The following is a 57,671-nucleotide window of genomic DNA, read 5'->3' as shown; positions in this document are numbered from 1 at the left end:
CTTTTAAGCATCTCCTTGATGAGGATCAAATTTTCCTGCTCTGGATCAATAAGCCATCAATTATTGTCGGGCGCCATCAAAACACCATCCAAGAAATCAACCGCGACTATGTACGGGAACATGGTATCGAAGTTGTGCGCCGCATTAGCGGTGGTGGAGCTGTCTACCACGATCTTAACAATCTCAACTACACGATTATTTCTAAAGAAGATGAGAATAAAGCCTTTGATTTCAAATCTTTCTCAACGCCAGTAATCAATACCTTGGCTCAACTTGGTGTAAAGGCTGAATTCACTGGCCGCAACGACTTGGAAATTGATGGCAAGAAATTCTGTGGCAATGCCCAAGCTTACATCAATGGCCGTATCATGCACCATGGCTGTCTGCTCTTTGATGTGGATTTGTCAGTCTTGGCCAATGCTCTTAAAGTTTCTAAGGATAAGTTTGAATCCAAGGGAGTTCAATCTGTCCGTGCTCGTGTAACCAATATTGTGGACGAGCTGCCAGAGAAAATCACTGTTGAAGAGTTTAAAGATCTTCTCCTGGCTTATATGAAAAAAGAGTACCCTGAGATGACAGAATACGTCTTCTCAGAAGAAGAATTGGCGGAAATCAATCGTATCAAGGATACTAAATTTGGTACTTGGGACTGGAACTACGGCAAATCACCTGAATTTAACATCCGTCGTGGAACAAAATTCCCTAGTGGTAAGGTCGAAGTTTTTGCCAATGTTATCGAGTCTAAAATCCAAGACATCAAGATTTATGGTGACTTCTTTGGTATCGAAGACGTCGCAGCAGTAGAAGATGTCCTTCGCGGTGTTCGCTATGAACGTGAGGATGTCCTCAAAGCACTGGAAACAATAGATATTACCCGCTACTTTGCTGGTATCAGTCGTGAAGAAATCGCTGAAGCAGTAGTAGGATAAAATCATAAGAGAGTGGGACAGAAATCGGTAATTCGTTAGAATTCGATTTCGTCGTCCCACCTCCGCACAGTTGAGTAGGGCTGTAAAAGCTGATGAAATCAGCCTAGTAGAGCCCACTCAACCACTGCGTCTTGCTCGACAATCCAAAGACAATTGAGAGGCTAGGACTTTTGTCCCAGCCTCGTAAAGGGTTATTTAGACTTGATATAGTTGATACCGTCTGCTTTCGGAGCAACAGCTTTACCAAAGAAGGCTGCAAGAACCACAATCGTCAAGACATATGGCGCAATCTGCAGGTAAACTGTTGGTACTTTTGAAAGAAGAGGCAATTGGTTTCCGATAACGGCCAAACTTTGAGAAGCTCCAAAGAAGAGACTTGCCAACATAGCACCGATAGGACTCCATTTACCAAAAATCATAGCTGCCAAGGCGATAAATCCTGGACCTATGATAGTTGTCACAGCAAAGTTAACGGAGATTGACTGAGCATAGATAGCTCCACCAATACCACCAAGCAGACCAGAAATCATAACACCGCAATAGCGCATGAGGTAAACATTGATTCCCAGTGTATCTGCTGCCTGCGGATGTTCTCCAACTGAGCGAAGGCGCAATCCAAATTTTGTCTTAAACATGATAAACCAAGCAAGGAAAGAGAAGGCGATGGCCAAATATCCCATCAGACTTGTATGTTTGAAGAATATATCTCCTATAACTGGGATATCAGACAAAATAGGAAAATTAAATTTACCAAATGAACGCTGAATGTTGTCTGTTTGCCCCTTGTTGTAGATAGCTTTTACAAGAAAGACTGCCAAGGCTGGTGCTAGCAAGTTTAGAACCGTACCACTGACAACGTGGTCTGCACGGAAATTAATGGTTGCTACAGCATGGATAAGGGAGAAGAGCACTCCGACTAAACCTGCAGCAATCAAGGAAAGCCACGGAGTCAAGCTGCCAAAACTACTTTCGAAAGTCAGGTTAAAGAGAACGCCTGTAAATGCTCCCATTACCATGATCCCTTCCAAGCCGACATTGACAACTCCGGCATGCTCCGAATAAGCTCCACCGATACTTGTAAAAATCAGGGGAGCCGCATAAATCAGCATAGATGATACTAATAAACCTAATATCGTTACAATACTCATCCTAGTTTCCCCCTTTCACTTTACTGGCTTCTTGCTTACGGTTTTTAAATAATTCAAAGACTGTCTTACCAGTCAGACGCTCAATCAGGTAATGGGCGCTGACAAAGAAGATAATCGAAGCTGTCACGATATTGACTAATTCTGTCGGAATCTGAGCCACGTTCATACCTGGAGCACCAACACTTAGAACTGCAAAGAGGAAAGCCGCAAAAAGGATACCAACTGGAGAGTTTGCTGCTAAAAGACTAACTGCCATACCATTGAAACCAACGCTCAATGAACTTCCTTGTACAAAGACATTCTGATAAGTACCTAGTCCTTCTACTACTCCTCCAAGTCCTGCAAGGGCTCCAGAAATAATCATAGACAAAATAATGGTCCGTTTAGAGGACATCCCTGCGTATTCAGCTGCATTTGGGTTAAGACCAACAGCACGGATCTCAAAGCCAAGCGTTGTTTTCTTCAGCATATACCAGATCAGCACAACTGCAATCAAAGCAAAGAAAATACCAATATTCATACGAGAGTTAGCTGTCAAACTTCTCAGCCATTCTGTTTGATAAATAGCATTGGCACCAACACGCTTACTAGAGTCAACACTCTGCATCACAGATTTTGGAAAGCTGCGGATAAAAGCATTTCCAACGAAGAGGACGATATAGTTCATCATAATCGTAACGATGACTTCACTTGTTCCTAAATAGGCACGCAGAACCCCTGGAATAGCACCAATAATCCCACCAGCTACTGCTGCAATCACTACAGTTGCTAGCAACATCAGTGGGCGGGGTAGGTCAGGGAAGGAAAGGGCAAACCAACCAGCCAAAATCCAACCAGCCAAGGCTTGGCCCGGAAGTCCGACATTGAAAAATCCAGCCCGACTAGCAACGGCAAAACCCAGACCAATGAGAACTAGAGGTCCCATCGCCCGAGAAATTTCACCCAAACTTCTCAAAGAACCGAATGCCGTTTTAAAGAGGGATTCATATCCCCAGATGGCATCATAGCCAAAGATAGCCATGACAATCGCTCCCAATAAAATTCCTAAAAGAACTGAGATTAAGGGAACTGCGATCTGCTGTGTTTTCTTAGACATTTGAATCTCCCTTCTAAATCTTACCACCAGCCATAAGAATACCAAGTTCTTGCTTATTAGTCTTCTCTGGAGTCACAATTCCTTGAATCTTGCCATCATGGATAACGGCAATTCTGTCAGAAAGATTGAGTATTTCATCTAGCTCAAAGCTGACAACAAGAACTGCCTTACCTTGAGTACGCTCCTCAATCAAGCGTTTATGGATATACTCAATTGCTCCGACATCAAGACCGCGGGTTGGCTGACTGACAATCAGCAAGTCTGGATCACGATCCACTTCCCGAGCAATGATAGCCTTCTGCTGGTTTCCTCCTGAGAGGGCTGAAGCAGGTACATACTCGCTAGCTGCCCGCACATCAAACTCTTTCATCAGATTGCACGCGTAAGAGTAAATATTATTGTAATTCAAGATGCCGTTTTTGCTGAGTGGCTCCTTGTAATAAGTCTGCAAAGCAATATTTTCAGAAATGGACATCTGCAGCACCAACCCATCACGATGGCGATCTTCAGGAACGTGGCTGACCTTCATCTCTGTAATCTGACGTGGTTTCTTACCAAGCACGGACTGATTCTTGATCAAAATATCGCCCGAGCTTGCTTTTCTAAGTCCTGTGATAGCTTGAATCAACTCAGTCTGACCATTTCCGTCAATTCCTGCAATCCCAACAATCTCACCAGCACGAACATCCAGTGAAAGTCCTTTAACAGCTGGAACGCCGCGATTTTCTTCAACGACAAGATTCTTGATTGAAAGAACTGTTTCTTGCGGATTAGAAGGTTTCTTCTCAGTCTTGAAGGAAACAGCCCGTCCCACCATCATTTCCGCCAAGTCTTGGTTGGTTGCACCAGCAATTTCAACGGTTTCAATCGATTTTCCTCGACGAATAACGGTCACTCGGTCAGAAACTGCACGAATCTCATCCAACTTATGGGTAATAAGAATGATGGACTTACCTTCCTTGACTAAGTTTTTCATGATTTTCATCAATTCATCAATCTCAGATGGTGTCAAAACAGCTGTTGGTTCGTCAAAGATTAGGATATCTGCACCACGGTAAAGGGTCTTCAGAATTTCAACCCGTTGTTGTGCTCCTACGGAAATGTCTTCAATCTTGGCAGATGGATCAACCGACAAACCATATTTCTTAGACAAACGCTTAATTTCTTGCGTAGCGCGTTTCAAGTCTAAGATACCATTTTTTGTAATCTCACTTCCAAGAATAATATTTTCAGCAACAGTGAAGGCTTCCACAAGCATAAAGTGCTGATGCACCATCCCGATACCAAGTGAGGCCGCCTTTGATGGAGAGTCCAGCTTAACTGGCTTTCCGTTTACTACAATCTCACCACTAGTCGGCTCAAGTAGGCCGGCCAACATATTCATCAAGGTTGACTTCCCGGCACCATTTTCTCCTAAAAGAGCGTGAATTTCACCTTTTCGGAGTTCCAAATTGATTTTATCATTGGCCACAAATTCACCAAAAATCTTGGTAATTTCTCGCATTTCAATGACATTTTCATGTGTCATGGCTCTTTCCTTTCCAGAATTTCATTTTATGTCGATATAACCTCCTCGGACTCCTATCCTAGTAGGCTTAACCGATGCAAAGGCGTCAGAATTTAAAAATGAGCGACCCTAGTAGGTCGGATCGCTCAACATTCAATTATTTATCAGGAACTGTAATGCTACCGTCAAGGATTTTAGCTTTCGCTTCTTCAACAGCTTTTTTAACATCTTCAGAAAGGTTGGTTGTTGTCAAATCAACACCACCGTCTTTCAAACCAAAGGTTGTAGTTTTACCACCTGGGAATTTACCTTTAGCAGTTTGGTTAGCAATGTCTTGGACAGTCTTACCAACTTGTTTCAAGCTTGATGCCAAAACAAAGTTAGATTCTTTACCATCTTTAGATTTGTATTTACCTTCTTCAGTTTGGTCACGGTCAACACCAAGTACCCAAACTTTTTCATTTTCATTTCTTGTTTCGTTGATTGACTTAGCTTCGTTAAATACTCCAGCACCAGTACCACCAGCTACTTGGTAAACAACATCCGCACCGCCAGCATAGTGAGCAGCAGCAATTGTTTTACCTTTAGCTGCATCGCCGAATGAACCAGCATAGTCCACTTTAACCTTGATAGATGGGTCAACTGATTTCACACCAGCCTCGAAACCTTTTTCAAAACGTGTGATAACTGCGCTTTCTATACCACCTATGAAACCAACTTGTTTTGTCTTAGTCGTTTTTGCAGCTGCAACACCAGCAAGGTAAGCTGCTTCATTATCTGCAAAGACTGCTGAAGCAACATTCTTTTGACCTTCAATCACATCGTCAATAATAACGTAGTTAATACTTGAATTATCTTTAGCAGCAGATGCAACGGCATCACGAAGGGCAAAACCGATACCAAATACTAAGTTGTAACCATCCGTAGCAGCTTGGTTTAGGTTGTTCGCGTATTGTGACTCGTCTGTTGATTGGAAGTAAGTATAGCCGTTATCTTTTGAAAGGCCATTTTCTTTCCCCCAAGCTTGCAAACCTTCCCATGCAGATTGGTTAAATGATTTATCATCAACACCACCTGTATCGGTTACGATAGCAGCTTTTAAATCAGTTTTAGCGTTAGAGCTATCTGATTTAGACGCACGATTCCCACATGCAGCAAGTCCGATTGCTGCGACAGACACTAGACCAAGACCTAGCCATTGTTTCTTGTTCATTTCTGAACCTCCTATATAAGATGTGCAACTTAGTTGCAAGTTTAATTTTGGTCAGTTGACCAGCAACAGACTCAAGTTAAGTCTGTAAAAGAGTATGGAAGTAACTCCTTGACCGTCATCACGACCGTCGATTTATCTTTAGCGACCAAAGTCACTGGTAAATCCTGATTAAAAAACTCTGCCATTACTTGGCGGCAGGCACCACACGGAGAGATCGGTTTTTCCGTTTCTCCGTAAACAATTAATTCCTCAAAGTCTAAAAAGCCTTCAGAAACAGCTTTAAAAATGGCTGTTCGCTCTGCACAATTGGTCAAGCCAAAACTAGCATTTTCAACATTGACACCTGTGAAAACTTGTCCATTTTTAGTTACTAAAACGGCTCCGACAGGGAAATGAGAGTATGGAACATAGGCATTCTTCGTAGTTTCTACAACTAAGTCAATCAAATTAGTAGTCGCCATTAGCCACGTCTCCCTCCATAATCGCTACACCAGAGGAAGCTCCAATGCGAGTCGCACCAGCTTTGATAAAGGCAAGTGCATCTTCGTAAGAACGGGCACCGCCAGAAGCCTTGACTCCCATATCTGGCCCAACTGTCTTACGCATCAAAGCTACATCCGCAACGGTTGCACCACCAGTTGAGAAACCAGTGGATGTCTTGACAAAATCCGCACCAGCTTTCTGAGCAATTTGACAAGCTTTCACTTTCTCATCATCTGTCAAGAGGCAGGTCTCAATAATGACCTTGACCAAGGTTCCTTTGGCAGCTTCCACAACAGCTCGAATGTCTCTTTCAACTAAGTCAAAGTTTCGAGACTTTAGAGCACCGATATTGATGACCATGTCGATTTCATTCGCTCCGTTTTGGATGGCATCACTCGTTTCAAAAGCCTTGAGCTCCGGAGTATTTGCTCCCAGAGGAAAACCAATGACCGTACAGACTTTAACATCTGTAGCTTTTAGTGCTTGCGCAGCAAAACTTACCCAAGTCGGATTGACACAGACGCTCGCAAAGTCGTATTTCTTTGCTTCCTCAATTAAGGTTTCAATCTGCTCCTGACTTGCATCAGGTTTCAAAAGCGTATGGTCAATGTATTTGTTTAATTTCATGTTGGATTCTCCTAGAATTAAGCGATTACTTCGACAATCTCGCTTACTGCAACGCTTTCACTACCTATTCTAACATTTTTTTGGAATTCTGTAACTAGTTCTTGAGAAATTTTTTCATTTGCGTAAATTTTTGCGACAATTTCCCCAATTTCGACTGTTTCACCAACCTTCTTTTCAAACACGATTCCAGTTTCATAATCTAGTTCGTCAGATTTGACTGCTCGTCCTGCTCCTAATCTCATCGCAAACAAGCCAAATTCCATAGCTGGAAGCTCTGTGATATAACCAGATTGCTCTGCTCTCACTTCAGCCACATAAGCCGCTTGGGATGGTCGATACAAGTCCTCTAGATCTCCACCTTGAGCCGCGATCATCTCTTCAAATTTTTTCAAAGCTGATCCATTTGTCAGATGCTCTCTAATTTCAGAGACTGACTTCTCAACATTTGCCAAATCAAGCATAATCCGAGCGAGCTCGCAGATGAACTCCGTAATATCTCCGCGTCCTTGTCCTTGAAGGATTTCCAGTGCTTCCAAGATTTCCAAACGATTGCCAATGCTAGTTCCTAAAGGTTGGCTCATATCGGTAATAACTGCAACTGTTCTGCGTCCGACAGCCTTACCTAAATCTACCATGGTACGGGCTAGGACACGGGCATCCTCTAGATTTTTCATAAAAGCACCTTCACCGACGGTCACATCCAGCAAGATGCTGTCTGCACCAGCGGCGATTTTCTTGCTCATAACTGAACTGGCGATCAAAGGAATGGTATCAACTGTAGCGGTCACATCACGTAGAGCATAGAGAAGCTTGTCTGCCTTAACTAGCTGGTCTGACTGACCAATGACGGATACACCAATCTCCTGAACCTGCTGGATGAAATCTTCCTGATTGCGCTCTACCTGATAACCCTTGACAGACTCGAGCTTGTCTATGGTACCGCCCGTGTGGCCTAAGCCTCGACCGCTCATCTTAGCAACGGGTACTCCAAAGCTAGCAACTAGAGGAGCCAAGATTAAGGTAACCTTATCTCCCACTCCACCAGTCGAATGCTTGTCGACCTTAATCCCTGAAATGGCTGACAGGTCAAACTGCTGGCCTGTACCTACCATGGCCATGGTCAAATAAGAAATTTCCCGAGTAGTCATCCCTTTAAAGTAAACAGCCATAGCAAAGGCTGACATCTGGTAATCTGGTACTGTTCCAGCTACATAGCCCTCAATCAGCCATTCAATCTCTTGACTGGACAACTCTAGTCCATCTCGTTTCTTTTGAATAATATCAACTGCCCGCATTTTTACTTCACACTCCTTAGGATATAATAACCTTTGTCCTTCTTGAGAGTCTCGCAGTTGCCAAATACTTCTTCCATCTTGGCTTTAGCACTAGGAGCTCCTTGTTTCTTTTGGATGACAATCGTCAAATCCCCATCCGCTAGCAAGTGATCATAGCTACCTGAAATAACCTCGTGCACCACCTGCTTACCAGCCCGAATCGGTGGATTGCTGATAATATGATGGAATTGTCCGGTCACCTGTTCGTAAACATTGGACTGGAAAATATCCGCAGATACTTGGTTCGCATCTGCATTTTTTCTAGCCAAGTCTAACGCTCGCTGATTGATATCCACGAGAGTGACTTCTAGCTCTTGCGCTTTAGCCAGGGTCAAGCCCAGCGTCCCATAACCGCAGCCGACATCCAGCAGCGTTTCTTTTTTGTTAAATTCCAAGGCAGACAACAAAACTCGACTGCCATAGTCGATCATTTTTTTGCTAAAGACACCAGCATCTGTTAAAAAGGTCATCTGTTGTCCTAATAGTTCCACTTTTAATTCATGAATGTCATGTTTGGCATCCGGATTTTCTGCAAAATACATTTTAGTCATAAAACCATTTTATCATAAATTTTCTAGATTTGTAAATCGTTTTCATTTCTCCAAAAGTATGTTATACTAAAATCCATCATATAGGAGTAACTTATGACTAACGAATTTCTTCACTTTGAAAAAATCAACCGCCAAACTTGGCAAAATCTGCATCGAAAGAAAAATCCACCGCTCACTGAGTCCGAGCTCAATTCTATCAAGAGTTTCAATGACAAAATCAGTCTACAGGATGTGACAGATGTTTATCTGCCTCTGACAAATCTCATTCAGATTTATAAACGTTCCAAAGAAGATCTCGCCTTTTCAAAAGGTATTTTTCTACAAAAGGAAAGCAAAAGGCAGCCCTTTATTATCGGAGTATCTGGCAGTGTTGCCGTTGGAAAATCAACGATTAGCCGCCTATTACAAATCCTCCTGTCACGGACTTTTACAAATGCCACCGTTGAATTAGTGACGACAGATGGCTTTCTCTATCCTAATCAAACTCTGATTGAAACGGGGATTTTAAATCGCAAAGGCTTCCCTGAAAGCTATAATATGGAACTCTTGCTGGACTTTTTAGACCGCATTAAAAATGGTCAAAACTATGAAATTCCCGTCTACTCGCACGAAATTTATGATATTGTTCCAAATGAAAAGCAGGAAATTAAGGCAGCTGACTTTGTCATCGTGGAAGGTATCAATGTTTTCCAAAATCCGCAAAATGAACGCCTTTACATGACTGACTTTTTCGACTTCTCTATCTATGTAGATGCCGAAGTCGAAAATATCGAGTCTTGGTACCTCGATCGTTTTAAAAAATTACTGGCACTAGCCAAGCATGACACGGACAACTACTACCATCGCTTTACAACCCAGCCCGAAGAAGAAGTCATGGCGCTGGCCCATAATATCTGGGAAACAATCAATCTGGTGAACCTATTAGACTATATTGAGCCAACTCGTAATAGGGCCGAAGTGATTTTGCATAAGGCTAAAAATCATGAAATTGACGAAATCTATCTAAAAAAATAATTTAGGCTTGTCAAATCACAACTTTTCATATATAATTAGATAGTTAGTATTTTCAATGGAGGTGAATAACTTGGCAAACATTAAGTCAGCTATCAAACGCGCTGAATTGAACGTTAAACAAAACGAAAAAAACTCAGCTCAAAAATCAACTATGCGTACTGCAATCAAAGCATTTGAAGCAAACCCGTCTGAAGAACTTTTCCGTGCTGCTAGCTCAGCTATCGATAAAGCAGAAACTAAAGGTTTGATCCACAAAAACAAAGCAAGCCGCGATAAAGCACGTCTTTCAGCTAAACTTGCTAAATAATGCATCGCGCATACAAAGGAGCTCCACGGAGCTTTTTTTGTTGCTCACTGTAATTAGGAGAATGTATATGAAGATTGCTATCATCGGCTACTCCGGATCTGGCAAGTCAACCTTAGCCCAGCAGTTAGGCCACTTCCACCATATTTCCGTGCTTCATCTGGACACGATTCGGTTTGAAGAAAACTGGCAGACTCGTAGTCAAGACCAAGTCAAGGCTGATTTAGCGGATTTCCTCAAGCGAGAACAATCCTGGGTCATCGATGGCAACTACTCCTTCGCCTGCTTTGAGGAAAGGATGGCTCAGGCTGATCAGATTATCTTTATGAACTTTTCTCGCTGGAACTGCCTCTATCGCGCCTTTAAACGCTATCTAAAATATCGAAATCAAGTACGAGAGAGTATGGCATCTGGCTGTACTGAAAGACTGGATTGGGAATTCATTCGCTGGATCCTTTGGGATGGCAGGACAAGAGAGACTAAAAATCTCTATCAAAAGGTTCGTCAGACCTATCCTGAGAAATTTATCGAATTGCAGAATCAAAAGCAATTATCAGACTATGTAAAAGCTTCACTTAGCTAAAAACTAAGTGAAGCCTTTTCTTATTCTTCTTTTACAAAAACTAATTCTTTATCATTCGAAAGGTCTGCTCGATAGGTAAAACCTGCAAAAGTGAGCTGTTTGATTTGCTCAAGAGTATCGACCTGGGCTTCCATCAAAGCAGTCAAAAACTGCCCACGCGCTTTTTTAGAAATAGTAGAATGACTTTTAAGTTTGCCAGATTTTTCTTCTAAAAACTTGAACCGAAGCATCTTCTCTCTGATCGATTTTTCAAAAACATCCTCAAATTCACTGGACAAGAGAGAAAGCAGCATATCTTCATCCGCTACCGTTTTTGTATAATCTTCCCGCCAAAATGTTTTCAGCGTTTGACCATTGGGCTTTAGTCCCACCAAAAAGTCCAGCCGGTGAGGAGCAATCGAACTAAGGGCAGGAATGACCCCATATAGACTAGACGTTAACAGCAAATGCTCTTGAATGTAGGAGCTTTCCTCTTGTGTCCAATCTTTTCGCTTGATATTGCGATACATGAGCCCGTCAAATAAGTGCAAGGCTGGATAAGTCTCCGCTTCATTCTTGCTCAGATTTTCAATTCGCTGGTATTCTATTTCAGCCATCTGCGGACTGATTTTGTATAATTTTTCCAGCTCTTTGGCTGAGTGTTTTAATAGCTCTTCTATTATGATTTTGCTTTTCGGCGTCAACTGGGAACGCCCTAGCGAGCTCTGATTTTCATTCATTTCTTTGGCAGTCGGAATTAAAATCTTCATATTTTCCCTTTCTTATATCGGATTCAGAGGCCATTTTCCTGTTTTCCTTACTCATGATTATAGCAAATTTTGGACTAATTGGATTTATTCTTGACTTTAATTTTCAAAAATGATATTATCTAGTTATCGAAACTAGATATTAGAAAGTTTGAAATTTGGAAACGAAAAATCTGTTCCCGAGATGGGATGAATTACCTGTTCTTGACCTGTATCTGGACCAAGTCCTGCTCTACGTCAACAAGGTCTGTACGCCAGCTTTTACTGCATCCGACAAAGGCTTGACGGCATCCATGATCAATAATTATGTCAAGCATGCCTACCTTGAAAAACCTCTAAAGAAAAAATACAATCGGCAGCAAGTTGCCCGCTTGATTGCCATTACAAGCTTGAAAACTGTTTTTTCTATTCAAGATATTGCTGCTACTTTAGATATGCTCAATGCTGAGACCCAGTCTGAAGAGCTCTACAATGATTTTGTGGATTATATGAACGGACGGAAGCTTGAAGTGACTCCGATCATTGCCAGTGCTTGTCAGACCTTAAAACTCTACCAGCAGACCCTTGCTTTTATCCAAGTACCCGAAAAGGAGGCCGATAACGATGAACTACGCGCTTAAACTCAGTAAACAACTCTCTTTTGGAGAGGAAATTGCCAATGCTGTTACCCATGCCGTCGGAGCTGTTTTGATGCTGATTCTCCTTCCGATTTCTGCTGTTTACAGCTATGAAGAGCATGGCATGGTTTCTGCTGTTGGCACTTCTATCTTTGTCATAAGCCTTTTCCTCATGTTTCTCTCTTCTACCATTTACCACTCTATGTCCTATGGCTCTACCCACAAATACATCCTACGGATTATTGACCACTCCATGATTTATATCGCTATCGCGGGCAGCTATACGCCAGTCGTCCTTTCACTCATGAATGACTGGCGGGGCTATCTGATTATCGCGATTCAGTGGGGCACGACCATCTTTGGCATTCTCTACAAAATCTTTGCCAAAAAGGTCAATGAGAAATTTAGTCTGGCCCTCTATCTAATTATGGGTTGGCTGGTTATCTTTATCATCCCGCAAATTATCGGACAAACTGGACCAGTGTTTTGGGGACTCATGCTAGCAGGCGGTCTTTGCTACACAGTCGGCGCTGGTTTTTATGCCAAAAAGAAGCCCTACTTCCACATGATTTGGCACCTCTTCATCCTAGCCGCTTCTGCTCTCCAATACCTAGCAATTGTCTATTTCATGTAAAACTGCTTTTCAAAGCAGTTTTTTTCTATAGCATAATGCAGCTCTTCAACCAAGCCTACAGCAGATCTACACTAAGACCTCTCAAACGCAGCAACTTTGAAAATAATATAAATTTAAGCTTTCTCCGCTAAGATAAAGATAGAAAAGATGATCTCTGGCATTTAAATCTGCCAGTTATGGAAGGGAAATGAATGACTATTTTATCAAAAATCCGCCCATCACAGCCTCTGAAAGAACTGAAATGGTTCGATATTCTTGTGATTACTCTGCTCATGTTTGGTCAGTTCATCTACACATCAACCGAACTTTATCTAGCTAGCTTTGCAACAACAGCGACGACAGCAGCAACTGAAACAGTCAGCAATACAGCTAGCGAAGGCGCAGCATTCTCAAGCAATTTCAATCTTCAGCTCCTGATGCTGGTCTTGACCATTCTTTACCTATTGTTTCGGCGCTTTGACTTTAAGCAGCTTCCCATCCGTCTGAGCTGGTCGGTTCTCCTCTGGACTCCTCTTATTTTTGTAGTGGTAGGGCTCTTTGGTGACATTGTGACGACACTGAGTGGCGAGTATAATTACTTTGATCCAACTCTCTGGTCCTATATAGATTTGCTAGAAATCTTCCGGAAATTTGCTGATCTGACACCAATGGCCATCCTCTACGGACTGCTCAATGGCTTCTATGAAGAATTCTTCTTTCTGGGTCTTATAACCTCGGTCAAGGATAAGTATAAGTGGTGGGCGCTGGCCTACTCTACTATCATTCGGATTTCTTTCCATACTTACCAAGGAATGCTCTGGGCCTTGGTTATCGGAGTGGTCTATGGACTCTTCTACTATTTCCTTTACAAGTACAAGGTTAAGAACCTCCTGCCTTTCTTTCTCATGCACGCCTTGGCGGATATGTTTGGCTCCAGCTTGATGTATGTACTGATTAACTGGCGTTCTTAAAAGGATAAAGATCAGCTGACATACAGTTTATGTCAGAAAAATATAAAATAATAGCAACTAAAAAGCTTAGAAGTAGGTAATCAAATCACCGTGCTGCTAAGCTTTTTATTATGGTCAATTAGCAATTGAAACTAGCAATCTCACTATCAAGTTTTTTCATATAGTAGCGATAGGTCAGATAAGAAACAAGTCCACAAATCAAAATCAGCAGAACAGAAAGGAGATAGAGAACCGTGAGAGATAGGTAGTATGAAATCGCATAGAGAACGCCAATCACGATCATCACTCCAATGGTAAAGGCTAGTGCCAATAGGGTCTTACCCATACTGTTATCTCGACTCATCAGCTCGTTGACATTGGACCAGTTGGTCACCAAATGTTTATAATCCCGATGATAACCCCAAGCGCTCCAAGCTAGACTGGCCATAAACCAAACCAGCAGCATAACCAGAAAAGTCACCAGATGAACATGGAAGATAAGACTGGTCACCAAAAGAAGAATCACTGGTAAAATGGACTGAATGGCAAAGAGATACCAAAATTTGAGACGAACATATTTTCTGAGCTCAAAAGGCAAAACCTTCAGATAATCAAAATTTTCCCTCTCCAAGGATAAACCAATAGAGGTCAGATTATTCCCACCCGAATTGAGGGTGGCGATAAACATAGATAGGAAGCTAAGCGGAAGTAAAAATCGTGGAATCAAGAACGGGCTAACATCTAGATCTGCTTTGACTGCCCCCATGGCCATACTAAAAATGATGATGTAAGGAATCAGTGCTGACATGAAGAGAGCCTGCAAGATGACCGAACCTTCACTCAGCAGCCGAATGTGATAGCGCCAGACGAACTTCTTGAAATTCTTGGCCTCGTCCATATTGATATCGTGCACCCGCTCACGTTTGCCACTTGCTGCACCTGTCATCAAGGCTGCCTCATAAAATTCTGGTATAACCTTGAACTTAACCACCAAAAAGAGTAGAACCCCCACGGCAAGCCAAGCTAGAATTCCTAAAATTGCAGACAAGCTGAGAGGATTGATGATAAAGTCGTAAAAGGCTACAACTGGCGGGAAATAAGGTGTAACCATTGTATTGCTGGCAATACTGCGACTGTTCATCTGATTGATAAAGATATAGAGACCTACCGAGCCTAGGGAAACCAGCCCTAGAATCACATTGGATAGAATAGTCTTATACTTTCTAAAGAAAGCTGTCTTGGTGATAAAATGCACCAAAATCAAAATGACAAAAGTTATAACCGAGCTTAAAATTCCAATCGAAATCAAGGCCATAGGCAAGCCGACTAAGGGATTTCCGCCTTGAAGAGCTAGCACGATGAAATAGCTATACATGGGCAGAATTGCAATCAAGAGGGTCAGGACAACAGAGATGCTCTTTCCGACAATGATTTCTGATTCACTAAAGGCATAGGGCCGATAGGATTGCAAGTCCTTGCTTTCATAAAAGACATTATAGAAAACCAGGAAGCCCTGCGACATAGAAAATACAGCAAATATGGAGACCATATTGGCAAAAAGACCCGGATTGCCCACCATGTGATTGAAGGCACTCATGATACCAAAGAAGAATAGGTAGACCAACCCCAAAATCAAGTACATTCGAATAGCCTGCAGAGAGACATTGACCTTGACCTCTGGATTTTTTTCCTGCTTCTTGCGGTATTGCTGCAACTGAGATGCTTGAATCGCATAGAGAATATTGATATCAACTAATTTTTTAATCGCTTTAAGGCGCATCTGAACTCACCTCTTCTCTGCGGCCAGCCAGACCTAGATAGATGGTCTCGAGGGACTGGTCTGGATGCTGGGCTTTCAGGTCTTCAACCGTTCCGTAGAATATCAGCTCTCCTTTTTTGAGAATGGCAATCTTATCGCATAGCTGCTCAGCTACTTCTAACACGTGGGTTGAAAACAAAACTGTATTTCCCTTGTTAGCATGCTCACGCATCATCTGTTTAAGATCAAAAGCTGCCTGAGGATCCAAGCCCGTCAAAGGCTCATCCAAAACCCAGATATCTGGATCGGACAAAAGGGCACCAATGACAAAGACCTTCTGCCGCATACCGTGTGAAAACGACTCAATTACTTCATAGCGATGGCTAGAAAAGTCAAAGATAGCCAGCAACTCACCCAAACGAGCCTCTACTTCTGCCGTGGTCATATCGTAGGAAGTCGCCACCAGCTCCCAAAATTCATTAGCTGTCAGGCGCAAGAAAAGGTCAGGAGAATCAGCGACATAGCCAATTTTTTTCTTGATTTCTAGGCGATTACTGGATAGCTCTTTGCCGTCCACAAAAATTTGTCCCTGGGTCGGATTGATGACGCTGACCAAGGATTTAATGGTCGTTGACTTACCCGCTCCATTGTGACCGATCAGACCAACAATCTCACCGCTTTCCAAGGTCAGATTCAGGTGGTTAAGCGCCAGCTTGCCATCATAGTCTTTTGTAACATCTCTAAATTCAATCATAAGAATCTCCTTTGCTATGTTTTGAGGTTATTATACTATCCTAAAAGTCATTTGTCTAGAAACTAGCGAAAAAGTTCGGATTTTGCTTTAAAACAAGGAAGAACCATCCTTTAAACCTTGAAAGATTGAGCATTCTCCAGCAGATAGAGCAAGAAATTAGGAATGGTTTCCAGCATATCCTGCTCATAGACACGCTCGGTCAGCTTATGCAAGTCCTTGCCCCATGGACCTAGATTGATGCCGGGGATATGATTGGCTGCAATTTCTGGGAAATCTAGATGATAGAGATTCTCAGGTACAGGCATACTAGCAATCAGGTCTTGGTATTCAGCGGCAGGCTTCTCCAAGGCACAGTAACTAAGGTCACAAATTCCCATGAAAAAATCGTCCACTTGGAGCTGACAACCAGCTTCCTTGTCCAGATAATCCCGATAGAGTTGAACGACCTTATCAATCCTAATCGGACTGTCCGACAGACGACGACAATTCATGGATGGATAGTAAGGCGGCGCGATTGCTAGGACAACCAAAGCTTCCTTACGGTCGTAGAAATCTAACACTTTCTGGATATTTTGAATGCTGATTTCCTGATAGGAAGCGCCCTCTTGCATGGCTTGCTGGGCTTCTTCGTAAATCTGCTGCAAAGTGCTTTCAAAACCGATTTTTTCTTGGCATTCTTGCAGTAATTCCTGATAGGTCAACACGCGCGGTTTCGGTACAAACTTGCTTTCTTCATAAACCTTCTGCAACTGACAGTAGTTTTGATAAAAGTCCTCCACTGCTTCCTGACTGAGATTCTTTATGGTCGTTAGCAATTCACTTGGACTCTTTTCTAGATAAAGGACGCTGAAATAGCCAGCAGCACGCAGCACTGTTGATACATCGTAATTTTCCTTCAAATCGCGCAGATAAGACCAAGATGGCAGGGGCGAGCGTTCTCCGTAGGCCATGTCGGATAGAGCTGGATTAAGGTCAATTTTTTCACCAACCTTGGCCAGCAAGGACAGGGCATTGATCCCCTTGAGTGGCTCTTTCATGTGCGAAAGGATACCCTGAGTCACGACAACTGGCATCAACTTACCGACCGTTCCTATATGAAGCACCTTTTCCTCCGCTGACTGACTCTCAAAAGGCTCAGAATCCACAGCCAGAAGGTAATGAAGCTGGAAGCGCTCCTTCAATTCAGCAAGCAAGGCTGTTGCTGCCCGCATGCCTTGAGAATAGGACTCCTCATCTCCGACCGACAGATAGAGCAAATTGACCAGACCAGACTGTATCTGACTGTATCTTTCCACCACTCCTAGCTGCAAGGCCAGAGCCGCCTTCATGTCGCAAGAGCCCCGACCGAACTGCCATTTGTCCGAGGCAATATCTGCTAAAAGATCTGAATCTGAAGAAATGGAGGGCAATTTTTCTTTTAGAGCCTGATTATCAAAAGCCCAGTCTTTGAGACTACCAAAGTCCTCAATATCCACTGTATCATGATGATGAAAAAGAATCACGGTGTCAGCCGTATTTCGCTTGACCAGAGCCCAGTTAACACTGCGGTTATAAAAATCATTTGGAATCTGATAGCAGCCAAACAGTTCTGGATGCTCCTGAAAATAAGGAATCTCCCCTATCCGCTCCTGAAGAAAGGCTTCAATCTTCCGCTCAGAACTAGTATGGGTAAAACTTTCAATCGCTATACTTTGGTCAAAAATATCTTGAATATACTGTTTCATTCTTTCTACCTCTATATTGCTGGCATTGCTGACTTGCAAATCAAGTCCAGCTGAAAGACGATAAGGCAAAAGCAGCCAATCTTTACCTAGTCAGGAATGTTTGGCTGCTTTTTTCTTGTAATGACTAACGACGAGAATATTTCTTAACGAGGCTAGACATGCCGAATGTGCTGACAAGAAGCACCAAGCCTAGATAGAACATTCCTTTTTCTGAATGGCTACCAGTTTTTGGCAAGGAAGCTGGAGCTTGTTGAACAGCTGCCTGCTCCACTTGAAACGCTTCTGCTCGACTAGCCAATTGTTGCACCTGAGGCACCACTTTCTGACTGCCTAATTGCTGCACATGGTCAGTCACGCCTTTCTCATCTTCTTTACGTCCAACCCTCGAATCAACTGACGGAGCTTCTTCTTGTGGCTCCTGTCTATCAAAGATATATTCTGGAACTTCTCTGATTTCTGGTGCAACTAGTTTTTCACCAAGAATTTCAGGTAAGTTGGCATATTCCGTATCAAGGGCACTTGCTACATAATCAGCTTTTTGAGAACGACTCGCTTCCACAGTCGGTACTAGCGCACTAATAGAATCCGTCTTGAAAGTCACCGCATACTGACGCTTAATCGTCAGATCACTAGGGTCATAAGTATTGAAGACCAGAGCCAGCTTGTGGCCTTTTTTCACCGTGTAAAGATTCGGCTGCAAATACATGGTATAATCATGGAATTGGCCGACTTTGGGCTTAATGCTCTTTTCTGAGCTAGACGGTGTATAGCCTGATTCTGGATTGGCTAAGTTTAGCCAGCCCTTAGCAATGACCTTGTATTTGGTTTTGGTTGTCGCAAAGTTTTTAACATCCAGATTGCTAAGATTGCTGCCCATCCAGAAATCACCAGCCTTGCTATCATCACCAGCAGCACCATTTCCAACAACATCAAACTCTTGGTCTGATACATCTACCAAGAGTGCATTGACCTGCAAGTTTTTGCCACTTCCATTGGCCAGGGCTGCCTTGAAGTGAACTGGAATATGGCCCTTGATAGTCGTGTCTTCTTTGACTTCTGTCATAAAGGTCATGTTAGCCTTAGAAGAAGCTTGACTGACTGCCTCATCTCGCTTGCTAGTATCAATCCCAGCAGCCGCATAGTCACTGGAGATGGTCTCTTCGAGACGTTTGGACTTAGCTGTCAAAATCAAACGATTGGTGCTTTTCCAATTGTCATAGCTCGTCCATTTATTTGGATCGTAGTTATTTTGTGCCAAGACAGCAGGAAGCTTGCTAACATCGTTCTTGACATCGTAAAGATAATGAGAGAACCAAATATTGAGCAAGTCATAGAAATCTTGATTGTTGGCCTTGATACCATACCCTCGAGAGATAGCTGCTGGATGAACATGGTCTCCTTGGTGGAGGTAGAGTTTTACATTTTGTCCTGCTTTTTTCAAGACATCATACATAAGCTCAAATTGTTTGGTTTTGACATTGTCATCATTTAAGCCATGTACCAGCAGGGCGCTAGTCTTTATCTTTCCTGAATTCAGGGTATAATCGCGTTCACGCCAAATTTGGCTATAATTGCGACCGTTAGCTTTTTGGTCCTTGTTTAGCTGATTGATGTAGTCAGCATACTTGTTCCAGATTGAAGCCCAATCGTCTTGGTCAAGCATCCGAGTAGAAACGTAGAGTGACAGCCAAGACAGATCACTGTATGGCGGATTGCTGTAAGCTGTTCCTTGACTATTGAAATAATCATACCAGCTAGCAATTCCTGCGGCTGGAACGATGGTTCTCAGGCCTTCTACACCCGTTGTTGCCACACCGAAAGTTGTCGTACCGGCCCAAGATAGGCCAGTCATGCCGACTTTGCCATTGGCCCAGTCAGCCTTGATTTCAATATTGCTAGTTCTGTCTGTGTAGGCTGTCCGTTTACCGTTGACCCATTCGACAATATTTTTAAAGGCTTCTACTTCCAAATCAGATCCAGTTGTATTGAAGCCTTCTGAACCCTTAGTTCCCAGACCAGCACTGGAAACAAAGGCATAGCCGCGCACTAGGAAGTAATCATACCAGTTCAAATTCTCGTAATCATAAATCCCTTCATAAGGGCTATAATAGTACCAATCTGACGCTTTGGCCTTCTTTGCCGCATCAATACTGCTCATGCTAGACACCGGTTGGCGCTTAGCGGGCTTATTGTGCAAACTCTTCATGTCATAAGAACCGTTTGTCGGCAGATTGAGGCTTTCTAAGGTTACATAGTTTTCATCCAAAGTCCCCGCGACGTAAGGACGGGCTTCTAAAATCGTCGAAGCCTTAAAATCACCTTGAGCTACTGCTTTCGGAAGTTGTACGATAGCCTTGACGAGGTCACGCTTTCCGTCTCCATCCGTATCATGATCCGTCTCAACATAGACAGGAAAACGGACGATGTCGCTTTTCTCATACGAATAGTCCTTATCTTCCTTAGCCCCACTGCTGTATGGGAAAATTGGCTGTGCCCGACCATTCAAAAAGAGCGGTGCTTTCTTTTCAGCACGATAGGCATCATGCAGGCGCTTGGCAACTGCATACATAGTCTTCAGATTGCTTCCCTGTACACTGGCTGTCAAATCAGCCTCTTTGTCAATCATTCCCATGCTCTTGGCTAGATTCACCCTATCTTGAGCACTGGTGCCTAGCTGAGATTCATTGACGGCTGCCCATTTCAGTAGCTCATCGACTGCTTCTTGTAGGGTCAATTCCTTATCAGCCAAGGCTGGATTTGAAAGGCTCCCCGTATAAGCAGACAGGTCTTGGCCTTTGGCAGTAGCAGGCACAGCAGAAGGCACTAAGCTAGCATCTTGAGCCAAAGCTAAAGGTGGCGACTCCAATGATGAAGCAGACTTTTCAGAGTCCACAACTGATTTTTCAGCAGTGACCGATTCCTCTTCTTGCTTTTCTGGTCTTGCAGTAACCAACGATTCCTTGCTTTCAACCTCTAAAACTGCTGGCTGCTGGACTGAAGATACCGGTTCAGACGGCTTTGCGATAGCTTCTGTTTGAAGAATTTCCTTGCTTTCGACATTCGCCTGACTCGCCTCATCGGCTTGGACAATCTGACCTAGGGCCAAAGGTGCAAATAGCGAGACTGATAAGAGTAACCTCACTAGTCCTCTCTTTTTCATAAAGAACCCCTTTCTTTTTATAAAGTTTATTACTTGTCCATTATACTATGTAAGCGTTTTAAATTCAATGCTAGTTTTATCTTATCATCAAAAAATATAAAATTAACTTGTATAAACGTTTGTGTCATCATTCTTCTTTTGGTAAAATAGACCCATCCCAAGAATGTGAGGTATCTCGTATGGAAAATCAAACATTAATGCAATATTTTGAATGGTACTTACCAAATGATGGACAACATTGGAATCGATTGGCGGAGGATGCGCCACATCTGGCATCAAAAGGTATCCGCAAGGTTTGGATGCCGCCAGCTTTCAAAGCAACCGGCTCAAATGATGTCGGCTATGGAGTTTATGATCTCTTCGACTTAGGTGAGTTTGACCAAAAAGGAACTGTCCGCACCAAATATGGTTTTAAGGAGGACTACCTAAAAGCTATCCAAACTCTCAAAGCCAATGGCATTGAACCCATGGCTGATGTAGTCCTCAATCACAAGGCAGCTGCGGACTACAAAGAGCGTTTTACTGTCGTTGAAGTAGATCCCAACGACCGAACTAAGGTCTTGTCAGAACCTTTCGAAATCAAAGGATGGACTAAGTTTGTCTTCCCAGGCCGCAATAAAACCTACAATGACTTTGAATGGCATTGGTACCACTTTACCGGTACGGACTATGATGCCAAAAACAACAAGTCAGGCATTTTCCTTATCCAAGGAGACAATAAAGGCTGGGCAGATGATGAGCTTGTGGACAGTGAAAATGGCAACTATGACTATCTCATGTATGCCGATATTGACTTCAAGCATCCAGAGGTTATTCAAAACCTCTACGACTGGGTTTACTGGTTTATCGAAACAACAGGCGTTCAAGGATTTCGTTTAGATGCTGTCAAGCACATTGACTCCTTCTTTATGAGAAATTTTATCCGCGATATAACTGCAAAATACGGTGAGGATTTCTATGTTTTTGGGGAATTTTGGAACAGCGATGAGACAGCTAATAACGACTATCTAAAAAATATTGAATACCGCTTTGATCTTGTCGACGTCAAGCTCCACCATAATTTCTTTGACGCTAGCATAGCTGGGGCAGACTTTGACCTACGGACGATTTTTGATCAGACTCTTGTCAAAAATCATCCTGAATCAGCCGTGACCTTCGTGGACAATCACGACACCCAGCGCGGACAAGCTCTGGAGTCCACCGTCGAAGAATGGTTCAAGCCAGCGGCCTATGCTCTCATCCTGCTTCGAGAAGAAGGACTGCCTTGCGTCTTTTACGGCGACTACTATGGTATTAGTGGGGAATTTGCCCAAGAGAGCTTCCAAGACGTACTGGATAAACTGTTGGATATTCGTCTCAACCTAGCTTACGGTGAGCAGACTGACTACTTTGACGATGCCAACTGTATTGGCTGGACTCGCCAAGGCAAGGACGGTGGGCAGCCAATTGCTGTTGTTGTCAGCAATGACCAAGCCAGCAACAAACGCATGCTGGTCGGTTCAGAATGGGCTGGTAGAGAATTCAGCGATTATCTGGGCAAGAGCTCTCAAATCGTGACCATTGACCAAGAAGGCTGGGGAGAATTTCCAGTGGAGGAAAAGTCAGTCAGTGTCTGGTCTGTCAAATAATCTGTATATTCAAAAACGAGAGGGAATCTTTCCTTCTCGTTTTTTTAGTATTTCAAGCTTGTATAAAACTTGCTATTTTAAAAACTGCTTTATTTTTCCTGCCAACTCATCACTGGCGTAATCATGTACATAGTGAGGGCAGTCTAGTAGAATTAGCTCTGTCTGTGGATGCTCCGCTGCAAAATCCTTCTGGAAGCTCTGCCATTCTCCCTGACTATAGCCAGTCCCTTGGCCATTTGAAGCAAAGAGCAAGATCGGTAGTTCAGGAAGCTTTTCCTTCAAAACTAGCTCAGCATTTTGCTTAACCTGGGTGACCTCTTCACAAACATCATTTGACAATGGACGACGATAGAAAAGAGCCTTGTATATCTGCTTTTCTTCTGCTGTCAAATCACCAGCCGCAAGAGCGGGAACTTGCTTGTCAACATCATAAAATACCCGACTTAATCCTAAATGAGCAGCCATTTGTAAGCCTTTATAAGCCAAAGGATAGAGCCTCAGATCAGTGTAAGAACTCGGTAAAGCCATATCCAGTCCGATAATGCCTTGGACTTCTTCTGGATATGCTGCAACCCAATGAAGCGCTTCTAGCCCAGCCATAGAGTGAGCTACCAAAGTATATGGGCCAGTGATTTCAGCCTTTTGTAAAGCCTGCCTCGTCTGGGCAAGTACCGTGTTAATGTCTCTACTATCACCTTGGCTGTCATCGCTAAAGCCATAGCCCAAGCGTTCGACCACAACTATGCGATAATCTTTTTCCAATCTTGAATAGAGGGTCTTAAAGTCAAGAATGGGGGACGTTGTACCACCACCTGCCAAAAAGAGCAGCGTCTGCTCTCCTTGACCAGTTACATAGACATTCATTTTTTTGCCATCTACTTGAACCAGACGACCTGAGGGATTATCAAGCAATTTTTGCTCTTTAGTCAGGCAGATTTGATGATAAGTAAAGATTAAGACCAGAGCGCTGATGATTGTAAAAAGCAAACACAGAAAGAATTTCTTCAAATACCTGAACATCATAACTTTCCAAATATCTTTAAGCATCTACGAAGACTTAACCAATTGAACAAGAACAGCCATTCTGCTTCCCACAGGATACTCAGATTCTGCCTTTTATTCAAAGCTAAATGTCCTACTCTTACTCCACCAAGCCACTTCTCAGATAAGCATTCACCATGCGCTCTGTCGCGACTACTGAATCAATATGCGTACGCTCGTAAGAGTGGCTGGATTCGATACCTGCACCTAGCAGAGCATGCTTGACTTCTGCTCCTGCGCTCATGGCTGCAGAGGCGTCTGAGCCGTAAAATGGATAAATATCCAGCTTGTAAGGAATGTCCTGCTCCTTGGCCAAATTAACCAAATGCTGGCGGAATCCATAGTGATAAGGGCCTGAAGCGTCCTTGACACAGATGGAAACTGTGTACTCATCTGTCTGCTGGTCGTCACCCATCGCACCCATATCAACTGCCAAATACTCTACCGCTTGCGCCGGCAGGCTGGAATTAGCCCCGTGCCCAACCTCTTCAAAGACACTGAAAGCAAAATGAGTCGTCACTGGCAGCTGAATCTTTTCCTCTTTGTAGACGCGCAAAAGATTGATCAAAATAGCTGCGCTGACCTTGTCATCTAGAAAGCGGGACTTGATGAAGCCTGACTCGGTAACCGTGGTACGCGGATCAAAGGAAATAAAATCACCGACTTCGATTCCTAAATCGCGAGTTTCTTTCTCACTTGTCACCTTTTCATCCAAACGGACTTCCATATTGTCCTGAGTTCGCTCAACCGTTCCAGCATCCTTATAGACATGGCAGGAAGTCTGGTGAACTAAGATAGTCCCATTGACAGTCTTGCCACTGCTGGCCACATGGACCAGACAGTTTTCTCCTTCAATCATGTTCCAAGGGAAACCACCAATCCGATCCAGCTTGAGGCGACCGTCTGGCTTGACCGCACGCACAATAGCTCCCAGAGTATCCACATGGGCCGTCACGACGCGATGTTGAGCATCATTTTCTCCCTTAACCACGACATGGACGCCGCCTTTATTGGTCCGGACAGGCTCATAGCCCAAGCCTTCTAGTGTCTTCACCAGATAGTCCACAACCTCAGCCGTAAAGCCTGTTGGAGAAGGGATAGCCGTTAATTCTTGTAAATATTGAACAGTTTGATTCATCATAACTCCTTTAGATCATTTATACTGTCAATTATAGCATAAATCCGCTGTCAAATATCGTCCTGACTGGCTCTTTTCTCCTGATTTTAGATTGATTTAGCAAATTCTTCGATGAATTAGAAAATCTATACAAAAATCCTCTTCTCTAAGCTTATATGAGTCTCGGAGAAGAGGATGCTTTATTTTCGTCTAAAATAGGGAGAAGACTGCTACTGCAAGGACGGCACCAATGATTGGTCCAACAACTGGAATCCAAGCATAACCCCAATCGCCATTTCCTTTGTTGGGAATTGGAAGAAGACTGTGCATGATGCGAGGTCCTAAGTCACGAGCGGGGTTGAGGGCATAACCAGTCGTTCCACCAAGTGAGAGACCAATTCCGACAATCAATGTTCCGACTGCAAAAGTGCCAATGCCTGCTTGCAGCTTATAAAGTCCAAGAGCGAAGATAGTCAGCACTAGAACAAAAGTTCCAAGGATTTCGCTAATCAGATTTGAGAAGATATCTTTGATAGCTGGGCCAGTGCTGAATGTCCCAAGAATATTAGCTGGATTTTCTTCAGCCAGATAGTGCGGTTTGAACTGTAGGAAGACAAGGAACTGTCCGACCATAGCACCTGCAAACTGTGCAAGGATATACGGAAGAACAGATGCCCAAGGTAGATCACCTTTGAGAGCTACTCCGATGGTTAGGGCAGGATTCAGATGGGCTGGACCAAGGTTGCCAGATACAAAAGCAGCGATGGCAACGGCAATCCCCCATCCCATGGTAATCACAATCCAACCAGAGTTGTGGCTCTTAGTTTTGGGAAGAACCACGCCTGCAACGACGCCATTTCCCAAAAGGAGCAAGAGCAGGGTTCCTAAAAATTCACCAAATATTTCTTTCATCATCTATATTACTCCATCTAAAAGAAGGGAAAGCTAGACAGGAGAAATAGTCCGCCACCTCTTCTTCTATTTTCTATTTTTTCAATTCTGCTAAATCGTTATTTGCAAGGGCAGCTTCTAGGTCATTGCGATAAGCCGCTTTTTCTTCTTCTGTCCACTCGTAGAATCGACCCATTTCATCCAAAACTGGCTCTACAATAGCGTCTAAACTATTCCGCATAAAGAGCATGTGGTTTGTCCGGCGAAGGAGGAAATCTACTGGGCTGAGTGCTAATTCGTTGCGCATCGCATAATGCAGTGACAAGGTATCCGCTAGGCTGAGACCTGGCGCTTGCTCGATGCTGTGAGCGAGGGCAAAGACTTTAGGAACATTGGAGCCGTAAAGGTTTGCAAGATATAAGGCTTCTTTGCTGTCTAAGCCGCGTGATACACCAAGTTGCGCAAAAGCTTCGATTTCGGAATCCACATTTGCTGGGTTGAGCTCTCCACCTGAAACAGGGTAGGTCTTCGAGTTGATGAGCTTGAAGCTGCGGTCGAATTCTGCTTTTAAGATTTCAACCACGCGCTCCATGGCGCCTTCAGCCATCTTACGGTAATCTGTAATCTTACCACCAGCAAGGGTCAAAAGGCCATTGTCATCACGATCCAAGCTGGAACCGCGGGACACAGCAGATGGATCCAAGTGTTTTTCAGATGTGCTGCTTTCAAGTTTAGTAACAGCCGCTTCAACATCTTCACGGGATTTTTCTTTGGCAAGATAGCTTTCAACAGTCGCAATCAGGGCATTGAAGCTTTCGTCGCTAATGGTACCGTTATTTCCGCCGTTGTAGTCAGAAGCGCTATTGCCTGCGATTAATGGACGAAGACCCGCCCAGCTGCTTTCGATGTCGTCAATTGTGATCTTTGCTTCTGGGAAACGATTGTTGACAATGCCCAAGAGATAATCCACATCTTCTTGTGTTACTTTTGGATGCTCTAGGTCGCCAGTGTAGTCAGTGTCAGTCGTACCAAAGTAGGTTTTATTTTCACGTGGAAGTACAAAGACCATCCGGCCGTCTCCCAAACCTGTGTCAAAGTAGACTGGCTGAGAAACCTTGATCTTGCTAGAATCAACTACCAAGTGAACTCCCTTGGTTGGACGCATTTGTGAGTATTGCTCACCATCATTTGACAGATTGCGCACCTTGTCACTCCAAGGCCCAGTTGTGTTGATGACCAAGCGAGCCTTGATTTCAAAGACTTCATCCGTCAAGAGGTCACGCGCAACAACGCCTGTAATCTTTCCAGATTCATCAAAGAGGAAGCCTTCTGCCTTGACATGGTTGGCAATCAGGGCGCCGTCTTGGTTGGCGCGTTTGATATTTTCAATCACGAGACGCGCGTCGTTGTTGCGGAAGTCAAGATAGACACCGCCGCCGACCAGGCCTTCCTTCTTAAGTTCGGGTTCCCGTTCGAGCACTTCTTCCTTGCTCAAGACCTTGTTAGCAGCTGGTGTGTTGTTGACACCAGCCAAGAGGTCGTAGAGGTCCATAGCCACTTTGAGACGGAAGAGGCTAAATGTCGCTCCATCCTCATCGTAAACTGGCAAGAGCATTGGATCTGGTTTTGGAATGTGAGGGGCAATTTGCTGAACCACAGCACGCTCTGAAACTGTATCTGAGACCACCTCTACGTCGAATTGCTTAAGGTAACGAAGGCCACCATGGACCAATTTGGTAGAGCGGCTAGAAGTCCCTTCTGCAAAGTCCTGCATTTCAATCAGACCGGTCTCCAAACCACTTGCAGCTGCTTGCAAGGCTACACCAGCACCCGTAATCCCACCACCAATAATCAGGAGGTCCAAGGTGCGTTCCTGCATTTTTTTAATTGATAATTCTCGTGTTTTCTTTGAAAATTCCATAATTGTACACTTTCTAACTTAGTCATTTCCTGCTTCTACTGACTTGATTATCAAAATATGAATCAGTATTAGTCGTCGATTTCTGCAAATACTTGAGTTGCCTTAACGGCTTTTTTCCATCCTTTGTAGAGTTGTTCCTTACGGGATTCATTCATAGACGGCTCAAAGAGTTCTCCTGTTTCATTGAGAGTCCGGAGTTCGTCTAAGTCTTTCCAGTAGCCTACTGACAGTCCTGCCAAGAAGGCTGCACCGAGAGCAGTTGTTTCTAAGTTTTTAGCACGGGCAATATCGATTCCCAAAATGTCAGCCTGGAACTGCATGAGGAAGTTGTTCATAGCAGCACCGCCATCGACTTTGAGGACTTGAATAGCAGTCTTGGCATCCACCTGCATGGTGTCAATGATGTCTCGTACTTGGTAAGCGATGGATTGCAGAGTAGCCTTGATAAAGTCTTCCTTGCTGGTTCCGCGGGTCAAGCCAAAGACAGATCCACGTGCATTTTGATCCCAGTATGGAGCGCCCAGACCTGTAAAGGCAGGTACGACATAGACTTCGTCATTGTTGTGAGAATCGCGGGCATATTTTTCAGATTCTGGTGAGCTCTCCACCATCCGAAGACCGTCGCGTAGCCATTGAATAGCACTTCCTGCGATGAATATAGAACCTTCCAAAGCATAGTAAACTTTTCCATTAATACCGTAGCCGATGGTTGTCAAGAGGTTGTTTTCAGACAGCTGCATCTCTTCACCAGTGTTCATGATGATGAAGGAACCAGTTCCGTAGGTATTTTTGACCATGCCAGGCTCGAAGGCTAACTGTCCAAAGAGAGCTGCCTGCTGGTCACCAGCCATACCAGAGATTGGAACTTCTCCACCGTAGAAATGGAATGGAGCAGTCTTACCATAAATTTCTGAGTTAGAACGAACTTCAGGAAGCATAGCCTTTGGAATGTTAAGGATTTCCAAAATCTCATCATCCCATTTAAGTTCCTTGATGTTATAGAGCATGGTACGAGCTGCATTTGAGTAGTCGGTCACATGAGCCGCGCCGTCAGTCAATTTCCAAACCAGCCAGGTATCAATAGTACCAAAGAGCAATTCGCCCTTTTCAGCTCTTTCTTGTGCTCCCTCAACATGGTCCAAAATCCAGCGAACCTTGGTAGCAGAGAAGTAAGCGTCAATGATTAAACCAGTCTTTTCGTGGAATTTTTCCACGTATCCTTGGCTTTTCAGCTGTTCAGCCAGAGGAGCAGTCTGACGAGATTGCCAAACGATAGCATTATAGATAGGAAGACCTGTATTTTTATCCCAGACGACAGTTGTTTCACGCTGGTTGGTAATTCCGATAGCTTCGATTTGACTTGGTTTCACACCACTTTCGATAAAGGCTCCAGCAATTACTGATTGAACAGAATTCCAAATTTCATTGGCATTGTGCTCAACCCAACCTGCTTGAGGGAAAATCTGAGTGAATTCTTTTTGGCTAGAGCTGACCTTTTCTCCCTTTTTATTAAAGATGATGGCGCGGGAACTAGTAGTTCCTTGGTCAATGGCCATGATGTATTTTTCTTGTGACATGTACTGTCCTCCTGGTTAAAGTCTTGAGGAGATTTCCTCTTTACAGTAACTAGTATATAAAATAAAGCGCTTTCTTGTTCATCAATTTTTTTAAAATTTTAAAAAATTTTGAGGAGATTGTGTAAAAATCACAAAAAACCTAGATTTCTCTAGGTTTCTTAATGAAATATCATGTGACGGATTTGAGTCAAATCTTCCAAATCCAAGTCATTTTTTAAATAATAAACAGGAACCTGCGGAGTCTGATGAATGGGATTATTGGTGATGATAAGATCATAGTTTTTAGCTGGGTCGTAGGCTTCAATGCTAATAAAGCGATTGTACTCTAAATACCGCCTTAAAATAGCAGTCATTCTAGAAACAACGATAAAGCTATCCGTCAAGTCCATACCTATCTTGATGACTTGGCCATCGTTTTCGGCAATGTACTCCATCAGCTGGAGCCATTCCCACAAAACCTTTTTATCCAGAGAAGTTCCCTGCTGAAAAATAGGCAGCTTTCTAAAAATAGTGTCCGCTACTTGTCGGTAATCGTATTCGCTCCATAAGTAAGGATGGCGCAATTCCAAGTCATGCTTGTATTTGTCTTGCAATAGGTAGCCTCGGAAAAGAAAGACGCGGGCGCAAAGCTGGCTGAGTTCGTAGGTCACTTGGTCTTCAATGTAGTCACCTAGCAAGTCCTGAGATTTCATCTCTTGAATCAGTTGCGTAATCAGGCTGGCAATTTCACCGCCAAAGCCCAGAATATACTCCATGGTGTGCAGGGGCAGAATCCGATGGGAAATGAGAAATGAAAAGAGAATCAACATTTCGCCATCTTCCTGACTCAGGGTGATGTGCTGTCCGGCAAAGAAATCATTTGTCCGGCGATGCAAGCGCTGGTAAAAGATATTTTCAAAATAGCCCCGCATCTTCTGCTCAATGTTTTGAAATTGACAGGCATTGACGCGCAGGCGCTGCTGGGTAATATGCGCCCAAAGTGCCAAGTCTAATCGCTGACCTTGAGAGAGCTGGGCTCCGCAGAGTTCTTCTAAGACGGCAACTTCCTGCCTTCTTTCCGATTTTTGAAGTTCTCTTTCCCAATCTTGACTGGACCAAACCTTGCGAAAGAGGCAGAAATAAAAATAGCGGATCTGGTGCTCCGGTCCTCTCAAGCGGCCATTTTGGATAGAGAGCTCAAACTCTGATAAAATCTGATTTAGACCAGCTATATGGCGGCCGAGGGTTGCTTCACTGATCATCAGTTCCTGAGCCAACTGATGGGCTAAAAACTGCTGATGATAGAGCAAGTAGTTTAAAATCTGGTATTTGACAGCATTGCCCAAAAAGAGCCTGCGAATATCGCGACCTTTGGTATCCGGTCCGATAGACAGACTGAGTGTTTCGTCTTGAAGCTGGATGGATAAGGCTGCATGATTGTCCACAGTCTTGTCGTTAATCAGGCTAATATACTTGGTCAAGGTTGCTTTCGAAAAGCCAGTTTCTGACATGACGGCCTTCAAACTGGATGTAGAATGCTGCTGTAAATAAGACAGGACAATAAACTGCCCCGCTTCACTCTTTTCCATTAAGTCTGCTAGATACATCCGAGAACCCTTTCAGTTTGCTAATCTTAGCTTAACACAAAAAGAAAAAAAGACGAAGCAATCTGCTTCATCTGCTACATCCATCTATGACTAAACAAAAAGGAAACCTGACCAGCGGGATGATTTCCCCAGCCGTCTCAGACTTCCTTTGTATCATCAGGCTTGGTTCACCCTTTTAAGTACGATATTTACATATTCTTTGCAAAATTCAAACGGATAATTCCTCTAATTGATGAGCAATAAATTCCCATAAAATAATGTCTAAATCTTTTATTCGTAAGTACTGTTCTTTAATCATGATGCCTCTTAGTCCTTTCTAATAAGATGATGACACCTAGTAAAATCAGAATTCCAATTACAAAAACAGCTATTTCTAATTCTTTTAATCCTTCAATATAAGGTATGATATAGATACTTGATTCCACAAGTAGAAAACCGATAAGAATAAGGGCAATCGAAAAATATGTCTGTTTTTTATCCATTTTTATGGCCTTCCCTTAACTAGAGTTTACATAAAACTTAACTGGCTAAAAATTCTATTTCCCCTCTACCCACTTATCATTGTCCATGATAAAGGGCTTGGCCAGTCCTTCTCCTGTGTAGTCTTTATATTTTGTCTGCAAGTATTTGTAGACATCTTCCTTGGTCGCAAACTTGATAGCCTGGTAAGGCTCTTCAAAGGTCAGCTTTTCGATAAATAAATAGCCATCTTTATCTGGAACCAAGACGCCAACATGCCCTACAAAGAGAGAATCGCCGTCAAGATTGTCGTGGACGATGACGGAGAGCATCCGAGCCTTTTCGTTAAACTTGAACTGTTTGAAGTATTCTTCCATCTTCTTAGCATGGACCTTGACATCTTGGGTCGCTTCAGTCTTGACTCTTGAGAATAGGATATTAAATTCTTCCTTATCCTTGGCATCAAAGAGCTTGCCCTTGTCAATCGAGTCATTATCGATGAACAAGAGTTCGTCGTCCTTTGCTATTTGAGGGATTTCGATGCTATTTTTCAGCAAAGTATAGGTATTGATCCGACAATTTGTCCCGATAAAATCGCCCTTCTTTGCCTGCCAAAGAGGATTGATTTTTTCTACGTCATATCCGGTTTTGGTAAATTTAGTGAAATCCCCCCTTAGTCCAGTCGAGCCGACAAGACTGTTGTAGTCATTGACTAGATTGACAAAGCTATCGACACTGTCTTTATCCAAGTCGGCAGCTAACAAACTCTTAACTTCTTCGACGCTTTTTTGACTATTTAGATTTGAATAAGTCGCCTTCCATGGATATTTTTCCGAACTAGTCTGACCAACTGTTGGATTCTCTTGACTGCCGCTTGATTGCTTTTGTGCCTTCCCACATGCAGCTAAGCCAAGAATTGCCAAAGTGCAGGCACTCATCAACATAATCATTTTTACTTTCTTCATTCTTTCGTCCTTTTTACATTTTTCCTATATTCATCTTCAAATAATTCCTCTTGTTATTATATCAAGAAATACTGAAAAACAGAAAGAAAAGAGCTAATTTGAATGGAAACTTCCTTGTTTTTGAAATCATATCTGAACTGAAAAAACAACATTATAAAATAAACACACACCTCAACGAAGCTATTCCCCTAAGCAAAAAATGACCGCACTTTTATCAACTGCAGTCACTTTGATTTATGAATAGATGAATAATCTAGAGTAGCCAACTTAAAGAAAGGAATCGCTATACACTGGTAAGTCTACTTAATCTTATGCTTGTTCATCTTTTCTTCGAAGATAGCTGTCATGATGGCGCGCAATTCTTCACGCTCCTTTTCAGGAAGCTCTCCTGCTTGCTTGGCCACAGCGTAAAGTTCTGGGTATTGCTTGGCAACTCGCTCAACCGTCTTGGTCGTTGCATGTCCTCTCACAAGGAAAGGAATTCGCTTAAGCCATTCTTGTGGTACCAGCGCCAAAATCTTTTTAGCCGCTTCCTTATCGCTAATGACGGCTGTACTAAGCCCTTCTTTGATTTGCTCTTGCTCTTTTTCGGTAAAATCTTTTAATTCCATTCTGAACTCCTCTTTTCTAGTAAGTTACTTGCTCTTCTTAAATAGACTGCTCTTAGATTGGTTTTTTGAAATTCGAGTAACCCTGACAAGTCTTTCAGTCGAATTTCAAAAAATTAATTTGCTTCAGTTTGCAAATCTTCCGTAAAGATTATAAAGCCTTTTGGTAAGATAAGAAGTTGCCCATCCGAGATTTGGCAATGACTTGCTAGAGTTGCAGAATCATGGTCTATAAGATAGTTTTCAGTTGATTGGTTAAAAATTGCTCGGATCTTTTGTCCATCGTAATCCCATTCCAGAGACAGCACATCAGGTTTGATTTCTTCTAGACTATATTTCCCATGCTGAATAATGTCTGAAACACTCTTGCGAAGCTGAATCAATTTCTTCATGAAATTAAGCATGTCATTGTCACTGGAAACACGTTCCCAAGGCATGACACGACGGCAATCTGGATCTGGCCCTCCGTCTAATTTTAACTCAGTTCCATAGTAGAAACACGGTGTTCCCCTTTGTAAAAAGAGGTAGGCAAGGGCAGATTTAACGAGTTGGGCATCTCCTTTGGCAGTAGCTAGAATGCGCTCCGTATCGTGCGAATCCAGAAGATTAAACATCACTTCCGAAATCTGCTGTCTGTAATACATAGACTGACCATTAATCTCATTGATGAATTGAGGCGTCTTTTTAACCCCACGCAAGAAATAATCCTTGATACTATCAGATAAAGGATAATTCATGACCGCATGGAACTCATAGCCATTTAGCCAAGGCTGAGAGGTGTGCCAGACTTCTCCAAGAATATAAAGGTCCGGCTTTTTAGCCAAGACAGTCTTGCGGAAATCTCTCCAAAATTGGTGGTCCACTTCATTGGCCACATCCAGGCGCCAAGCATCGATATCAAACTCTTCAATCCAGTAGGTCGCAACGCTCAACAGATAGTCTCTCACTTGAGGATTTGCTGTATTTAGTTTTGGCATATAGCTCTCAAAGGCAAAGGTATGGTAAGGGAGCTTTCTTGGATTGCCAAGCTTATCCTTGGTCACAGGGAATTCTTGAACATGGAACCAGTCTTTATAAATGGAATCTTCACCATGTTTGAGGACATCCTGCCACTGTGGAGATTGGTCTCCAATATGGTTGAAAACAGCGTCCAGCATGATTTTCATGCCGCGCTGATGGGCTTGCTCCACCAGTTTACGGAAGGTTTCCTTGTCTCCAAAATGATGGTCAATTTCGAAATAATCCGTCGTATTGTACTTGTGATTGCTCGGGGATTCAAAGATTGGACAGAGATAAAGGCCTGTAATGCCCAAGTCCTGCAAGTAATCTAGATGGTCAATAATTCCCTGTAAATCTCCACCAAAGAAATCCTCACTTTTAGGCGTGATCGACGAATCCCAAGCTAGCGCTCCTTCTGGTGAAAGAGCAGGATTGCCGTTGGCAAATCTTTCTGGGAAAATCTGGTACCATACCGTCTCTGCTACCCAGTCAGGCACATGGCAAGCATCAATTTCATGGATATAAGGAAGTTTAAAGCCGTTTCCTTCATAATGAAGGTTTTCTAGCGAGTTTTCAACACAACCCTTATCGCCATACAAGATACTCTGGCCTTGCTTATCCTTAATCTCAAAGAGATACTGAAGTCGCGCATAGTCGACTGAAACCTCCACCTGCCAATAATCAAACAAAGCATCGGAGGTGACTTTGACCATTTCCTTACTCTCTTCATAATGGTTCTCCATAAAAATAAAAGGATCTCCATAGTGCAAGGTTATACTTTCAATATCTCCCCTTTTCGTCCGAATGCGAATGTGCATTGTCTTATCTTTATAAAGATAAGCATACTCCGACTCTGGCCTGTGATAAATAGCTGACAATTCCATATTTTCTCTCCTAGATTTCTCTTTACAAACTCATTGCGATTTTATGCAAACGATTTCATAATTCTAGTATACTACTTTAAAATTTTATTTGCAAGGCTTGTCCATAGTTTCAAGTGGTTTGGTTTTAAAAATGATAAATTGCAAGAATAAGTGTAACATTTACTCTAACTCATCCACTAGAGCCTCATAAGCAGTTCTGTAAGCTAAACATTTTCGCGGTCTGTGATTGATACCATGTAAGGCCTTGTTCAAAGCCTCATCAGATATAGCAGCTAAATCTGTTTTCTTTGGGAAATATTCTCTTAGTAAGCCATTTGCGTTTTCATTGCTTCCTCTCTGCCAGGATGAATAGGCGTCCGCAAAGAAAAAGGAAATTCCTAAGTTCTCTACCAGAGGATAGCAGGCGAACTCTTTTCCCCTGTCTGAAGTGAAGGTTTTAAGAGCTTCTTTTGGAAATAGCTTACAAAGTTGTTCGATGGCTGAAAACATGGCTTGGGCTGTTCTATCTGGTATCTTTAAAGCTAAGTAAAAGCGCGTTTTTCGCTCCAGAAAGGTCGCTAAACAGCCCGTGCTTTTGCCTCTGGAAGACGCCACAGTATCGAGTTCCCAGTGACCAAAAGTTTCACGATTCCGGACCTCTTTAGGACGTTTGGCAATCGGTGTGCCAATCTTAAATCTTCCACGTGTTTCTTTTGGCTGTCGACTTTTTCCCTTTCGGCGAAGGACGCTTAAATCCAGATCAATCAAACCCGCATAGGCAGACTCATCTTTCTTTTCTAGGAAATCAAGGAAATAAGGCGACTTGGCTGAGATATAGTTAATCATGAAATCAAACATGAGGTAGTAGTCTTGACTGAGTGCCTCAATATCGCTCCAATCTCCAAAAGCCTTATCAACCTTGGTATAGTCCATGGGTGCAAACCCGCCGCGGTCACCTGACGATGGAAAGAAGGGAAGAATGTGGACACCACCGACCACATCTTTCAAAGGGCCTTCTAAGACCTGCTCAAGTCTTTCAGATTTTTTCCAAGACTGTCTGAATAGGTAATTAACATTGCTTGATTTTTTACTTTCATAACTTGCTCTATTTACCTTCCTCAAAGCGTTTATAGACTGCTATAAATTCCTCAGCAATCGTTCGAAAACCTTCTGCACTCATTAACTGATCCTCAGCGTGCAGCAGAAGTAGACCTGTTTGGCTTAATTCCCCATTCATTTCTTTTGTCAAAAGTGAGTGGTGAGCATTGTGTCCCTGTACAAATGCTTCTTCGCCTTGTTTAATTCTATCTTTAGCCTGCTCGAATTCACCCTGCTTAGCCAATTGAATAGCATCGATGTACATAGATTTTGCTGTTCCTACATAGGTGATAATTTGAAAACACACTTCGAGTACTTTTTCGTCCATTTTAATACCTCTCTTACCAATCTTCGTCTTCTAAATCGCTTGTTTCTTGTATTTCAGCTTGTAAAGCTTGTTTATCCATCTGTTTAATAAACGGATAATAAACAAAGAAAGACATAACCAAAATAAGTGTTTGCAACAAGGCTGTTTTCCAACCACCGATGATAAATCCTGAAATAATTGGAGGACAAGTCCAAGGAACTTGAACGGCACCATACATAGGTGTCAGTCCAAAATAAATCGCTGAATACTGGATGATACAAGATAAAATAGGCGTTAATATAAAGGGAGTTGCTAAAACTGGATTCATTACAATCGGCAAACCAAAGAGCACCGGCTCATTGATATTAAAGATGGCTGGAACCATTTCAAGACGTCCAAGAAATTTTAGTTGTTTTGATTTTGCAAATGCAACCATGTAAACTACCAAACCAATCGTAATCCCGGCACCTGTAACATTGATAAATTGATCCAAAAATTGAACCGTCACAATATGACCACCATTGGCTAGATTTAATTCAAGGCCCTTATCTAAAATGGCTTGGTTTTCCAAAGCATTCGCCTGTAGCAAGCCACTCATGATGCCACCAACTACAGTTGAGCCGTGCACCCCAAACATCCATAAGAATGGTATAAGGAAACACATAAGCACCGCACCAAACAATGAGTCAGTCAAGCCTTGCATTGGTGTTTGAATAAGATTATAAATCACTTCAATCGTTGTGACCTTAAACAATTGTTCAACAAGTCCGACAAAGATCGTTGCCGCTGTGATGATAACAGTAGCAGGAATCAAGGCTGAAAATGCGTTGGCTACACCAGTTGGTACGCCATCTGGCATTTTGATTTTGATATTTTTCTTCAAAAACCAAGAATAGCTTGCTCCTACAATCAAACCAACGATAATGGCACCAATCATCCCTTTCCCGGAAGTCCAATCCTTCAGAATAATGTTACCAACTACATCCCCATTTTTAGAAATCAAACTGGAGGGCTGGATTAGCAAGAAAACTGCTAGGGCAATGACACCTGCCCCAAGCGGCTCCTGTTTTTCTAGCTTAGCATAGGTATACGCAATCCCAATGACTGTTACAATCGCACTGATATTAAAGGTTGCACCAATTGCTTGATTGAGAACAGGGGTAATACCACTAGTTTCTAACATCGTTGCTAGAGCTGGAATTGGAAGATTGGCCAAGATAAGAAAGATGGAGCCAACAATCAACAATGGCATAGAGAAAACAATACCATCTTTTATCGCTGTTACACCTTTGGTATTGACAAAGGCCATCATCCTATCAACAAACTTTTTAATCAGTTTATCCTTCATCATCTTCTCCTTATTTTTTCATCATGTAAGCTTGTTTAAGAACTGCCATACCGTTTGCAGTTCCATAATCAGCCATTGCAATCACTTCTACAGGAACATTGTGAGAAGCACAAATTTCTTTTGCTTTTTCAAGTTGGAAACCAACCTGTGGGCCTAATAGAGCCACATCAATATCTCCAACTCTTTGTTCCAATTCACTGATGGAATAAGCTGCAATTGTTGCATCTTTCCCTTTTTTCTGAGCCGCTTCTTTCATACGCTCAACCAAAATACTTGTTGACATACCTGCTGCACAAAATAATCCAATATTCATTTTAATTACTCCTTATAATTCGTTTCCATTTGATGTAATCACTTTTTGATACCATGTAAAGGAATCTTTCTTCATTCGTTGCAAAGTTCCTTCGCCATTATTATTCTTATCGACATAGATAAAGCCATAACGCTTCTCCATTTCACCTGTACCAGCACTAACAATATCGATACAGCCCCAAGGGGTATAACCAATGACATTTACGCCATCTTCTTCAATCGCTAACATCATTTGTTCAATGTGTTGTTTGAGGTAATCAATGCGGTAAGAATCATGGATTCCATCAGGCTCTACCTTATCATAAGCACCGAATCCATTTTCAACTATAAAAAGCGGACAGTGATAGCGATCGTATAAAAGATTTAAGCTATAGCGTAATCCCTCAGGGTCAATCTGCCAACCCCAATCGCTTGATTCAATATAGGGATTTTTCTTAGTATAAACATCTTTGAAAAGTTCTTCTGTTTCCTCAGATGCTGTAGCAGTCACTGTATCACTCATATAGTAACTCAAGCCAATATAATCTACACAACCTTCTTTTAGAGTTTCTAGATCTTCTGGTAAAATATCCAGTTTGATATTATTTTTTCGACAAAAGGCCTCGATATAGTAAGGACGCTCTCCAAAAACATGAAGATCTCCATAGTGAAATAAACGATGCTCCATTGCCTTCTGGCTAGCAAGTATATCTTTTGTATCACATGTATTCGGGTAAAATGGTACCATTGCCAGCATACAACCAATTTTGAAATTTTTATTGATTTTCCGACCCAATTGTACAACTTTTGCAGAAGCCACTGACTGATAATGGATAACCTGCTGTAGTACCTCAACTGGATTTTCATCTTCTTGATAAATGACACCAGAATTAGTCCATGAGCACCAAGGAACATTAATTGCACCTTGATTATTGATCTCGTTAAAGGTCATCCAATACTTAACTTTGTCCTTATATCGTTCCATGACGACTTCCGCAAAACGAACAAAGAAATCAATCAACTTGCGATTACGCCAAGCACCATACTTAGTAACTAGATGATAGGGCATTTCAAAGTGACTGAGTGTGATGACCGGTTCAATTTGATGAGCTAGCAGCTGATCAAATAAATCATCATAAAATTTCAACCCTTCTTCGTTAGGTTCTTCTTCATCTCCATTTGGGAAGATACGAGTCCAGGCAATCGAAGTTCGAAAACACTTAAATCCCATCTCAGCGAATAATTGTATATCATCCTTATAGGTTCTGTAAAAATCTATTGCATCATGATTCGGATAATATTCGTCAGGTAAGACGCCATCAGTAATCTGTCGAGAGTGGCTAGCACTTCCAACCGTCATCACATCGGCTATCGAAATGCCTTTTCCACCTTTATCATACCCTCCTTCAATTTGGTGAGCAGCAACTGCCCCACCCCATAAAAAGCCTTCTGATATTTTTGCCATTTTACCAATCCTTTCTGTATTTTGTACTAGCGCTATGAACAAGTCTATTTTATGACATACTGTACCTGCTGACAATAGATATTGAGATAGAAAATAAATGTACAGTCGAACAATATTTGTTACATAAAAAAAACAAGAGTTTTCACTCCTATTTTTTTAAATAAATTTGGTAACGTAAGGATTCTAAAAAATAGACAACTGGAATCTGAGTGGTCAAATTAGTGGAACGTAGCGAGGAATCTGCGTAGGCAACTGGCATAAAGTAGGATAAATTTATATCCGATAGCTGTGATAAAGTGGAAATATCTGTATTTGTCAGACTAACAATCTTAGCATTTCTTTCTTTGAATCCCTGTACCAGAGTTAGAACTTCTTCTGTCTCACCGCTGACACTTAGAGCAATAACCAAAACATCCTCCAAATTAGAATGATGCAATTTCAGAGAATAAAATGGGTTAGTAATAGCAAAGCTAAGAATACCGATTCCAGAAAAAAGATATGAGCCATATTCTGCCAAACTTAGACTAGTACCCACCCCTAAAAAGATAACTTGTTTGGCTTGAACGATCAAGTCTGCTATCTCTGATAGTTGTTTTTTTAAAGCTTCATCTTGGACACTAGTCTGTAAAAATTGTATTGCTGGAATATCAATAGGAAAGTAGTGACGATGTTTATTTTCCTTATCTTCCGACCTTGACAAGGCATATTTTAAATCATTGTAGCTATCAAATCCCATCTTTTTCGCAAAACGAATAATGGTTGTTGTCGATAGATTTATAGATGTCGATAGCTCTCTGATAGTCATCGTAGCAACTTTATCTCTATGTTGCAATATAAAATTATACACGCTTAATTCACTATTATTTAGCCCTTTTACTTTATGATAATCAAATAAATTCATAGACACCCTTATGCTTTTGTAGTATATAGTTGTTTCATTAACATTTCAATAATGAGAATAACAGGTACCTGCGTCGTAATATTAAACCCATTTAAAAATAATTGAGGAACATGATAGGTTATGGTGCAATCAGATAGCCTTGACAATGTTGATTCCAATGTATTTGTGATGGCAATAACTGGACAACCTTTTTCCTTTAATTTTTGTACAATTTTCAATGTTTGAGAAGTCTCACCAGATTCGGATAAGGCAATGACACAAGTTTTTTCCATACTGTTTTGTAGCACTGGTTGCCAAGGATCTTCAATACACATACTAAATTTGCCAATATTTGAAAAATAGCGCGCTCCATATCGACCTAAAGTTCCAGAGGAACCAATTCCGACAAAAACAATCTGTTCAACGTTCTTTAAGATTGCCACAGCCTCCATAATCAGCTGCAAAAAAGTATCTTGCTCAGTATAATCAATGAATAGCTTCAAAGAATGATTGTCTTGATTGTTTAAAATAATTTGCTCATTTTTTAAATATTCTTTATAAGCAATCTTAAAATGGCTATATCCATCAAATCCTAGATGCTTGCAAAATCGTTGTACGGTTCCAACTGATACATGTGCAAGTTGGGCCAATTCCTTGATTGTCATAGAGGATATATTTTCATTTTCTAAAATAGTTGTATAAATAGCATTTTCTAAGTCGTTAAAACTTGCTACAACCTCATAACTAAACATATAATTCCTTTTTCTATCTCTATTGATTTGCTTACAATGTAACAAAAAACTAATAACCAAAGTGTTCTACACTAAAATAATGGAGAGCATAATGGCTATAAAACCAAGTCAGCATTAAAATCTATTAGAAAACCAGACGAATCAGATTTGTCTAATGAGACATGGTTGAGAGAAAATACTTTAAAACAGTATTGCCTTATGTCCTAGATTATATCATATTTTTGAGCATACTTTGAGTATTGTTAGTTTATTGACTTAAAAGAAACATAACAAGAGCTTATCTCTATTAAATTGTCTCAATTTCAATCGCCCATTCTGGAGATATGTAAGGTGGGGACGTTTCTATTCCCACAAACTCCTTGTCAATGGAAACAAACACGTACCCACAGGGTAAATGGAAATAGAAACTGATAATTTCTAGCTATCACTTCTATTCATTCCAAAAATTTTCTCACTCTGATACTTCCCCACGCCAATACAAAAAGCCTTGCAATCAAGGCTTTTCATTATCCCTTTCATTCAAAGGTTTCTAGGTTTTTACGAGCAGAGCAACACACTCCACGTGATGCGTCTGTGGAAAGAGGTCAACTGGCTGGACTTTCTTCAGCACATATCCCAGCTCTTGATAGAGTTTGATATCACGCGCCATAGTGGCAGGATTGCAGGAAATATAGACAATCCGCTGGGGTTCCATGCTGACACTAGAAGTGATAAAGCTTTCTGTCAAGCCCTTGCGTGGCGGATCGACTAGGATGACATCCGCCTTGATTCCCTGATTCAGCCAAGTTTGGATGGCTTTTTCTGCAGGGGCGCAAACATAGCTGGCATTGGTGATGCCATTAAGTTCTGCGTTTCGCTGACTATTTTCCACGGCCTCAGGAATGACCTCGACTCCATAGACCTGCTGGACTCGGTCAGCCAGCGACAGACCAATGGTGCCGATACCCGAGTAGGCATCCAGCACAATATCCTCTTTTTTAAAATCAGCAAAGTCAAAGGCCGTCTGATAAAGCTTCTCTGCCATCTCAGTATTGACTTGGTAAAAGGCTGGCGCAGCAATCTGGAACTGCTTGCCCAGCATACTATCAGTGATAAAGTCTTGTCCGTAGAGTATCCGAAATTCCCGACCGAAAATGGCATTGCCCTGCTGGTCGTTGATATTTTGCATGATGGACTTGATAGTTGGGAAAGCTTCTGTCAAAAGCTCAATAAGCTGCTCCACTCGAAAAATCTTAGGCCGGCTGGTCACCAAAATCACCATGATTTCACCAGAATAATGGCCGCGGCGAACAACCAGATTGCGGATCAGGCCAGTGCCCTCCTTCTCATCGTAAGGCTTGAGGTCAAAGCGGCGTAGCAAGTCACGTACAAAAACGATGACTTGGTCGATAACTGGATCCTGAATATAAAAGTCCTCAATCGGCAGGAGATCATGGGAATTTTTCCGGAAAAAGCCCGTTTCCAGCTGGCCATTGACACGACGAACTGGCACCTGTGCTTTATTACGGTAGGCCAGTGGATGATCCATGCCCAGTGTTTCCAGCACTTCCACGTCTGAAATGCCAGCAATTTTATAGAGACAGTCCAGCACTTGCTTACCTTTAAAAGCTAGCTGGGCTGGGTAAGCCAAGTGTCCTAAATCAGCAATTCCAGTCCGCAGATAGGCCAAATCGACATGCTCATTGCGCTGGTCTGACTTCTTCACAAATTCCTCAACACGGCCAAAGCCGATTTTTTTATTGACCTTGAGGACACGCATGCAAATCACTTCGCTCGGCAGGGCATTTTCAATGAAAAAGACGCGGCCGTCTACCTTGGCTACACCCGCTCCCTCATGACTCAGATCTACAATTTCTACTTCAATAATATCGTTCTTTTTTAACATTTCTTTACTTTCTAATCAATCCTGCGTTCAACTACAATTATACTAAAGCAGGGAATCACAGGATTTTCTACTGTTTATTTCTTTCTTCCTATTGGAAAGTATGTTCACATTTCTGCTCTGCTATTTTCCCAAAAAGAAAGGGAAGAGACAAAATCTGCCACTTCCCATTATATCATAAGAGCCCTATCTTAAGCCCATTTGTTTCAATCTTTCTTTATAGGCTTTAAAATCAATCAAGAGTCCTTGTCCACCATACATATCATAGGTATCCGTCCAGTCACCTAGTTCTGGTACAGTGAGGCGCTCTATCCCATTGCGTGAATCAAGGACTAAGGATAAACCTTGTGACCAAATAAAACTCTGAGGTACATTGGTCGAGGTCAAGGCAAAAACTTTTCCTAATGCTTCAGATCCTGTAAAAAGCTTCGTAGGGTCTTTTATCTGCTGCATGATAGCAGTCAAGACTTCTTGCTGGCGACGTGTACGTCCAAAGTCACCCTCATCGTCCTTACGGAAACGGGCATAGTTTAAGAGCGTCCGACCATCCATGTGCTGACGACCAACCTTGATGGTTTGAGTAGGAACCACTCCATCCTTCATGTTCAAATCATCTGGAACTTCCACTTCTGTGACTTTTTCCCCATCAATGGTCGAAAATTTAGCATCCATAAATACACCATTTGGAAAGAGGGTGTCAATTGCAGTCGCAAAGGTGTTAAAGTCCACTAGAGCATAGTATTTAATGTCAATATCGAAGTTATCTTTCAAAGCTTGACGAACTGCCTCAGCTCCACGATGATTGTCTTGTTCACCAAAAGTATAGGCGGAGTTCAATTTTTGATCATAATAATCATCATCGGTTGGCTCCGTGTAGGAATTGCTGACGCCATCAATATGAATCAAGGTATCACGCATAAAGCTAACTAACTTCATTTTATGATCTTTATTGCCAACGTTCAAGACCATAATTGAATCGGTCCGAGTCTCCGTTGAATTTTCTCCAATTCGGCCATCTGTCCCTAAAACAAGAATGTTGATCCCATCTCGAGCATCATGACCATCAAAGTACTCAACATCAGCCGCTTTAAGATTTCCTGGTCTCGCTGTATTTAAGCCTTTGAAAAACATAAAGAGCATGCCAGAAACAACCAAAAGCACAAAAATCAGGAGCCACATCAGCACGCGCTTCGGACGAATTTTTTTGTAGGTTCTAGGAGTTTTCTGAGTTGATTTTTTCGCTTCTTGCTTTAAAGAAGCACGGGAATTCTTTTGGCTTCTGCTAAGAGAACCTTTACCCGGGTATTTGGGTAACAAACCGGATGAATCCGTCTTCGGGTCTTCTAGCGAAGCCTGCACGGTCTGCTTGGTAGACGTTTTTTGCGCAACATCTGACCGTCCTTTCGACTTTTGGCGGAGGTAATTATACTCCTCTTTTTCATGTTCGTTAAGATAGTAATAGTTTGTATGGAGATAATCCAGCCTTAACTGCTCGTGTCGACTCAGATTTTCTGTTTCTCTCATCTCTGCTCCAATCTATAATCCTGAATTTGAAAAACGGGATAACTTCCTAGAATTTTAAAGGTAATGCCAAGTGCGGTAAGCTCTTGGTAAGCAAAATCCACTAATTCTTTCCGTTCATTATCAATATCAATAATAAAGAAATATTCCCCTAGGGCTGTTTTAAGAGGGCGGCTTTCAATCTTTGTCAGGTCAATGCCACGCCAGGCAAAGGTTGATAAAGCCTTATACAAGGCACCAGGCAGATTGTCTGGCAAAGTCAAAGCCAAACTCTGTTTTTCCTCTTGCTTTTCAAGCCTAAGAGTAGGAGTGGTCTGTCCTAAAATCCAGAAACGAGTAAAATTTTCCTCCATTTCCTGAATATCTTGGGCCACCACTTGCAGACCATACTCGACTGCCGCAGTACGCGGCGCAATAGCGGCGAAAGGTTGGTCAGGATGCTCAGCTACAAAGCGAGCCGCATAGGCTGTACTAGCTGTAATTTCAATCGCTGCTTCTGGATAATGCTGGCGAATATAGCCCTTCCCCTGAGCAAGCGCCTGAGGATGGGAAAAAACTTTCTCAATAGGCTTGGTCAAACTGGTCGCCAATAACTGCTGCTTAATGGGCTGAACAATCTCTGCTACTGCTTGGATCTTAGCCTGATGGAAAAGATAATCCAAGGTCTCATGGACACTTCCTTCAATCGAATTTTCCACGGGAACAACTGAATAATCCACCTCTTTCCCTTCATAGGCCTTCATCACTTCTGTGATGTTTTGATAGGGCACCAAGTCTGCTTGGGGAAAGGCTTCTTGGGCAACATGGTGGGAAAAAGATCCCTTGGGTCCTAAAAAAGCTACTTTCATTGAATTTCCTCAATAATTTCTTGTGGCGTTTTGCCTACCACGTCAATTGTTTGTGTCGCGACCGCCTCATAGAGAGCCTGCCGTTGTTCAAAAATCTCCTGCAAGTTTGCCTTGCTCTTGGTCAGATACAAGGGACGCTGATTTTCCTGATCTTGCTCAATCCGACGAAAGAGGGTCTCAAAGTCAGCTTTCAGATAAATATTTTGGGGATTTTGAGCCAATAAGTCACGGTTTTGGGGACTCAAGACAACACCGCCGCCTGTAGAAAGCACAACATCCTGCTGGATACAATCAGCCAAGACTTCAGCTTCAATTTTTCGAAAGGCTGGCTCGCCGTATTGAGCAAAATACTCTTGGATGGACATGCCGATCTTTTGGACAATCAGCTCGTCCATATCCAGAAAATCTGCTGACAAGGCTCTCGCAATCGTTGATTTTCCTGCTCCCATAAAGCCAAGTAAAATCTTAGCCATTCACTAAGCCCTCCAAGTCTGAGAAGAAGCTTGGATAGCTGGTATTGATTGCTTCTGCCCGCTCCAGCTCCACCTCTCCATCCGAAACTAACAGGGCCGCAATGGCTGCCATCATTCCAATACGGTGGTCACCGAACGTATTGATGGTTGCACCATGGAGAAGCGTTTTTCCATCGATAATCATGCCATCTGCTGTAGGGCTAATGGCTGCTCCCATGCTATTTAAGGCGTCTGCGACAACCTGAATCCGATCGGTTTCTTTGACCTTTAACTCCTCGGCATCTCGGATCACCGTTCTGCCCTCAGCTTGGGTGGCTAAAAGGGCAATTATCGGAAGCTCGTCTATCAAGCGCGGAATAATTTCTCCGCCAATCTCAGTTCCTTTCAGCTCAGAAGTCTCAACGGTAATCGTAGCGGATTTGGCCACCTCATCTATATTAGAAAGGGTCATCTTACCGCCCATTGCCTTGATAACATCAAGAATCCCCGTCCGAGTTTCATTGATTCCAACATTTTCTAGGACGATTTTGGAATGGGGAAGAATCAAGCCTGCAACTAGCCAGAAGGCTGCACTGGAAATATCACCAGGCACTCTCACTTCTTGCCCAGTAAAGGTCTGACCACCCTGCACACGGATTTCTTTATCCTTGACCTCAATTTGACCACCAAATTGGACAATCATATCCTCTGTATGGTTACGGGTAATTTCCTTTTCAATAATGACTGACTCGCCTTGAGCCTGTAAAGCCGCAAAAATCAAGGCTGATTTGACTTGAGCGGAAGCCACTGGCAGCTGGTAATGGATAGGCTTTAAATCTTTTCGGCCATGAATGTGTAGTGGCGGTAAATCTCGTTCTGTCTGACCCCAAATATCCACACCCATTTGACTAAGAGGCAGGGTTACCCGATCCATCGGACGCTTGGACAAACTATCATCGCCAAACATCTCTGCTGCAAAATCCTGACCTGCCAAGAGACCCGAAATCAAGCGGATAGAGGTCCCTGAATTTCCCATGTCTAATTTATTGTGTGGCGCCTTGAGACCATCAAACCCAACACCATGGATCTTGACAGTCTTTCCATCATCCTCTATCTTAACGCCTAAATCACGAAAGACCTGCATCGTAGAAAGGACATCCTCACCTCTCAAAATATCGTGAACCACTGTAAGGCCCTTGGCCAAGCTCCCGAACATAATCGAACGGTGACTGATTGATTTGTCGCCCGGCACACGGATGCGACCATTCAGGCCTTTTACCTTTGTTCTTAACTTCATAGATGCCCCTTTCAATTGCTACTAACTTCTATTTTATCATAAAAATAGCAATTTTCTAAAAAATTCTTGTATTCATTCCGACTTCTTGCTCTTTTCTCCCTTTTCTACATCATAAAAGAGGCTGCGACAATCGTCTCTCAGCCTCCCTTTGTTCCTTGTCAAAACCACTCTAGAGTGCCAGATTCTCACTCTAGTCAATCTCTGATTTAGTCATTATTTGTGTCCTAGATGCTTATCAATCTCATCCATAATTCGCCCCATCACATAGCTAATCTGCAGATTACGACCAATCAGAATGGCCCAGAAAATAGCCATCAGATAGTCTTCAGACATGATTGATTTATTAAAAAAGTACGTTTCTAGGGCTGTAAAAGCCGCCATTACAATAAATTGTCGTCTATTCATTCTTCCATTATAGCATGAAAAATCATAAAAATCTAAATTCAATCATCCTGCACGGTGATTTTTTCCGCTAGAAAATCAAAGCCTTCCGGTATCAAACTTTCTTCCTGCTTTTCAACTGCTTCTGCTTTATTGCCGCGACTTCTAGCTGAAAATTCTGCCCGAATCTGAGTCCAGTCCTCGAGAGAAATAGCCAGAATATCTGGTGAAAAGCCAGCAGCATTGCTCAGCAGATTTCCAAACATGGTATTGAGATTTTCTCTTTTCATGGTCTGCTCAGCGTTGAAATGAGACTCAAAAGCCAAAATAGCATGATTTTCGTTAGCTGCAACTGGCTGCGAACCGATGAGCAGCGCCTTGTCCGCTCCTGCCAAACTCTCGATAATTTCACCCCAAGCATTTTGCAGCTTGGTCAAATTGCTGCGAGCCAAGTCAGGATTTTCCACTGCCTCTTCCAAAATGGCATTGACCTTATTGCGATCTACTCGATAGGTCTTAGCCTTCTGAGGTCGTGCCTCTGATTTCTTAGCTGCTGGAGCTGGCTGACTGCCGACATTGGCCAATTGCTGCTTGAGCTCTTGAATTTCCTGCTTGAGATTAGACAGTTCTTCTGCCAAGTTGTCAGGAATCTGGTCCAAGCCTGCTTTTTCCTCAGCCAGTCGAATAGTCATCATTTCTGTATAAATCTTAGGCTGCAGGGTATTTTTGATGTCTGCTAAACTCTTGGTCGCTATCTCAATCATGGCAAAGAGAGTCTCCTGCGGTGTCTTGATATTTTCCAGAAAGAGCTCACTAGTATGATGATTTTCTCCGCCAGTTTTGACAATGATTAGGTCACGCAGGTATTGCAGGAGGTCCGTCACGAAGCGAGCCATGTTTTTGCCACTGTCAAAAATCAGATTGAGATTATCCAAGGCTGCTACTGCATCATGAGCAATCAAGGCTGCTACATAGGCATCCAAGGCACCTAAGCTGATAGAGCCTGTGATCTCTTCAGCAATATCAGTAGTCAAACGATTTTCTTGGGTCAAGCTAAGAGCCTGATCGAGGATAGACAAGGCATCTCGCATACCGCCCTCAGCTCGACGGGCAATAATCTGCACACCTTCTTGCTCAAAATCAATGCCTTCCTGCTCCAGAATCCACTCAATATGACCAATGATGTCCTGCGTCTTGATAGACTTAAACTCAAATCGCTGAACACGAGAAAGAATGGTCGCTGGAATCTTATGCAGCTCTGTCGTCGCTAGGATAAAGACCACATTTTCGGTTGGCTCTTCCAAGGTCTTGAGCAAGGCGTTAAAGGCTCCAGTCGAGAGCATGTGCACCTCATCAATGATATAGACCTTGTGCTTGGCAAGACTGGGCGCATAGGTAGACTTGTCCCGAATATCACGAATCTCATCGACACCATTATTAGAAGCCGCGTCGATCTCAATGACATCTTCAAGACTCCCCTCAGTGATGGCCTGGCAGATATAGCAGTCATTGCAGGGCTCACCATCCTTTTGATTAGGACAGTTCATAGCCTTGGCAAAAATCTTGGCAACACTGGTTTTTCCTGTTCCACGTGGACCAGAAAAAAGATAGGCATGGCTGATTTTCCCTTGCTCAACAGCCTGCCGCAGAGTGGTCGCTACTACCTGCTGACCCACCAGCTGACCAAAGGTCTGACTGCGGTACTTTCGATATAAAGCTTGATACATTAGGCTTTTTCTCCAAACATTTCAAAATTCCAGGTCGTTTTTTCAAGCAAAATCTGGACAAACTTTTCCAGATATTCCTGGTCTGCGTCATCATAATCCCCAGTCAAGGCCGAGTCCAAATCCAACACTCCAAGTAGGCGACCGTCTTTTACCATGGGCACCACAATCTCGCTCTTAGCACGGCTATCACAGGAGATATAGTTGGCATGCTGGGTCACATCATCTACGATAATCGTCTGCTCTTTCTCAGCAGACTCCCCACAAACACCCTTGCCTAGAGCAATATGGACACAGGAAACACCGCCCTGAAAAGGTCCCAGAATCAGCTCACTCCCATCAAAAAGATAGAAACCAGTAAAAACCGAATGAGGCAGGGCTTGATTAAGCAGGGCGCTAGCATTAGAAAGATTGGCCAAAGCATTGGTCTCACCCTCCAATAAGGCTTCTAGCTGAGCCAGTAACAGTTGATAATTTGAAATTTTTTCCCTTTTATTCATACTTTCTATTATATCAAAAAGCCCGTCCTACAGAAGAAAAAATCAAAACTTTTTAGCTTCTTTTCTAGTTCGAAGCTCAAGTTGAAAAATATCTTCTAATTCTAATCACTACAAAAGAGAGACCAAATCCTTATTTGTCCTTCTTTAAAAATAAGAAGCTGAGATTATCCATCCCAACCTCTTATTCCTATAGAAAGGCGAGCTATACTCCAATCATCTGTTTACAGCCAACCTATAAAGCGGATAAGGTACATATTTAGTCGCACCTGCCGTGAATAATAGTAATTTCCACCATTGATATAAAGCTTGGGACCGTAAAAAATGGAAAGCACATTATAGTATGAATAGGTTTTTCCAGTCACGTTGCCAAGACTCGGAGCAACCACTTCTTTTGAGTATTTTTTTGCTAGCTCAAGCGTATTCTCACCGCCATTTTGCGCCACATAGTCGATATAGGCCTGACCAAAATTGTAGGCCTGAACCGCTGTCCAAACATCTACCTTTTTCTCGCTGGCCAGCTCTAGATTGTCCGATAGAGTCTGAATCCCTTGCCGGACACTTTCTTTATTGTCTGTAATCGAATTGATTTCGCCTGTTGCACTCTCACTAGACTGCATGAGGTCGTTGTTTCTTCCCTTGGTTTCTGTGTAGATCATGGCTAGGACAAGCTCTTCATTAGCCGCAGTGTCCTGCTCGTCTAGCACTTCTCTAACCAAGCTTTGATAGGTCATAACCTGCTTAACATCACGATGGACTTGATAGCCTTTTATCGCGATGGCAGCCAGAATGATGAGCAAAATCAATCTTCTGATAAATTTAAACATTATTTACTTTGTATATCCTCTATATTTTTGATGAGAATAGAGTAGGTCCCGTTGTCGTTCTGGATAAATTCCACGGATTCAGCATCCTGATAGACATTATTGGGAACGATCAGCTCTATTCCATTAGAGAGGGATAATTTTTGATTTTCGAACTTCTTTTTCTGGCGACTGCTGTCAATCTCATCAAACTTGATTGGCTCTGGCACAGTTTCCTTAACCTGGTCAATAAAGGTAAGTCGGGCTGTCAGATTGCTGTCAAACAGCTCGTCTGCCAACTTTTCAGGAGACAATTCGTCATTTTCTTCCAGATTTTTGAAAATGCTGGATTTGACCTTAGACTGGAACTGAAAGTCATCTGTATTAAAGCTTTCAGCAATCTTTTGAGCTGTTTTTTCCAGAGTCTTGATAGATTTTTTTGGTGAAATCTTAGGACTGACCTGCAAGAGATTATCCGAAAAATAGTTGAGAAAGGCGCCATTGTACTTGATACGCTTTTCAATCAGATGGTACTTGCGAGACTGGAGATTGATGACCAAAGCCTCGTCCGCCCCCGTACCAAAGCCAGGCAAATTGTTCTGCGTCAGTTTGATTGGATTATCTACCTCGCCACCCAGGTGAGTTAGGGTTTCCCGCAACGCAATCCGCAGAAAAGCAAAGTGCTCCACGCCTTCCTTGTCAAACTGGACGAAAATCAAATCATTGGTTTTCTGATTTTCACTGATCGAAAACTCTTCCTGCCAGAGCTTGGCCACTGTCACAGATGTTTCCAGTAAGTCGTCTGAAAGCTTGGCTAAAAAGACATTATTAGGTTCGAAAATGCCTGTTTTAGCCTCGTCTGAATAGACCCGCTCGATTTTCTTACGAAGGTATTCCTCAATCTTGGGAGTGATATTAAGAAACTTATCCGCCAACAGCAAGTCCGTATCAGCTGGACTGAATTGATGAATGATGGCCTTTTTTACGTAAATGTCCATCTTAGTTCAAACCTTCATAGAGCGGAAAAGCATCCGTCAGTTCGCGAACTTCTGCCCGAACTTGATTGAGCACCGCTTCGTTTTCAGCGTTTTCCAGAGCCTTGATAATAAGCTCAGCCACCTTGATGCTTTCTGTGACACCAAAGCCTCGAGCTGCAATGGCTGCTGTACCGATACGAATGCCGCTAGTCTTAAATGGTGACAAAGTCTCGTAAGGGATGGAGTTTTTATTGAGCGTAATGTTGACCTCATCCAAGAGATTTTGAGCGACTTTCCCATTTTCTACAACCTTAGTAACATCGACTAAGAAAAGGTGATTTTCAGTACCATCAGAAATCACGCGAAACTTATCATGCTGACGGAAGACTTGGGCCATGGCTTGGGCATTATCCAAAATCTGCTGAGCATAAACCTTGAAAGCTGGGTCAAGCACTTCTTTAAAAGCCACAGCTTTGGCTGCAACGACATGCTCCAATGGTCCACCCTGAATACCTGGGAAGATAGCTGAATTGATTTTCTTAGCCAATTCCTCATCGTTTGTCAAAATCAAGCCACCACGAGGGCCACGCAAGGTCTTGTGGGTCGTCGTGGTTGTGATATCCGCATAAGGCACAGGGCTTGGATGGAGACCTGCAGCAACCAAACCAGCGATGTGAGCCATGTCGACCATCAGCTTGGCACCGACTGCATCAGCAATTTCACGGAATTTTGAAAAGTCGATGATGTGAGAATAGGCTGAAGCTCCCGCCACAATTAGCTTAGGCTGTACTTCCTTGGCTTGTTTGAGGATGGCATCAAAGTCCAGTAATTCTGTTTCTGGATCAACGCTATAGGATACAAAATTGTAGGTTTGACCAGAGAAGCTGACTGGAGCACCGTGAGTCAAGTGACCGCCCGCAGACAAATCCATACCCATAACCGTGTCGCCTGGCTCAATCAAAGCCATATAAGCAGCGCAATTGGCCTGACTGCCTGAGTGAGGCTGAACATTGGCGAATTTGGCACCAAAAATTTCCTTAGCGCGCTCAATGGCCAAGCTCTCCACGACATCCACTACGTCTGTTCCACCATAATAACGGCGACCTGGGTAGCCTTCAGCGTATTTATTGGTCAAAATAGAACCTTGAGCCGCCATAACAGCTTTAGAAACGACATTTTCTGAAGCGATTAGCTCAATATTATGCTGCTGACGTTCTTCCTCATTGGCAATAGCATCCCAGAGTTCTTTGTCAAATGCTTTGTAGTCTTCTTGGTCAAAAATCATAAGGTGTCTCCTTTTTTTGAGAAAATAGGGCGCTAGGCTCCTAATAGTTAAAATGTTATATCACTTACTTGGGCGAGAATGTCCTCGCGGGTAATGGCTCCCTGGCGTAGAATAAGTGCCTTTTCTCCAGACAAGTCCAGAATGGTTGAATCCTGACCTGTCAAGGAAGCATCATCTTCTACTCCCGAGACTTGCTCTTGGAAATCCAGCATAATCTGCTGGAAATCAGTGCCACTGGCTTTTCCAGAAAGATTGGCGGATGGACCAATCAAGGGTCCATACTTGCGAATCAAGTCTAGCGTAACCGGATGCTTAGGAATCCGAAAGCCCACAGTTTCCATACCTGAGTTTATCCAAGCAGGAACTCGGTCATTAGCTTGGAGGATAATAGTCAGTGGTCCAGGTAGAAAGGCTTGATAGAGTTTTTTTAGATAACTGGGCTGGTTCTTAGAAAAGGCATAAATCTCTTCCAAGCTAGCCACATTGAGATTGAGAGCCTTGTCACGCGGTCTTCTTTTTAATTCATAGACTCGCTCAACTGCCTCTTCGTTCAAAGCCTGAGCAAAGAGGCCATACACCGTTTCCGTGGGCAGGACAACTGCTCCGCCTGCTGCCAGAGTATTTTCTATCTTATCCATTGTCCATCGCCACCATTCTATCTTTGCCAAATTGATCTTTCAAGACTCGGATTCGTTTTTTGGGAAAAGGTTTTTTCAGCAATTCCCTGACGCCATCTCCTTGCTTGTAACCAATTTCCAGATAAATTTTTCCTTTTTCTGTCAGATAGTCTCCTGCCTGCTCCGCTATTTTCCGATAGACGGCATAGCCATCCTCCTCTGCGAAGAGGGCCATGTGTGGCTCTGAGGCTAGAACGTTGAGGCCGACTTCGTCCTTATCCGCTTCTGAAATATAAGGTGGGTTAGAGACGATAATATCAAATTTTCCTTGGATTGCATCCAAGCAATCGGATTGGACAAAAGTAGGATTGAGGCCACAGGACTGGGCGTTTTCCACCGCCAAAGCAAGAGCATCGTCCGAGAGATCAGAAGCAGTAATCTGCCAGTCTGGGCGACTGCTTGCCAGTGCCAGAGCGATAGCTCCGCTGCCAGTGCCGATATCCAAGACAGACAGAGAGCTTTCAGGATTTTCTGACAAAATCAACTCCACTAGCTCCTCAGTCTCAGGCCTTGGAATCAACACCCGCTCATCCACCTTAAGAGTCAAGCCGTGAAAATCACTGCTACCGATAATATACTGGGCCGGCTTATGAGCAAGCAGTTGCTCTTGAATTGCTTTTAGCTGCTCACGTTCTTCCTGGCTAACTGCTCTCTGAAGCTTGAGAACAAAGTCGGTAAAAGAGAGGTCATTGAGTGCCCGATAAACGAAAGACAGGCTTTCCGCTTCTTCTCCCGCTGCTACTAGCTCCTGCTCTAACTCAGCCAAATATTGAGCTAAGGTCATTATTTATTCAGCTCTTCTAGTTTTTGCGTTTGGTCATAGAGTACCAAGGCATCTACAACTTCGTCCAATTTACCAGACAAGATGGTATCTAGTTTTTGGAGAGTCAAGCCAATACGGTGGTCTGTGACACGGTTTTGTGGGAAGTTATAAGTACGAATCCGTTCTGAACGGTCACCAGTACCAATCGTTGACTTACGTTCAGCGTCTTGTTCATCCTGAGCAATCTGAGCAAAATGGTCAGCAACACGAGCACGGATGATCTTCATGGCCTTTTCACGGTTTTTCTGCTGAGTCCGTTCTTCCTGCATTTCAACCTTGATATTGGTTGGCAAGTGAACGATACGAACAGCAGTAGCAACCTTGTTGACGTTCTGTCCACCAGCACCAGATGCGTGGTAGATGTCCACACGAAGGTCTTTTGGATCAATATCGTATTCAACTTCTTCCACTTCAGGCATGACAAGGACAGTTGCTGTTGAGGTATGAACACGACCTTGGCTTTCTGTTACAGGAACCCGTTGCACACGATGGGCACCTGATTCATACTTGAGTTTAGAGTATACAGACTGACCAGAAACCATAGCCACTACTTCTTTGAAACCACCGACGCCATTCATAGAAGCTTCCATGACTTCAAAGCGCCAGCCTTGGGCTTCCGCATACTTCTGATACATCGTCAGCAAATCTCCAGCGAAAAGGGCTGCTTCTTCACCACCAGCTGCTCCACGAATTTCAAGGATGATATTCTTATCGTCGTTTGGATCCTTTGGAAGGAGCAAGATTTTCAGTTTCTCTTCGTATGCTTCTTTTTCAGCCTTGGCATCCTTGAGTTCTTGCTTGGCCATTTCTTCCAAGTCCGCATCTCCGCCTGATTCCTTAATCATTTCTTCAGCATCAACGATGTTTTGAAGGACTTGTTTGTACTCACGGTAGGCCGTCACCGTATCACGAGTAGAAGCTTCTTCTTTTGAAAGCTCCATGAAACGCTTGGTATCTGAGACCACATCTGGGTCACTGAGCAATTCTCCAAGCTCTTCATAACGGTCTTCCACTGCCTGTAACTGGTCATAAATATTCATCTTTGTAATCTATCTCCTTGATTTTCTAATTCATTCTATTTAATGGGGGGATTGAAATAATGCTTGCGGCAAACAGAAATATAGGTCTCATGGCCACCAATTTTGATCTGTTCGCCATCATAGACAGGTTTCCCATTATCCGTCCGCAAAACCATAGTTGCTTTTTTTGAACAATATTGGCAAATGGTTTTGATTTCGTCAATCTTATCAGCCAGGAGCAAGAGATGCTTGGAGCCTTCAAAGAGTTCATTGCGAAAATCATTTTTCAGACCAAAAGCCATGACTGGAACATCCAGCTCATCCACTACTCTAGCCAAATCATAGACATGGTGACGTTTCAAAAACTGAGCCTCATCAATCAAAACGCAGTAAGGCTTTTCAGGCAGACTTTGAATATAGCCAAAAATATCTGTCTGGTCCTCGATTGCCATCGCAGCTCGCTTCATGCCGATGCGGCTGGAAACAACGCCAAGGCCATCACGTGTATCGACAGCCGAGGTCATGATTACTACGCTTTTGCCCTGCTCTTCGTAGTTGTGGGCCACTTTCAAAATTTCAATGGTCTTGCCCGAATTCATTGTGCCATATTTATAATATAACTGAGCCATTTTATTCTTACATTCTCTCTAAGTATTGTCTTTCTAGGACTTTCAGCATTATCCATAAACTCTGCTGGAAAGACCGACCGTACTTCCTATTATTTTACCACAATTCACTATTCTTTAAAACCTAATTTGTGATAAAATAAGATTAGCAAAAGAAAAGGAGAAATCATATGCCATTTGTCAGAATTGATTTATTTGAAGGCCGCAGCTTGGAACAAAAGAAATCTTTGGCTAAGGAAGTCACCGAAGCCGTTGTCAGAAATACTGGCGCACCTCAGTCTGCTGTCCATGTCATCATCAATGACATGCCAGAAGGCACTTACTTCCCTCAAGGTGAAATGCGAACAAAATAAAATCAAAAAGGCTGAGATAATAACTCAGCCTTTTAATTTTATGATGAAAACGCTCAGCGTCGCTTCTTTTGGATATAATTCAATCGCAGTTGGTAGAGGATTGCACTCACGACCAAACTCGCAATCAGTCCAATCCAATACCCATAAGGTCCCAAATCCGTAGCCTGATCTAAAAACAAGCCCAGAGGTAAGGAAACGCCCCAGTAAGCTAATAAGCCCAAGTAAAATGGTGCTTGAGTATCTTTGTAACCTCGCAAAATTCCCTGCAAAGGAGCGGCAATCGTATCAGCCAATTGGAAAAAGAGGCTAAAAGTCAGAAAGATTGAGGTCAGACGTATAAAATCTGGATCTGAGCCATAAAGGCTGGCAACCTTATCTCGGAAAATATAGAGAAAAATCAAGGTAAAGACCGCGAAACCAGATGCTACAATTCTACCCAAAGTGCAATACTTTTTCACATCGTCAAGTCTTTCAGCCCCCAGCTCATAAGAGATAATGATGGCCATAGCTGTGGAAATACTCATAGGAAAAGCATACATTAGGTTTGAAAAATTCATGGCAGCCTGATGGCTAGCAATAATCAAAGAAGAAAATTTTGACATCACTAGTCCGACGATTGAAAAGATGACAACTTCGGCAAAGACTGTCCCTCCTATTGGCAAACCTAAGCGAAAACCTTCAGCCAAACCAGTTTTGTTCAAGGGACGAATTTTCCAGAGTTGGTATTGACGGACTTTAGGATGTTTGATGGCCAATAATAGTGATATGACTAATAAAACCCAATAAGCTAAAGAAGTGCCTAGTCCCGCACCAGCTCCGCCCATTTCGGGAAAGCCAAAAGCTCCATAAATCAATACATAATTAAAGCTAGCATTCAAAGGTAGGAGCAAGAGCATCAAATACATAGAAAGCCGAGTTAACCCCAAAGCATCCAAGAGAGAGCGAATAACGCTAAAGAGCAAGAAGGGAATGATACCAATGGACAAGTACCAAAGATAATGCTGGGCCACATCTTTTACTAAAGGGTCTAAGCCTAGACGCTGCAAAACCAAAGGGGCACCTAAAAATACCAGCGCAAATAAAATCAGAGATAGAGCCAAAGAAAGATAGATGAACTGATAAAAATCAGAGGCTATTTTTTCATCTTTCCCCTGTCCCAAATGATGACCAATGATCGGAACCAAGGCAGACACAATCCCCGTCAGAAAGGAGAAAAATGAACCCCATAGACTGGTTGCCATAGAGACGCCTGCCAGATGCAAGGTATCGTATTGACCCGTCATGGTCGTGTCAACAAAGGAAGCCGAGAAATTTGCCAGCTGATAAATCAAGATAGGAAGAAAAATTGAGACAAACAGGCTTAGGCGTTGTTTCAAATGATAAGTCTGATACATGTTGAAGTCCTTTTTTTTAATCTTCTTTAACTATACTACAAGCCAACTGAATAGTCAAAATAGGCTAGGACAAAAGTCCTAGCCTCTCAATTGTCTTTGGATTGTCGAGCAAGACGCAGTGGTTGAGTGGGCTCTACTACGCTGATTTCATCAGCTTTTACAGCCCTACTCAACTGTGCGGAGGTGGGACGACGAAATCGAATT

53 protein-coding genes and 3 pseudogenes (1 of these 56 running past the window's edge) are annotated in these 57,671 nt (G+C 42.8%); 9 read left to right on the top strand and 47 right to left on the bottom strand.

Annotated features, from left to right (window positions below):
• Nucleotides 1-929, top strand: the 3' portion of a protein-coding gene (gene lplA / locus A0765_RS05880) for a lipoate--protein ligase (protein ID WP_062005254.1). The gene continues 61 nt to the left of window position 1, outside the view; only the last 929 of its 990 coding nucleotides appear in the window; its start codon lies beyond the left edge, outside the window; it ends in the stop codon at nucleotides 927-929.
• Between the two features lie 191 nt (nucleotides 930-1,120).
• On the opposite strand, the gene A0765_RS05875 is transcribed toward lplA, so the two are convergent.
• The 8 genes from A0765_RS05875 to A0765_RS05840 form a co-directional block, all read right to left on the bottom strand.
• The gene (locus tag A0765_RS05875) at nucleotides 1,121-2,077 is read right to left on the bottom strand and encodes an ABC transporter permease (protein ID WP_061911259.1); all 957 of its coding nucleotides are present in this window, start codon (nucleotides 2,075-2,077) and stop codon (nucleotides 1,121-1,123) included.
• Nucleotide 2,078: 1 nt separating this feature from the next.
• A complete protein-coding gene (locus A0765_RS05870) occupies nucleotides 2,079-3,173 on the bottom strand; it encodes an ABC transporter permease (protein ID WP_062005252.1) in 1,095 nt (364 codons plus the stop codon).
• 13 nt (nucleotides 3,174-3,186) lie between these two features.
• Nucleotides 3,187-4,701: an ABC transporter ATP-binding protein gene (locus A0765_RS05865; RefSeq protein WP_062005250.1), complete on the bottom strand. Its 1,515-nt coding sequence runs from the start codon at nucleotides 4,699-4,701 to the stop codon at nucleotides 3,187-3,189.
• 136 nt (nucleotides 4,702-4,837) lie between these two features.
• On the bottom strand, nucleotides 4,838-5,893 hold the full coding sequence (locus tag A0765_RS05860; RefSeq protein WP_062005248.1) for a BMP family lipoprotein: 1,056 nt from the start codon (nucleotides 5,891-5,893) through the stop codon (nucleotides 4,838-4,840).
• 71 nt (nucleotides 5,894-5,964) lie between these two features.
• A complete protein-coding gene (locus A0765_RS05855; RefSeq protein WP_062005246.1) occupies nucleotides 5,965-6,354 on the bottom strand; it encodes a cytidine deaminase in 390 nt (129 codons plus the stop codon).
• Nucleotides 6,341-7,003, bottom strand: coding sequence for a deoxyribose-phosphate aldolase (gene deoC, locus A0765_RS05850; protein WP_062005244.1), 663 nt, complete (start codon nucleotides 7,001-7,003; stop codon nucleotides 6,341-6,343). The genes A0765_RS05855 and deoC overlap by 14 nt, the downstream gene beginning before the upstream one ends.
• A 17-nt stretch (nucleotides 7,004-7,020) precedes the next feature.
• Nucleotides 7,021-8,298, bottom strand: a complete 1,278-nt coding sequence (locus tag A0765_RS05845) for a pyrimidine-nucleoside phosphorylase (protein ID WP_062005242.1) — start codon at nucleotides 8,296-8,298, stop codon at nucleotides 7,021-7,023.
• 2 nt (nucleotides 8,299-8,300) lie between these two features.
• On the bottom strand, nucleotides 8,301-8,888 hold the full coding sequence (locus tag A0765_RS05840) for a class I SAM-dependent methyltransferase (protein WP_061911246.1): 588 nt from the start codon (nucleotides 8,886-8,888) through the stop codon (nucleotides 8,301-8,303).
• 93 nt (nucleotides 8,889-8,981) lie between these two features.
• Between A0765_RS05840 and coaA the strand changes: the two genes are divergently transcribed.
• The 3 genes from coaA to A0765_RS05825 all read left to right on the top strand — a co-directional run bounded on the left by coaA (nucleotide 8,982) and on the right by A0765_RS05825 (nucleotide 10,789).
• Nucleotides 8,982-9,902 (top strand): type I pantothenate kinase, encoded by a 921-nt coding sequence (gene coaA, locus A0765_RS05835; RefSeq protein WP_062005240.1) that lies wholly within the window; start codon nucleotides 8,982-8,984, stop codon nucleotides 9,900-9,902.
• A gap of 70 nt (nucleotides 9,903-9,972) precedes the next feature.
• Complete coding sequence (gene rpsT, locus A0765_RS05830; protein ID WP_062005238.1) at nucleotides 9,973-10,209, top strand: 30S ribosomal protein S20; 237 nt, start codon at nucleotides 9,973-9,975, stop codon at nucleotides 10,207-10,209.
• A 67-nt stretch (nucleotides 10,210-10,276) separates the two neighbouring features.
• The gene (locus A0765_RS05825) at nucleotides 10,277-10,789 is read left to right on the top strand and encodes a DNA topology modulation protein (protein WP_062005235.1); all 513 of its coding nucleotides are present in this window, start codon (nucleotides 10,277-10,279) and stop codon (nucleotides 10,787-10,789) included.
• 20 nt (nucleotides 10,790-10,809) lie between these two features.
• On the opposite strand, the gene yaaA is transcribed toward A0765_RS05825, so the two are convergent.
• On the bottom strand, nucleotides 10,810-11,538 hold the full coding sequence (gene yaaA, locus A0765_RS05820) for a peroxide stress protein YaaA (protein WP_062005234.1): 729 nt from the start codon (nucleotides 11,536-11,538) through the stop codon (nucleotides 10,810-10,812).
• A gap of 155 nt (nucleotides 11,539-11,693) precedes the next feature.
• On the opposite strand from yaaA, the gene A0765_RS05815 reads away from it, so the two are divergent.
• The 3 genes from A0765_RS05815 to A0765_RS05805 all read left to right on the top strand — a co-directional run bounded on the left by A0765_RS05815 (nucleotide 11,694) and on the right by A0765_RS05805 (nucleotide 13,736).
• Nucleotides 11,694-12,155: a DUF1836 domain-containing protein gene (locus A0765_RS05815; protein WP_179856147.1), complete on the top strand. Its 462-nt coding sequence runs from the start codon at nucleotides 11,694-11,696 to the stop codon at nucleotides 12,153-12,155.
• Nucleotides 12,139-12,786, top strand: coding sequence for a PAQR family membrane homeostasis protein TrhA (trhA, locus tag A0765_RS05810; protein ID WP_062005232.1), 648 nt, complete (start codon nucleotides 12,139-12,141; stop codon nucleotides 12,784-12,786). Before A0765_RS05815 ends, trhA begins: the two co-directional genes overlap by 17 nt.
• 191 nt (nucleotides 12,787-12,977) lie before the next feature.
• Nucleotides 12,978-13,736: a CPBP family intramembrane glutamic endopeptidase gene (locus A0765_RS05805; RefSeq protein ID WP_062005230.1), complete on the top strand. Its 759-nt coding sequence runs from the start codon at nucleotides 12,978-12,980 to the stop codon at nucleotides 13,734-13,736.
• Nucleotides 13,737-13,854: 118 nt separating this feature from the next.
• On the opposite strand, the gene A0765_RS05800 is transcribed toward A0765_RS05805, so the two are convergent.
• From A0765_RS05800 to A0765_RS05785, 4 genes are all read right to left on the bottom strand, one after another.
• The gene (locus tag A0765_RS05800; protein ID WP_062005227.1) at nucleotides 13,855-15,495 is read right to left on the bottom strand and encodes a hypothetical protein; all 1,641 of its coding nucleotides are present in this window, start codon (nucleotides 15,493-15,495) and stop codon (nucleotides 13,855-13,857) included.
• Nucleotides 15,485-16,228, bottom strand: a complete 744-nt coding sequence (locus A0765_RS05795; protein WP_062005225.1) for an ABC transporter ATP-binding protein — start codon at nucleotides 16,226-16,228, stop codon at nucleotides 15,485-15,487. The genes A0765_RS05800 and A0765_RS05795 overlap by 11 nt, the downstream gene beginning before the upstream one ends.
• A 110-nt stretch (nucleotides 16,229-16,338) precedes the next feature.
• Entirely contained in the window at nucleotides 16,339-17,952 is a 1,614-nt protein-coding gene (locus A0765_RS05790) for a M20/M25/M40 family metallo-hydrolase (protein ID WP_062005392.1), read from the bottom strand.
• A 124-nt stretch (nucleotides 17,953-18,076) separates the two neighbouring features.
• Nucleotides 18,077-21,112 (bottom strand): CocE/NonD family hydrolase, encoded by a 3,036-nt coding sequence (locus tag A0765_RS05785; protein ID WP_062005224.1) that lies wholly within the window; start codon nucleotides 21,110-21,112, stop codon nucleotides 18,077-18,079.
• Nucleotides 21,113-21,291: 179 nt separating this feature from the next.
• Between A0765_RS05785 and A0765_RS05780 the strand changes: the two genes are divergently transcribed.
• Nucleotides 21,292-22,740 (top strand): alpha-amylase, encoded by a 1,449-nt coding sequence (locus tag A0765_RS05780; RefSeq protein ID WP_062005222.1) that lies wholly within the window; start codon nucleotides 21,292-21,294, stop codon nucleotides 22,738-22,740.
• A 72-nt stretch (nucleotides 22,741-22,812) separates the two neighbouring features.
• Here A0765_RS05780 and A0765_RS05775 read toward each other — a convergent pair whose 3' ends face one another.
• From A0765_RS05775 to A0765_RS05620, 33 genes and pseudogenes are all read right to left on the bottom strand, one after another.
• Nucleotides 22,813-23,727: an alpha/beta fold hydrolase gene (locus A0765_RS05775; protein WP_257000823.1), complete on the bottom strand. Its 915-nt coding sequence runs from the start codon at nucleotides 23,725-23,727 to the stop codon at nucleotides 22,813-22,815.
• A gap of 154 nt (nucleotides 23,728-23,881) precedes the next feature.
• Nucleotides 23,882-24,919: a M42 family metallopeptidase gene (locus tag A0765_RS05770; RefSeq protein WP_062005218.1), complete on the bottom strand. Its 1,038-nt coding sequence runs from the start codon at nucleotides 24,917-24,919 to the stop codon at nucleotides 23,882-23,884.
• Between the two features lie 189 nt (nucleotides 24,920-25,108).
• Nucleotides 25,109-25,813: an MIP/aquaporin family protein gene (locus A0765_RS05765; protein WP_062005216.1), complete on the bottom strand. Its 705-nt coding sequence runs from the start codon at nucleotides 25,811-25,813 to the stop codon at nucleotides 25,109-25,111.
• A gap of 70 nt (nucleotides 25,814-25,883) precedes the next feature.
• Entirely contained in the window at nucleotides 25,884-27,710 is a 1,827-nt protein-coding gene (glpO, locus tag A0765_RS05760) for a type 1 glycerol-3-phosphate oxidase (RefSeq protein WP_048763428.1), read from the bottom strand.
• Nucleotides 27,711-27,778: 68 nt separating this feature from the next.
• Nucleotides 27,779-29,287 carry a glycerol kinase GlpK gene (glpK, locus tag A0765_RS05755; RefSeq protein WP_048763430.1) on the bottom strand — a complete coding sequence of 503 codons (1,509 nt, stop codon included), beginning with the start codon at nucleotides 29,285-29,287 and terminating at the stop codon, nucleotides 27,779-27,781.
• A gap of 158 nt (nucleotides 29,288-29,445) precedes the next feature.
• Entirely contained in the window at nucleotides 29,446-30,873 is a 1,428-nt protein-coding gene (locus tag A0765_RS05750; protein ID WP_062005214.1) for an AcpB/EbpR/MafR family transcriptional regulator, read from the bottom strand.
• A gap of 290 nt (nucleotides 30,874-31,163) precedes the next feature.
• Complete coding sequence (locus tag A0765_RS05745) at nucleotides 31,164-31,355, bottom strand: hypothetical protein (RefSeq protein ID WP_048763433.1); 192 nt, start codon at nucleotides 31,353-31,355, stop codon at nucleotides 31,164-31,166.
• Between the two features lie 54 nt (nucleotides 31,356-31,409).
• Complete coding sequence (locus tag A0765_RS05740; RefSeq protein ID WP_062005212.1) at nucleotides 31,410-32,297, bottom strand: DUF4300 family protein; 888 nt, start codon at nucleotides 32,295-32,297, stop codon at nucleotides 31,410-31,412.
• 299 nt (nucleotides 32,298-32,596) lie between these two features.
• Complete coding sequence (locus A0765_RS05735) at nucleotides 32,597-32,908, bottom strand: hypothetical protein (RefSeq protein ID WP_048763436.1); 312 nt, start codon at nucleotides 32,906-32,908, stop codon at nucleotides 32,597-32,599.
• 113 nt (nucleotides 32,909-33,021) lie between these two features.
• A complete protein-coding gene (locus A0765_RS05730; protein WP_048763438.1) occupies nucleotides 33,022-34,788 on the bottom strand; it encodes a glycoside hydrolase family 13 protein in 1,767 nt (588 codons plus the stop codon).
• Between the two features lie 159 nt (nucleotides 34,789-34,947).
• A pseudogene (locus tag A0765_RS05725) lies at nucleotides 34,948-35,520 on the bottom strand (IS30 family transposase); the annotation flags it as partial.
• A gap of 12 nt (nucleotides 35,521-35,532) precedes the next feature.
• Nucleotides 35,533-35,864 (bottom strand): annotated as a pseudogene (locus A0765_RS10460) (alpha-amylase family glycosyl hydrolase); the annotation flags it as partial.
• A gap of 8 nt (nucleotides 35,865-35,872) precedes the next feature.
• Nucleotides 35,873-36,193 carry a PTS sugar transporter subunit IIA gene (locus A0765_RS05720; protein ID WP_000343790.1) on the bottom strand — a complete coding sequence of 107 codons (321 nt, stop codon included), beginning with the start codon at nucleotides 36,191-36,193 and terminating at the stop codon, nucleotides 35,873-35,875.
• A 13-nt stretch (nucleotides 36,194-36,206) separates the two neighbouring features.
• Entirely contained in the window at nucleotides 36,207-37,520 is a 1,314-nt protein-coding gene (locus A0765_RS05715) for a PTS sugar transporter subunit IIC (RefSeq protein WP_048763440.1), read from the bottom strand.
• A 10-nt stretch (nucleotides 37,521-37,530) separates the two neighbouring features.
• On the bottom strand, nucleotides 37,531-37,833 hold the full coding sequence (locus A0765_RS05710; protein ID WP_001020606.1) for a PTS sugar transporter subunit IIB: 303 nt from the start codon (nucleotides 37,831-37,833) through the stop codon (nucleotides 37,531-37,533).
• Between the two features lie 12 nt (nucleotides 37,834-37,845).
• Entirely contained in the window at nucleotides 37,846-39,276 is a 1,431-nt protein-coding gene (locus tag A0765_RS05705) for a 6-phospho-beta-glucosidase (RefSeq protein ID WP_048763443.1), read from the bottom strand.
• Nucleotides 39,277-39,424: 148 nt separating this feature from the next.
• Nucleotides 39,425-40,177, bottom strand: coding sequence for a MurR/RpiR family transcriptional regulator (locus A0765_RS05700; protein ID WP_048763446.1), 753 nt, complete (start codon nucleotides 40,175-40,177; stop codon nucleotides 39,425-39,427).
• Nucleotides 40,178-40,185: 8 nt separating this feature from the next.
• Nucleotides 40,186-40,908, bottom strand: a complete 723-nt coding sequence (locus A0765_RS05695; protein ID WP_048763447.1) for a MurR/RpiR family transcriptional regulator — start codon at nucleotides 40,906-40,908, stop codon at nucleotides 40,186-40,188.
• A 529-nt stretch (nucleotides 40,909-41,437) separates the two neighbouring features.
• The gene (rlmD, locus tag A0765_RS05690) at nucleotides 41,438-42,793 is read right to left on the bottom strand and encodes a 23S rRNA (uracil(1939)-C(5))-methyltransferase RlmD (protein WP_048764289.1); all 1,356 of its coding nucleotides are present in this window, start codon (nucleotides 42,791-42,793) and stop codon (nucleotides 41,438-41,440) included.
• Nucleotides 42,794-42,976: 183 nt separating this feature from the next.
• Nucleotides 42,977-44,314, bottom strand: a complete 1,338-nt coding sequence (locus A0765_RS05685; protein WP_048764287.1) for an LCP family protein — start codon at nucleotides 44,312-44,314, stop codon at nucleotides 42,977-42,979.
• Nucleotides 44,311-45,159 (bottom strand): prephenate dehydratase, encoded by an 849-nt coding sequence (gene pheA / locus A0765_RS05680; RefSeq protein WP_048764286.1) that lies wholly within the window; start codon nucleotides 45,157-45,159, stop codon nucleotides 44,311-44,313. Before pheA ends, A0765_RS05685 begins: the two co-directional genes overlap by 4 nt.
• A complete protein-coding gene (locus A0765_RS05675; protein WP_048764284.1) occupies nucleotides 45,156-45,632 on the bottom strand; it encodes a shikimate kinase in 477 nt (158 codons plus the stop codon). The genes pheA and A0765_RS05675 overlap by 4 nt, the downstream gene beginning before the upstream one ends.
• Complete coding sequence (aroA, locus tag A0765_RS05670; RefSeq protein ID WP_062005210.1) at nucleotides 45,625-46,908, bottom strand: 3-phosphoshikimate 1-carboxyvinyltransferase; 1,284 nt, start codon at nucleotides 46,906-46,908, stop codon at nucleotides 45,625-45,627. The genes A0765_RS05675 and aroA overlap by 8 nt, the downstream gene beginning before the upstream one ends.
• A gap of 213 nt (nucleotides 46,909-47,121) precedes the next feature.
• On the bottom strand, nucleotides 47,122-47,313 hold the full coding sequence (locus A0765_RS05665; RefSeq protein ID WP_062005208.1) for a DUF3272 family protein: 192 nt from the start codon (nucleotides 47,311-47,313) through the stop codon (nucleotides 47,122-47,124).
• Nucleotides 47,314-47,351: 38 nt separating this feature from the next.
• A complete protein-coding gene (gene dnaX / locus A0765_RS05660; RefSeq protein WP_048764276.1) occupies nucleotides 47,352-49,016 on the bottom strand; it encodes a DNA polymerase III subunit gamma/tau in 1,665 nt (554 codons plus the stop codon).
• Nucleotides 49,016-49,513, bottom strand: a complete 498-nt coding sequence (gene msrC, locus A0765_RS05655; protein ID WP_048764274.1) for a free L-methionine (R)-S-oxide reductase MsrC — start codon at nucleotides 49,511-49,513, stop codon at nucleotides 49,016-49,018. Before msrC ends, dnaX begins: the two co-directional genes overlap by 1 nt.
• Nucleotides 49,514-49,734: 221 nt before the next feature.
• A complete protein-coding gene (locus tag A0765_RS05650) occupies nucleotides 49,735-50,337 on the bottom strand; it encodes a lysozyme family protein (RefSeq protein ID WP_048764272.1) in 603 nt (200 codons plus the stop codon).
• On the bottom strand, nucleotides 50,337-51,311 hold the full coding sequence (locus A0765_RS05645; protein ID WP_062005206.1) for a nucleoid-associated protein: 975 nt from the start codon (nucleotides 51,309-51,311) through the stop codon (nucleotides 50,337-50,339). The genes A0765_RS05650 and A0765_RS05645 overlap by 1 nt, the downstream gene beginning before the upstream one ends.
• Nucleotide 51,312: 1 nt before the next feature.
• Nucleotides 51,313-52,575 (bottom strand): serine hydroxymethyltransferase, encoded by a 1,263-nt coding sequence (gene glyA, locus A0765_RS05640; protein ID WP_062005204.1) that lies wholly within the window; start codon nucleotides 52,573-52,575, stop codon nucleotides 51,313-51,315.
• A 47-nt stretch (nucleotides 52,576-52,622) separates the two neighbouring features.
• Nucleotides 52,623-53,213 carry an L-threonylcarbamoyladenylate synthase gene (locus tag A0765_RS05635; protein ID WP_062005202.1) on the bottom strand — a complete coding sequence of 197 codons (591 nt, stop codon included), beginning with the start codon at nucleotides 53,211-53,213 and terminating at the stop codon, nucleotides 52,623-52,625.
• Complete coding sequence (prmC, locus tag A0765_RS05630) at nucleotides 53,206-54,036, bottom strand: peptide chain release factor N(5)-glutamine methyltransferase (protein ID WP_062005200.1); 831 nt, start codon at nucleotides 54,034-54,036, stop codon at nucleotides 53,206-53,208. Before prmC ends, A0765_RS05635 begins: the two co-directional genes overlap by 8 nt.
• Nucleotides 54,036-55,115 (bottom strand): peptide chain release factor 1, encoded by a 1,080-nt coding sequence (prfA, locus tag A0765_RS05625; RefSeq protein WP_062005198.1) that lies wholly within the window; start codon nucleotides 55,113-55,115, stop codon nucleotides 54,036-54,038. The genes prmC and prfA overlap by 1 nt, the downstream gene beginning before the upstream one ends.
• Before the next feature lie 35 nt (nucleotides 55,116-55,150).
• Nucleotides 55,151-55,723: a thymidine kinase gene (locus tag A0765_RS05620; protein WP_062005196.1), complete on the bottom strand. Its 573-nt coding sequence runs from the start codon at nucleotides 55,721-55,723 to the stop codon at nucleotides 55,151-55,153.
• A 161-nt stretch (nucleotides 55,724-55,884) separates the two neighbouring features.
• Between A0765_RS05620 and A0765_RS05615 the strand changes: the two are divergent.
• Nucleotides 55,885-56,073: pseudogene (locus tag A0765_RS05615) on the top strand (4-oxalocrotonate tautomerase); the annotation flags it as partial.
• Nucleotides 56,074-56,126: 53 nt separating this feature from the next.
• On the opposite strand, the gene A0765_RS05610 reads toward A0765_RS05615, so the two are convergent.
• Entirely contained in the window at nucleotides 56,127-57,467 is a 1,341-nt protein-coding gene (locus A0765_RS05610; RefSeq protein WP_062005192.1) for an MATE family efflux transporter, read from the bottom strand.
• Between the last annotated feature and the right edge of the window lie 204 nt (nucleotides 57,468-57,671).

This window comes from Streptococcus cristatus (genome assembly GCF_001588905.1).
Classification (GTDB): Bacteria; Bacillota; Bacilli; order Lactobacillales; family Streptococcaceae; genus Streptococcus; species Streptococcus cristatus_N.
This window is presented reverse-complemented; position numbering and strand designations above follow the sequence as displayed.

What these genes read in the sequence shown, in the direction of transcription:
- A0765_RS05790 (WP_062005392.1), bottom strand. Translation starts at nt 17,952, where the DNA reads ATGAAACAGTATATTCAAGATATTTTTGACCAAAGTATAGCGATTGAA.
- trhA (WP_062005232.1), top strand. Translation starts at nt 12,139, where the DNA reads ATGAACTACGCGCTTAAACTCAGTAAACAACTCTCTTTTGGAGAGGAA.
- A0765_RS05855 (WP_062005246.1), bottom strand. Translation starts at nt 6,354, where the DNA reads ATGGCGACTACTAATTTGATTGACTTAGTTGTAGAAACTACGAAGAAT.
- A0765_RS05695 (WP_048763447.1), bottom strand. Translation starts at nt 40,908, where the DNA reads ATGTTTAGTTATGAGGTTGTAGCAAGTTTTAACGACTTAGAAAATGCT.
- A0765_RS05675 (WP_048764284.1), bottom strand. Translation starts at nt 45,632, where the DNA reads ATGGCTAAGATTTTACTTGGCTTTATGGGAGCAGGAAAATCAACGATT.
- A0765_RS05730 (WP_048763438.1), bottom strand. Translation starts at nt 34,788, where the DNA reads ATGGAATTGTCAGCTATTTATCACAGGCCAGAGTCGGAGTATGCTTAT.
- A0765_RS05860 (WP_062005248.1), bottom strand. Translation starts at nt 5,893, where the DNA reads ATGAACAAGAAACAATGGCTAGGTCTTGGTCTAGTGTCTGTCGCAGCA.
- A0765_RS05865 (WP_062005250.1), bottom strand. Translation starts at nt 4,701, where the DNA reads ATGACACATGAAAATGTCATTGAAATGCGAGAAATTACCAAGATTTTT.
- A0765_RS05610 (WP_062005192.1), bottom strand. Translation starts at nt 57,467, where the DNA reads ATGTATCAGACTTATCATTTGAAACAACGCCTAAGCCTGTTTGTCTCA.
- msrC (WP_048764274.1), bottom strand. Translation starts at nt 49,513, where the DNA reads ATGAATAAAAGGGAAAAAATTTCAAATTATCAACTGTTACTGGCTCAG.
- prfA (WP_062005198.1), bottom strand. Translation starts at nt 55,115, where the DNA reads ATGAATATTTATGACCAGTTACAGGCAGTGGAAGACCGTTATGAAGAG.
- A0765_RS05800 (WP_062005227.1), bottom strand. Translation starts at nt 15,495, where the DNA reads ATGCGCCTTAAAGCGATTAAAAAATTAGTTGATATCAATATTCTCTAT.
- A0765_RS05735 (WP_048763436.1), bottom strand. Translation starts at nt 32,908, where the DNA reads ATGGAATTAAAAGATTTTACCGAAAAAGAGCAAGAGCAAATCAAAGAA.
- A0765_RS05870 (WP_062005252.1), bottom strand. Translation starts at nt 3,173, where the DNA reads ATGTCTAAGAAAACACAGCAGATCGCAGTTCCCTTAATCTCAGTTCTT.
- coaA (WP_062005240.1), top strand. Translation starts at nt 8,982, where the DNA reads ATGACTAACGAATTTCTTCACTTTGAAAAAATCAACCGCCAAACTTGG.
- A0765_RS05635 (WP_062005202.1), bottom strand. Translation starts at nt 53,213, where the DNA reads ATGGATAAGATAGAAAATACTCTGGCAGCAGGCGGAGCAGTTGTCCTG.
- glyA (WP_062005204.1), bottom strand. Translation starts at nt 52,575, where the DNA reads ATGATTTTTGACCAAGAAGACTACAAAGCATTTGACAAAGAACTCTGG.
- A0765_RS05665 (WP_062005208.1), bottom strand. Translation starts at nt 47,313, where the DNA reads ATGAATAGACGACAATTTATTGTAATGGCGGCTTTTACAGCCCTAGAA.
- yaaA (WP_062005234.1), bottom strand. Translation starts at nt 11,538, where the DNA reads ATGAAGATTTTAATTCCGACTGCCAAAGAAATGAATGAAAATCAGAGC.
- A0765_RS05685 (WP_048764287.1), bottom strand. Translation starts at nt 44,314, where the DNA reads ATGAGAGAAACAGAAAATCTGAGTCGACACGAGCAGTTAAGGCTGGAT.
- prmC (WP_062005200.1), bottom strand. Translation starts at nt 54,036, where the DNA reads ATGACCTTAGCTCAATATTTGGCTGAGTTAGAGCAGGAGCTAGTAGCA.
- pheA (WP_048764286.1), bottom strand. Translation starts at nt 45,159, where the DNA reads ATGAAAGTAGCTTTTTTAGGACCCAAGGGATCTTTTTCCCACCATGTT.
- A0765_RS05770 (WP_062005218.1), bottom strand. Translation starts at nt 24,919, where the DNA reads ATGAATCAAACTGTTCAATATTTACAAGAATTAACGGCTATCCCTTCT.
- A0765_RS05875 (WP_061911259.1), bottom strand. Translation starts at nt 2,077, where the DNA reads ATGAGTATTGTAACGATATTAGGTTTATTAGTATCATCTATGCTGATT.
- A0765_RS05825 (WP_062005235.1), top strand. Translation starts at nt 10,277, where the DNA reads ATGAAGATTGCTATCATCGGCTACTCCGGATCTGGCAAGTCAACCTTA.
- aroA (WP_062005210.1), bottom strand. Translation starts at nt 46,908, where the DNA reads ATGAAGTTAAGAACAAAGGTAAAAGGCCTGAATGGTCGCATCCGTGTG.
- A0765_RS05840 (WP_061911246.1), bottom strand. Translation starts at nt 8,888, where the DNA reads ATGACTAAAATGTATTTTGCAGAAAATCCGGATGCCAAACATGACATT.
- A0765_RS05710 (WP_001020606.1), bottom strand. Translation starts at nt 37,833, where the DNA reads ATGAATATTGGATTATTTTGTGCAGCAGGTATGTCAACAAGTATTTTG.
- A0765_RS05700 (WP_048763446.1), bottom strand. Translation starts at nt 40,177, where the DNA reads ATGAATTTATTTGATTATCATAAAGTAAAAGGGCTAAATAATAGTGAA.
- A0765_RS05805 (WP_062005230.1), top strand. Translation starts at nt 12,978, where the DNA reads ATGACTATTTTATCAAAAATCCGCCCATCACAGCCTCTGAAAGAACTG.
- rlmD (WP_048764289.1), bottom strand. Translation starts at nt 42,793, where the DNA reads ATGTTAAAAAAGAACGATATTATTGAAGTAGAAATTGTAGATCTGAGT.
- A0765_RS05620 (WP_062005196.1), bottom strand. Translation starts at nt 55,723, where the DNA reads ATGGCTCAGTTATATTATAAATATGGCACAATGAATTCGGGCAAGACC.
- A0765_RS05720 (WP_000343790.1), bottom strand. Translation starts at nt 36,193, where the DNA reads ATGGACGAAAAAGTACTCGAAGTGTGTTTTCAAATTATCACCTATGTA.
- A0765_RS05745 (WP_048763433.1), bottom strand. Translation starts at nt 31,355, where the DNA reads ATGGATAAAAAACAGACATATTTTTCGATTGCCCTTATTCTTATCGGT.
- A0765_RS05785 (WP_062005224.1), bottom strand. Translation starts at nt 21,112, where the DNA reads ATGAAAAAGAGAGGACTAGTGAGGTTACTCTTATCAGTCTCGCTATTT.
- A0765_RS05705 (WP_048763443.1), bottom strand. Translation starts at nt 39,276, where the DNA reads ATGGCAAAAATATCAGAAGGCTTTTTATGGGGTGGGGCAGTTGCTGCT.
- A0765_RS05650 (WP_048764272.1), bottom strand. Translation starts at nt 50,337, where the DNA reads ATGTTTAAATTTATCAGAAGATTGATTTTGCTCATCATTCTGGCTGCC.
- A0765_RS05765 (WP_062005216.1), bottom strand. Translation starts at nt 25,813, where the DNA reads ATGATGAAAGAAATATTTGGTGAATTTTTAGGAACCCTGCTCTTGCTC.
- dnaX (WP_048764276.1), bottom strand. Translation starts at nt 49,016, where the DNA reads ATGTATCAAGCTTTATATCGAAAGTACCGCAGTCAGACCTTTGGTCAG.
- A0765_RS05780 (WP_062005222.1), top strand. Translation starts at nt 21,292, where the DNA reads ATGGAAAATCAAACATTAATGCAATATTTTGAATGGTACTTACCAAAT.
- deoC (WP_062005244.1), bottom strand. Translation starts at nt 7,003, where the DNA reads ATGAAATTAAACAAATACATTGACCATACGCTTTTGAAACCTGATGCA.
- A0765_RS05750 (WP_062005214.1), bottom strand. Translation starts at nt 30,873, where the DNA reads ATGTATCTAGCAGACTTAATGGAAAAGAGTGAAGCGGGGCAGTTTATT.
- A0765_RS05645 (WP_062005206.1), bottom strand. Translation starts at nt 51,311, where the DNA reads ATGGACATTTACGTAAAAAAGGCCATCATTCATCAATTCAGTCCAGCT.
- A0765_RS05845 (WP_062005242.1), bottom strand. Translation starts at nt 8,298, where the DNA reads ATGCGGGCAGTTGATATTATTCAAAAGAAACGAGATGGACTAGAGTTG.
- glpK (WP_048763430.1), bottom strand. Translation starts at nt 29,287, where the DNA reads ATGTCACAAGAAAAATACATCATGGCCATTGACCAAGGAACTACTAGT.
- A0765_RS05715 (WP_048763440.1), bottom strand. Translation starts at nt 37,520, where the DNA reads ATGAAGGATAAACTGATTAAAAAGTTTGTTGATAGGATGATGGCCTTT.
- glpO (WP_048763428.1), bottom strand. Translation starts at nt 27,710, where the DNA reads ATGGAATTTTCAAAGAAAACACGAGAATTATCAATTAAAAAAATGCAG.
- A0765_RS05740 (WP_062005212.1), bottom strand. Translation starts at nt 32,297, where the DNA reads ATGAAGAAAGTAAAAATGATTATGTTGATGAGTGCCTGCACTTTGGCA.
- A0765_RS05795 (WP_062005225.1), bottom strand. Translation starts at nt 16,228, where the DNA reads ATGATTGAATTTAGAGATGTTACAAAAGACTATGATGGCAAGCTGGCG.